This is a genomic window from Paracoccus amoyensis (genome assembly GCF_014490725.1).
In the GTDB taxonomy this organism is placed as follows: Bacteria; Pseudomonadota; Alphaproteobacteria; order Rhodobacterales; family Rhodobacteraceae; genus Paracoccus; species Paracoccus amoyensis.
This window is the reverse complement of the sequence record NZ_JACOQL010000004.1, coordinates 283,041-339,695: the sequence shown is the minus strand read 5'-3', so window position 1 is coordinate 339,695 and position 56,655 is coordinate 283,041. Positions and strand designations below refer to the sequence as shown.

The 56,655-nt window shown below is 60.7% G+C and carries 56 protein-coding genes and 1 pseudogene (2 of these 57 running past the window's edge); 25 read left to right on the top strand and 32 right to left on the bottom strand.

The features are described from left to right. The 11 genes from rarD to H4P12_RS14140 all read right to left on the bottom strand — a co-directional run. Positions 1 to 154: the start of an EamA family transporter RarD gene (gene rarD, locus H4P12_RS14190; protein WP_187794315.1), read on the bottom strand. It extends 779 nt beyond the left edge of the window; only the first 154 of its 933 coding nucleotides appear in the window; the start codon lies at positions 152 to 154; its stop codon lies beyond the left edge, outside the window. 109 nt (positions 155 to 263) lie between these two features. Further along, entirely contained in the window at positions 264 to 596 is a 333-nt protein-coding gene (locus H4P12_RS14185; protein ID WP_187794314.1) for a DUF1491 family protein, read from the bottom strand. Between the two features lie 3 nt (positions 597 to 599). Next, positions 600 to 1,514 carry a GTPase Era gene (gene era, locus H4P12_RS14180; RefSeq protein WP_187794313.1) on the bottom strand — a complete coding sequence of 305 codons (915 nt, stop codon included), beginning with the start codon at positions 1,512 to 1,514 and terminating at the stop codon, positions 600 to 602. Beyond that, positions 1,511 to 2,170 carry a ribonuclease III gene (rnc, locus tag H4P12_RS14175; RefSeq protein ID WP_425498222.1) on the bottom strand — a complete coding sequence of 220 codons (660 nt, stop codon included), beginning with the start codon at positions 2,168 to 2,170 and terminating at the stop codon, positions 1,511 to 1,513. The genes era and rnc overlap by 4 nt, the downstream gene beginning before the upstream one ends. 26 nt (positions 2,171 to 2,196) lie before the next feature. After that, positions 2,197 to 2,988: a signal peptidase I gene (gene lepB, locus H4P12_RS14170; RefSeq protein ID WP_187794545.1), complete on the bottom strand. Its 792-nt coding sequence runs from the start codon at positions 2,986 to 2,988 to the stop codon at positions 2,197 to 2,199. Between the two features lie 72 nt (positions 2,989 to 3,060). After that, complete coding sequence (acpS, locus tag H4P12_RS14165; protein ID WP_187794311.1) at positions 3,061 to 3,480, bottom strand: holo-ACP synthase; 420 nt, start codon at positions 3,478 to 3,480, stop codon at positions 3,061 to 3,063. Then, the gene (locus H4P12_RS14160; RefSeq protein ID WP_187794310.1) at positions 3,477 to 3,947 is read right to left on the bottom strand and encodes a hypothetical protein; all 471 of its coding nucleotides are present in this window, start codon (positions 3,945 to 3,947) and stop codon (positions 3,477 to 3,479) included. Before H4P12_RS14160 ends, acpS begins: the two co-directional genes overlap by 4 nt. Beyond that, positions 3,944 to 4,678 (bottom strand): pyridoxine 5'-phosphate synthase, encoded by a 735-nt coding sequence (locus H4P12_RS14155; RefSeq protein ID WP_187794309.1) that lies wholly within the window; start codon positions 4,676 to 4,678, stop codon positions 3,944 to 3,946. Before H4P12_RS14155 ends, H4P12_RS14160 begins: the two co-directional genes overlap by 4 nt. Before the next feature lie 26 nt (positions 4,679 to 4,704). Continuing rightward, a complete protein-coding gene (locus tag H4P12_RS14150) occupies positions 4,705 to 5,532 on the bottom strand; it encodes a 4-(cytidine 5'-diphospho)-2-C-methyl-D-erythritol kinase (RefSeq protein WP_187794308.1) in 828 nt (275 codons plus the stop codon). Between the two features lie 3 nt (positions 5,533 to 5,535). Further along, positions 5,536 to 7,401, bottom strand: a complete 1,866-nt coding sequence (locus H4P12_RS14145; RefSeq protein ID WP_246449297.1) for a tetratricopeptide repeat protein — start codon at positions 7,399 to 7,401, stop codon at positions 5,536 to 5,538. An 87-nt stretch (positions 7,402 to 7,488) separates the two neighbouring features. Next, positions 7,489 to 9,144, bottom strand: a complete 1,656-nt coding sequence (locus tag H4P12_RS14140) for an electron transfer flavoprotein-ubiquinone oxidoreductase (RefSeq protein WP_187794307.1) — start codon at positions 9,142 to 9,144, stop codon at positions 7,489 to 7,491. 247 nt (positions 9,145 to 9,391) lie between these two features. Between H4P12_RS14140 and greA the strand changes: the two genes are divergently transcribed. Both greA and H4P12_RS14130 read left to right on the top strand, forming a co-directional pair. Continuing rightward, positions 9,392 to 9,862, top strand: a complete 471-nt coding sequence (gene greA / locus H4P12_RS14135) for a transcription elongation factor GreA (protein WP_187794306.1) — start codon at positions 9,392 to 9,394, stop codon at positions 9,860 to 9,862. A gap of 4 nt (positions 9,863 to 9,866) precedes the next feature. After that, entirely contained in the window at positions 9,867 to 10,835 is a 969-nt protein-coding gene (locus tag H4P12_RS14130) for a hypothetical protein (protein ID WP_187794305.1), read from the top strand. A gap of 3 nt (positions 10,836 to 10,838) precedes the next feature. Here the strand turns inward: H4P12_RS14130 and H4P12_RS14125 are convergent, their stop codons facing one another. Together H4P12_RS14125 and H4P12_RS14120 are read right to left on the bottom strand one after the other, a co-directional pair. Continuing rightward, entirely contained in the window at positions 10,839 to 11,825 is a 987-nt protein-coding gene (locus H4P12_RS14125; RefSeq protein ID WP_187794304.1) for a quinone oxidoreductase family protein, read from the bottom strand. Positions 11,826 to 12,038: 213 nt separating this feature from the next. Next, complete coding sequence (locus H4P12_RS14120) at positions 12,039 to 12,431, bottom strand: hypothetical protein (protein ID WP_187794303.1); 393 nt, start codon at positions 12,429 to 12,431, stop codon at positions 12,039 to 12,041. A gap of 136 nt (positions 12,432 to 12,567) precedes the next feature. Here H4P12_RS14120 and H4P12_RS14115 point away from each other — a divergent pair, with 136 nt between their 5' ends. Together H4P12_RS14115 and H4P12_RS14110 are read left to right on the top strand one after the other, a co-directional pair. Further along, on the top strand, positions 12,568 to 13,257 hold the full coding sequence (locus tag H4P12_RS14115) for an AzlC family ABC transporter permease (RefSeq protein WP_187794543.1): 690 nt from the start codon (positions 12,568 to 12,570) through the stop codon (positions 13,255 to 13,257). Continuing rightward, entirely contained in the window at positions 13,254 to 13,586 is a 333-nt protein-coding gene (locus H4P12_RS14110; RefSeq protein WP_187794302.1) for an AzlD domain-containing protein, read from the top strand. The genes H4P12_RS14115 and H4P12_RS14110 overlap by 4 nt, the downstream gene beginning before the upstream one ends. Here the strand turns inward: H4P12_RS14110 and H4P12_RS14105 are convergent. Genes H4P12_RS14105 through H4P12_RS14090 form a run of 4 tightly spaced genes read right to left on the bottom strand, consistent with a single transcriptional unit; the run spans position 13,574 to position 17,142 of the window. After that, positions 13,574 to 14,197: a hypothetical protein gene (locus H4P12_RS14105; RefSeq protein ID WP_187794301.1), complete on the bottom strand. Its 624-nt coding sequence runs from the start codon at positions 14,195 to 14,197 to the stop codon at positions 13,574 to 13,576. The two genes, H4P12_RS14110 and H4P12_RS14105, sit on opposite strands and share 13 nt — an antisense overlap. A 24-nt stretch (positions 14,198 to 14,221) precedes the next feature. Further along, positions 14,222 to 14,374: an aa3-type cytochrome c oxidase subunit IV gene (locus tag H4P12_RS14100; protein WP_187794300.1), complete on the bottom strand. Its 153-nt coding sequence runs from the start codon at positions 14,372 to 14,374 to the stop codon at positions 14,222 to 14,224. A gap of 51 nt (positions 14,375 to 14,425) precedes the next feature. Beyond that, positions 14,426 to 15,448 carry an MBL fold metallo-hydrolase gene (locus H4P12_RS14095; RefSeq protein ID WP_343069835.1) on the bottom strand — a complete coding sequence of 341 codons (1,023 nt, stop codon included), beginning with the start codon at positions 15,446 to 15,448 and terminating at the stop codon, positions 14,426 to 14,428. Continuing rightward, on the bottom strand, positions 15,445 to 17,142 hold the full coding sequence (locus H4P12_RS14090) for an acyl-CoA dehydrogenase (RefSeq protein WP_187794299.1): 1,698 nt from the start codon (positions 17,140 to 17,142) through the stop codon (positions 15,445 to 15,447). Before H4P12_RS14090 ends, H4P12_RS14095 begins: the two co-directional genes overlap by 4 nt. Positions 17,143 to 17,254: 112 nt before the next feature. Between H4P12_RS14090 and H4P12_RS14085 the strand changes: the two genes are divergently transcribed. After that, complete coding sequence (locus H4P12_RS14085; protein WP_187794298.1) at positions 17,255 to 18,205, top strand: L-threonylcarbamoyladenylate synthase; 951 nt, start codon at positions 17,255 to 17,257, stop codon at positions 18,203 to 18,205. 6 nt (positions 18,206 to 18,211) lie between these two features. On the opposite strand, the gene H4P12_RS14080 is transcribed toward H4P12_RS14085, so the two are convergent. Then, the gene (locus H4P12_RS14080) at positions 18,212 to 19,639 is read right to left on the bottom strand and encodes a Glu/Leu/Phe/Val family dehydrogenase (RefSeq protein ID WP_246449296.1); all 1,428 of its coding nucleotides are present in this window, start codon (positions 19,637 to 19,639) and stop codon (positions 18,212 to 18,214) included. A gap of 231 nt (positions 19,640 to 19,870) precedes the next feature. Here H4P12_RS14080 and H4P12_RS14075 point away from each other — a divergent pair, with 231 nt between their 5' ends. The 5 genes from H4P12_RS14075 (at position 19,871) to H4P12_RS14055 (ending at position 22,172) form a co-directional block, all read left to right on the top strand. Continuing rightward, entirely contained in the window at positions 19,871 to 20,524 is a 654-nt protein-coding gene (locus tag H4P12_RS14075; RefSeq protein ID WP_187794297.1) for a TetR/AcrR family transcriptional regulator, read from the top strand. 155 nt (positions 20,525 to 20,679) lie between these two features. Next, positions 20,680 to 21,039, top strand: coding sequence for a hypothetical protein (locus H4P12_RS14070; RefSeq protein ID WP_187794296.1), 360 nt, complete (start codon positions 20,680 to 20,682; stop codon positions 21,037 to 21,039). A 5-nt stretch (positions 21,040 to 21,044) separates the two neighbouring features. Continuing rightward, entirely contained in the window at positions 21,045 to 21,329 is a 285-nt protein-coding gene (locus tag H4P12_RS14065; protein WP_187794295.1) for an I78 family peptidase inhibitor, read from the top strand. Positions 21,330 to 21,420: 91 nt separating this feature from the next. Further along, entirely contained in the window at positions 21,421 to 21,756 is a 336-nt protein-coding gene (locus tag H4P12_RS14060; protein ID WP_187794294.1) for a DUF2794 domain-containing protein, read from the top strand. Between the two features lie 23 nt (positions 21,757 to 21,779). Then, positions 21,780 to 22,172 (top strand): GFA family protein, encoded by a 393-nt coding sequence (locus H4P12_RS14055; RefSeq protein ID WP_187794293.1) that lies wholly within the window; start codon positions 21,780 to 21,782, stop codon positions 22,170 to 22,172. Here the strand turns inward: H4P12_RS14055 and ruvB are convergent. The 4 genes from ruvB to ruvC are packed head-to-tail and all read right to left on the bottom strand — an operon-like array spanning position 22,169 to position 25,259. Then, entirely contained in the window at positions 22,169 to 23,200 is a 1,032-nt protein-coding gene (gene ruvB / locus H4P12_RS14050; protein WP_187794292.1) for a Holliday junction branch migration DNA helicase RuvB, read from the bottom strand. The genes H4P12_RS14055 and ruvB overlap by 4 nt on opposite strands. Next, positions 23,197 to 24,039 (bottom strand): M48 family metalloprotease, encoded by an 843-nt coding sequence (locus H4P12_RS14045; RefSeq protein ID WP_187794291.1) that lies wholly within the window; start codon positions 24,037 to 24,039, stop codon positions 23,197 to 23,199. Before H4P12_RS14045 ends, ruvB begins: the two co-directional genes overlap by 4 nt. Before the next feature lie 18 nt (positions 24,040 to 24,057). Continuing rightward, a complete protein-coding gene (gene ruvA / locus H4P12_RS14040; protein WP_187794290.1) occupies positions 24,058 to 24,747 on the bottom strand; it encodes a Holliday junction branch migration protein RuvA in 690 nt (229 codons plus the stop codon). Then, positions 24,744 to 25,259: a crossover junction endodeoxyribonuclease RuvC gene (gene ruvC, locus H4P12_RS14035; protein ID WP_187794289.1), complete on the bottom strand. Its 516-nt coding sequence runs from the start codon at positions 25,257 to 25,259 to the stop codon at positions 24,744 to 24,746. Before ruvC ends, ruvA begins: the two co-directional genes overlap by 4 nt. Positions 25,260 to 25,413: 154 nt before the next feature. Between ruvC and H4P12_RS14030 the strand changes: the two genes are divergently transcribed. The 6 genes from H4P12_RS14030 to H4P12_RS14005 are packed head-to-tail and all read left to right on the top strand — an operon-like array spanning position 25,414 to position 31,438. Next, complete coding sequence (locus H4P12_RS14030; protein WP_187794288.1) at positions 25,414 to 28,257, top strand: monovalent cation/H+ antiporter subunit A; 2,844 nt, start codon at positions 25,414 to 25,416, stop codon at positions 28,255 to 28,257. Then, the gene (locus tag H4P12_RS14025; protein WP_187794287.1) at positions 28,257 to 28,661 is read left to right on the top strand and encodes a Na+/H+ antiporter subunit C; all 405 of its coding nucleotides are present in this window, start codon (positions 28,257 to 28,259) and stop codon (positions 28,659 to 28,661) included. The genes H4P12_RS14030 and H4P12_RS14025 overlap by 1 nt, the downstream gene beginning before the upstream one ends. Next, positions 28,658 to 30,256, top strand: a complete 1,599-nt coding sequence (locus tag H4P12_RS14020) for a monovalent cation/H+ antiporter subunit D (RefSeq protein WP_187794286.1) — start codon at positions 28,658 to 28,660, stop codon at positions 30,254 to 30,256. Before H4P12_RS14025 ends, H4P12_RS14020 begins: the two co-directional genes overlap by 4 nt. Beyond that, positions 30,253 to 30,744 carry a Na+/H+ antiporter subunit E gene (locus tag H4P12_RS14015; protein ID WP_187794285.1) on the top strand — a complete coding sequence of 164 codons (492 nt, stop codon included), beginning with the start codon at positions 30,253 to 30,255 and terminating at the stop codon, positions 30,742 to 30,744. The genes H4P12_RS14020 and H4P12_RS14015 overlap by 4 nt, the downstream gene beginning before the upstream one ends. After that, complete coding sequence (locus H4P12_RS14010; protein ID WP_187794284.1) at positions 30,741 to 31,010, top strand: K+/H+ antiporter subunit F; 270 nt, start codon at positions 30,741 to 30,743, stop codon at positions 31,008 to 31,010. Before H4P12_RS14015 ends, H4P12_RS14010 begins: the two co-directional genes overlap by 4 nt. An 11-nt stretch (positions 31,011 to 31,021) precedes the next feature. After that, the gene (locus tag H4P12_RS14005) at positions 31,022 to 31,438 is read left to right on the top strand and encodes a Na+/H+ antiporter subunit G (RefSeq protein WP_187794283.1); all 417 of its coding nucleotides are present in this window, start codon (positions 31,022 to 31,024) and stop codon (positions 31,436 to 31,438) included. Between the two features lie 42 nt (positions 31,439 to 31,480). Here the strand turns inward: H4P12_RS14005 and dnaE are convergent, their stop codons facing one another. After that, positions 31,481 to 34,951: a DNA polymerase III subunit alpha gene (gene dnaE, locus H4P12_RS14000; RefSeq protein ID WP_187794282.1), complete on the bottom strand. Its 3,471-nt coding sequence runs from the start codon at positions 34,949 to 34,951 to the stop codon at positions 31,481 to 31,483. Positions 34,952 to 35,045: 94 nt separating this feature from the next. Here dnaE and H4P12_RS13995 point away from each other — a divergent pair, with 94 nt between their 5' ends. The 5 genes from H4P12_RS13995 to H4P12_RS13975 all read left to right on the top strand — a co-directional run bounded on the left by H4P12_RS13995 (position 35,046) and on the right by H4P12_RS13975 (position 40,986). Next, positions 35,046 to 36,596, top strand: a complete 1,551-nt coding sequence (locus H4P12_RS13995; protein WP_223115815.1) for an ABC transporter ATP-binding protein — start codon at positions 35,046 to 35,048, stop codon at positions 36,594 to 36,596. Next, positions 36,593 to 37,669, top strand: coding sequence for an ABC transporter permease (locus H4P12_RS13990; protein ID WP_187794281.1), 1,077 nt, complete (start codon positions 36,593 to 36,595; stop codon positions 37,667 to 37,669). The genes H4P12_RS13995 and H4P12_RS13990 overlap by 4 nt, the downstream gene beginning before the upstream one ends. Continuing rightward, positions 37,666 to 38,553 carry an ABC transporter permease gene (locus tag H4P12_RS13985; protein ID WP_187794280.1) on the top strand — a complete coding sequence of 296 codons (888 nt, stop codon included), beginning with the start codon at positions 37,666 to 37,668 and terminating at the stop codon, positions 38,551 to 38,553. The genes H4P12_RS13990 and H4P12_RS13985 overlap by 4 nt, the downstream gene beginning before the upstream one ends. A 38-nt stretch (positions 38,554 to 38,591) precedes the next feature. Further along, a complete protein-coding gene (locus H4P12_RS13980) occupies positions 38,592 to 39,671 on the top strand; it encodes a BMP family ABC transporter substrate-binding protein (RefSeq protein WP_187794279.1) in 1,080 nt (359 codons plus the stop codon). Positions 39,672 to 39,945: 274 nt separating this feature from the next. Beyond that, complete coding sequence (locus H4P12_RS13975) at positions 39,946 to 40,986, top strand: glycosyltransferase family 4 protein (RefSeq protein WP_187794278.1); 1,041 nt, start codon at positions 39,946 to 39,948, stop codon at positions 40,984 to 40,986. A 22-nt stretch (positions 40,987 to 41,008) separates the two neighbouring features. On the opposite strand, the gene purU is transcribed toward H4P12_RS13975, so the two are convergent. The 4 genes and pseudogenes from purU to H4P12_RS13955 form a co-directional block, all read right to left on the bottom strand. Further along, a complete protein-coding gene (purU, locus tag H4P12_RS13970; RefSeq protein WP_187794277.1) occupies positions 41,009 to 41,893 on the bottom strand; it encodes a formyltetrahydrofolate deformylase in 885 nt (294 codons plus the stop codon). A gap of 130 nt (positions 41,894 to 42,023) precedes the next feature. After that, positions 42,024 to 43,190, bottom strand: a complete 1,167-nt coding sequence (locus tag H4P12_RS13965) for a M20 aminoacylase family protein (RefSeq protein WP_187794276.1) — start codon at positions 43,188 to 43,190, stop codon at positions 42,024 to 42,026. 84 nt (positions 43,191 to 43,274) lie between these two features. Then, positions 43,275 to 44,618, bottom strand: coding sequence for an NAD(P)/FAD-dependent oxidoreductase (locus H4P12_RS13960; protein ID WP_343069834.1), 1,344 nt, complete (start codon positions 44,616 to 44,618; stop codon positions 43,275 to 43,277). After that, positions 44,615 to 46,446, bottom strand: a pseudogene (locus H4P12_RS13955) (ABC transporter ATP-binding protein). Before H4P12_RS13955 ends, H4P12_RS13960 begins: the two are co-directional and overlap by 4 nt. Before the next feature lie 261 nt (positions 46,447 to 46,707). On the opposite strand from H4P12_RS13955, the gene H4P12_RS13950 reads away from it, so the two are divergent. Genes H4P12_RS13950 through H4P12_RS13935 form a run of 4 tightly spaced genes read left to right on the top strand, consistent with a single transcriptional unit; the run spans position 46,708 to position 52,190 of the window. Next, the gene (locus tag H4P12_RS13950) at positions 46,708 to 48,411 is read left to right on the top strand and encodes a peptide ABC transporter substrate-binding protein (RefSeq protein ID WP_187794275.1); all 1,704 of its coding nucleotides are present in this window, start codon (positions 46,708 to 46,710) and stop codon (positions 48,409 to 48,411) included. A gap of 60 nt (positions 48,412 to 48,471) precedes the next feature. Then, entirely contained in the window at positions 48,472 to 50,163 is a 1,692-nt protein-coding gene (locus H4P12_RS13945) for a peptide ABC transporter substrate-binding protein (RefSeq protein WP_187794274.1), read from the top strand. 37 nt (positions 50,164 to 50,200) lie between these two features. Then, positions 50,201 to 51,208, top strand: a complete 1,008-nt coding sequence (locus tag H4P12_RS13940; protein ID WP_187794273.1) for an ABC transporter permease — start codon at positions 50,201 to 50,203, stop codon at positions 51,206 to 51,208. Then, entirely contained in the window at positions 51,201 to 52,190 is a 990-nt protein-coding gene (locus H4P12_RS13935) for an ABC transporter permease (protein WP_187794272.1), read from the top strand. The genes H4P12_RS13940 and H4P12_RS13935 overlap by 8 nt, the downstream gene beginning before the upstream one ends. A 127-nt stretch (positions 52,191 to 52,317) precedes the next feature. Here the strand turns inward: H4P12_RS13935 and H4P12_RS13930 are convergent, their stop codons facing one another. The 5 genes from H4P12_RS13930 to H4P12_RS13910 all read right to left on the bottom strand — a co-directional run. Beyond that, on the bottom strand, positions 52,318 to 54,654 hold the full coding sequence (locus H4P12_RS13930; RefSeq protein ID WP_187794271.1) for an aldehyde dehydrogenase family protein: 2,337 nt from the start codon (positions 54,652 to 54,654) through the stop codon (positions 52,318 to 52,320). 7 nt (positions 54,655 to 54,661) lie between these two features. Then, on the bottom strand, positions 54,662 to 55,603 hold the full coding sequence (deoC, locus tag H4P12_RS13925) for a deoxyribose-phosphate aldolase (protein WP_187794270.1): 942 nt from the start codon (positions 55,601 to 55,603) through the stop codon (positions 54,662 to 54,664). After that, positions 55,600 to 56,235, bottom strand: a complete 636-nt coding sequence (locus tag H4P12_RS13920) for a DUF1523 family protein (protein ID WP_187794269.1) — start codon at positions 56,233 to 56,235, stop codon at positions 55,600 to 55,602. The genes deoC and H4P12_RS13920 overlap by 4 nt, the downstream gene beginning before the upstream one ends. A gap of 12 nt (positions 56,236 to 56,247) precedes the next feature. Beyond that, complete coding sequence (locus tag H4P12_RS13915) at positions 56,248 to 56,529, bottom strand: hypothetical protein (RefSeq protein WP_187794268.1); 282 nt, start codon at positions 56,527 to 56,529, stop codon at positions 56,248 to 56,250. A 97-nt stretch (positions 56,530 to 56,626) separates the two neighbouring features. Beyond that, positions 56,627 to 56,655 carry the end of a putative glycolipid-binding domain-containing protein gene (locus H4P12_RS13910; RefSeq protein WP_187794267.1) on the bottom strand. It continues 526 nt past the right edge of the window, so the window shows 29 of its 555 coding nt (coding positions 527–555); the start codon falls outside the window, past its right edge; its stop codon occupies positions 56,627 to 56,629.

The following is a 56,655-nucleotide window of genomic DNA, read 5'->3' as shown; positions in this document are numbered from 1 at the left end:
GCGACCACAGAATACGATGCGCGATGATTTCCGCCGGCGGCACATGCGACAGCGCCTTCATGTAAAGGGGCAAAAACCCCCATAAAACATAGGCGGAAATCGCGTAGACCAAGCCACGCGGCGAATCGACATTCTGTTCGGGAACCGTGGTCATAACCGATCCTTATGCCTAGTTTCGGGCCGGCACCAGAGGGCGAAATACCACCCGTATGTCACAGGGAGGGTAACAGCAATTGCACAGCCGAACAGTTACGGCCGAACAGTTACAGCCCGTCTTCGCCCAACAGCACCCGCCCCTCGCGGCTTTCCACCTCGACCACCCACAGATCAGGATCAAAGCCGCGCTGCCGCTGGATCGCCTCATCCACCGCACGCTCTTCCGCCTGTAACGTGATGCGCCAGTCGCGGGTGTCGGTGTCAAAGTCCCATTCCCGCGCCCATAGCTGGGCAGAGCCGTTCAACAGGGCGCATTTGACCAGCACCGCGCCCGCCGTGTTATCGCCATGGGCGGTGACATAGGCGGGAATATTGGCAAGGCCCAGACGTTTCAGATAGGCGGAAACCCAGATTTCGGTGGCGAGACGGGGTTCCGGCATGGATCAGTCGCCATCGCGGAAATCAAGGCCGATCTCGCCATAGCGTTCTGCCTCTTCCTGCCAGTTCTCGCGCACTTTGACCTGCAGGAACAGGTGGACGCGGCGGCCCATGAATTCCTCAAGCTCCAGCCGTGCGGCCTGGCTGACGGATTTGATGGTTTCACCGTGTTTGCCCAGCACGATACCCTTGTGGCCGTCGCGGGCCACGTAGATGATCTGATCCACGCGGGCGCTGCCGTCCTTGCGCTCCTCCCAGGCTTCGGTCTCGACCGTCAGCTGATAGGGGATTTCTTCATGCAGCCGTAGGGTCAGCTTTTCGCGGGTGATTTCAGCGGCGATCATGCGCATGGGCAGGTCGGCGATCTGATCTTCGGGGTAAAGCCACGGGCTGACCGGCAGGTTCGCCGCCAGCCATTCGCGCAGATCGGCACAGCCATACCCACGTTCGGCCGAGATCATGAAGGTCTGGGCAAAGGGATAAGCGGCGTTCAACTCTTGCGACAGGGCCAGCAGCACTTCGGCCTTCACCCGATCGATCTTGTTGATGACCAGCGCGACGGGCGTTTTGCTGTCCATTGCTTTCAGGGACTCGATGATGGCCTTGACACCGTCGGTCATGCCGCGATGCGCTTCGACCAGAAACAAGACGATATCGGCATCCGACGCCCCGCCCCATGCGGCGGCCACCATCGAGCGGTCCAGCCTGCGACGCGGGCGAAAGATGCCGGGGGTGTCGACAAAGACGATCTGGGCGTCCCCTTCGATGGCGATGCCGCGGATACGGGCGCGCGTCGTCTGCACCTTATGGGTGACGATACTGACCTTGGCGCCGACCATCTGGTTCAGCAGGGTTGATTTCCCGGCATTCGGTTCGCCAATCAGGGCGACAAAGCCAGCACGGGTTTCGGTGTCGGTCATTGGCCGCCCTCCAGCCGGGACAGCAATTTCTGCGCGGCTTCCTGTTCGATGCTACGTTTGGTGCCCGCGCCTTTGGCGTCGGCCATGCTGCCATCGTCAAGGCGCACGGTAATGTGGAACACGGGCGCATGGTCCGGGCCACTGCGGGCGGTTTGTTCATAGGCAGGCGGCTGCATGCCATGCGCCTGCGCCCATTCCTGCAACGCGGTCTTGGCATCGCGGGGGTCGTCGTCGATGCTGGCAAGGCGGGTTGCCCACAGACGCAGGATCACCTGTTCCGCAGCTGAAAAACCGCCATCCAGATAGATCGCGGCCAGAACCGCCTCCATCGCGTCTGCCAGCAAGGCATCCTTGCGACGTCCGCCGGACATCATCTCGGACCGGCCCAGTTTCAGCACATCGCCCAGACCGATATCGCGGGCAACTGCGGCGCAGGTTTCCCCCCGAACCAAGGTGTTATAGCGGGGGGCAAGCTGGCCTTCCTGCGCGGCCTTGTCGGCTTTGAACAGCGCCTCGGCCATCACAAGGCCAAGCACGCGGTCGCCCAGAAACTCCAACCGCTGATTGTCGGGCCGCGTCGCCGTCGCGATAGAGCCGTGCGTCAACGCACGGATCAGCAGTTCCGGTTGAGCGAATTCATAGCCCAAGCGACCCATGAAGGCCTGTATGTCAGCACCCGGCCTCAATCGACCGCCCTGAAGAAACGGTCGCCACGCCAGGTCCAGAAATACAGAAGCGAACGTCCAGCGGATGAGAACATGATCCGGTCAGCGCGACCGATCAGATATTCTGCGGGGACAAAGCCAAGGCCACCAACTTCCTGCGGGAAGCGGGAGTCTTCGGAATTGTCGCGGTTATCGCCCATGAAGAAATACTGGCCTTCGGGAACGGTAAAGGTTGGGGTGTCATCAGCCACCCATCCATCCACGATGTTCAGAATATCATGGCTGACGCCGTTCGGCAGGGTTTCGGTAAAGCGTTGCTTGTGGCAGGCGCCACCTTCGGCCACAGGGTCATTCACGCAGCGCGGAACCAGCCCCTGCGGACCCTGCACTTCCTTGGTCTCGACAAAATCTTCCTGCTGCGTGACCGGCACTTCCTCGCCATTGATCCACAGACGGCCACCGCGCATCTGGATGGTGTCGCCGGGTAGTCCTATCAGGCGCTTGATGAAGTCAACGCCTTGGGTCGGGTGTCGAAACACGACGACATCGCCGCGCTCAGGCTCGCTGCCCAGAATGCGGCCGCTGATGGGGCACAGCGCGAAGGGGCAGGAATATTGGGAATAGCCATAGGCCATCTTGTTGACGAACAGGAAATCACCGATCAGCAGGGTGTCTTTCATGCTGCCCGAGGGAATCCAGAAAGGTTGGAAAAACAGCGTGCGGAATATCCCCGCAATGACCAGCGCCCAGAAGATCGTCTTGACCGTCTCCCACACACCTTCCTTTTTCTTCGCTGCTTTTTCGGCCATCATGTCGTCCTTTGGCGTTGCGCTGGCCAGTCGGCCGCATCGCGCGTTCATGGTCCCCGCTTGGGGGCAAAGTCAAGGTTTTGCGGGGCTGTTTGCGGTCGGAAGCGCCTCGATCACCACAAAAGCCTGTGCCCAGGGGTGATCGTCGGTCAAGGTGACGTGGACGATGGCGTCATGACCGGGCGGCGTCATCTGTCGCAGCTTTTCCGCAGCCCATCCGGTCAGGTGCATGACGGGCTGTCCGCTGCGCAGATTGCTGACCGCCATGTCACGCCAACTGATCCCCATGGCCAACCCGGTGCCAAGCGCCTTGGAACAGGCTTCCTTCGCAGCCCACCGTTTCGCAAGGGTTCCCGCCTCATCCTTGCGGCGGCGGGCCTTGGCCAGTTCGATATCGGTAAACACACGATTGCGGAAGCGATCCCCAAAACGGTTCAAGGTGCCCTGAATCCGGTCGATATTCGCAAGATCGGTGCCGATGCCAAGGATCATTCGCCGCTGACCTCGGCCATGATTTCGCCCGTCTGCTGATTGATCGTGATGTTTAGTTCGCCATGATCGCCATCGGCCGTATCAGGATTGAACACCTGAATCGGGAACGCAATCTGCAAGCCGGTTTGCGGATTATAGGCCGCCTGCCGCCCGGAAAAATCGACGCTCATGAACCCGCTGGGCCAGCCTTCGCTGTCCGGCGGTCCGCTGAATGACACGGTTTTGCACTGACGTTCGCCCAATTCATTCAGGGGTGGCGAAATGACCATCAGATGCACCGCTGCCGCCGCAGGTTCCAGTGTGTCCAGAATGGCCAGCCGGACGTTGCCATCGGCATAGGTGGCCGTGCTGTCTTCCCATGGCTCGGGCAGGTTGCGGGCCGAGGTCCATTCCCCGCAATCGCCAACCGATTGCGCAAAGGCAGGACCGGTCGTCAACAACAGGATGGGGAGCAGAAGGGTTTTCATGTCCGGGCTTCCTTCATGCAGCGGCGCATTTCGCGGATCGCATCGGCAAGTCCCACAAACATCGCCTCACCCATCAGAAAATGCCCGATGTTCAGTTCGGCGATCTGCGGAATCGCGGCAATCGGGCCGACATTGCTGTAGGTCAGGCCATGACCTGCATGCACCTCTAGCCCAAGCGCGGCGGCAAGTTCGGCCCCACGGATCAGACCGGCCAGTTCCGCGTCACGTTCGGCAATCCGGCCCTCGGTGTCGAAATCGCAATAGGCGCCGGTATGCAGTTCAATCACCGCCGCCCCGATCCGGGCCGAGGCCTCGATCTGCGCCGGTTCATGCCCGATGAACATGGATACCCGGCTGCCAGCTTCGCGCAGCGGCGCAATGAAATCGGCCATATAGGCTTCGTTCCCGGCCACGTCCAAACCGCCCTCTGTGGTGCGTTCCTCTCGCTTTTCCGGCACCACGCAGACCGCATGGGGGCGATGGCGCAGGGCGATGGCCTGCATTTCAGGCGTCGCGGCCATTTCAAGGTTCAGCGGCAGCGACAACTCACGCATCAGCGCGTCGATATCGGCATCGCGAATATGGCGGCGATCTTCGCGGAGATGGGCGGTGATGCCGTCCGCGCCCGCCTGTTCGGCCAAAATGGCGGCGCGCAGCGGGTCGGGCCATGGCGTGCCACGGGCGTTACGAACCGTTGCGATATGGTCGATGTTCACTCCTAAACGCAGCATGGCCCCTCTCGTGTGTTTGACCCAATCTAGCGTTGTGGCAGCGGCTGTGCCAGTTCCGTTGCAACGGCCCACCAGCCATGCTGTTTCAACGATTGCGCAGCCATCTCGGCCTTGGCAGGGCTGTCATAAAGGCCAAAGCAAGTCGCGCCCGATCCGGACATCCGTGAAAATATGGCACCAGAGGCAGCCAGCACCTGCAGCACATCGCTGATCTGCGGGCAAATCTGGCAGGCCGGGGCCTCCAGATCGTTCCGGGTCCGTGTCAGCCAATTCACCAGCCCCGTCAGATCATTGAATTTCGGGATCGGCGGCAGGGGTGGGTTGTCGCGCGTCGCCATCGCCTTGAAAACCTGCGGCGTGGAAACCCCGACACCGGGGTTGACCAGCACCAAGGGAAGTGCAGGCAGCGCGGACAGTGGTGTTATGATTTCCCCCACGCCCTGCATCCGGGCGGGGGCAGACAGCAGACAGACCGGCACATCCGCACCCAGCTTTTCCGGTGCGTCGGGCAGCAGATGGCCCATTCGCGCCAAACCGCGCAATACCGCCGCCGCATCGGCAGAGCCACCACCGATGCCCGATGCGACCGGCAGGTTCTTGGTCAATGAGATCGAGACATCAGCCCCCACCAGCCGGGCTGCACGCAGGCACAGATTGTCGCCATCAGAATCCAGCCCCGCCGCAAACGGCCCATCGATTTGCAACGATAAAGGGCCGGGGCGCAGGCGAAGCTGATCGCCCGCCTTGGCAAAGACGACCAGCGAATCCAGCAGGTGATAGCCGTCGTTGCGGCGTCCCGTGACATGCAGCGCAAGGTTCAGCTTGGCCGGGGCAGGTTCGACCAGATCGGACATGGATCAGTTGGCGTTCGCGGCCTGTGGTTGCTCGATCGGCGCGGATCCCTGCGGCTGATGACCCGAGGCTTTTTCCTCGGCCAGAACCGCGTCCAGGCCACGCTCAAGCTTGGCCCGGATGCGGTCGGGATCGACATCACCTGCATCGGTCGGCTTCAACGAAAGCGCACGCTGCCATTGGATTTCTGCCTCGCGATGACGGCCAACCATCCAGTAGATGTCGCCCAAATGGTCATTGACCAGCGGATCTTGCGACATCGTGCCGATTGCCCGTTCCATCGGTTCCACCGCTTCTTCAAAGCGGCCAAGACGGAAATAGGCCCATGCCAGCGAGTCCTGAATATAGCCGTCATCCGGTGACAGCTCGACCGCTTTCTGGATCATCTCCAACCCGCGATCCAGATTCACATTCCGGTCGATCCAGCTGTAACCCAGATAGTTCAGCAGGCTGGCCTGATCAGGACGCAGTTCGATTGCGGCGAGCAAATCCTGCTCGGCCCGTTCAAACTGACCTGCGCGTTCCAAGGCAATGCCGCGCGCGTAAAGCGGGAACCACTTCGCCTCTTGCGGGGCATCATCCAGCAAAGCCATGGCCTTGTCATAGGCGGGAATGGCCTGTTCGAATTTTTCCGTCTGACGCAGCAAATCGCCCTGTGCGATCCACGCTTGGGGCAGGTCGGGATAGGCAGCCGTCAGGGCCAAGGCGGCCTTTTCAGCCTCATCCCGGCGGTCGGCGCGGGATAGCGCGTCGATGCGACCAAGTTCGGCTACGGGGCGCATCTGCCCCATGCGGCGCAATGCCTCGAATTCCGGTTCGGCCAGGTCAAATTGCTGACGATCCTGCAACAGTTGCGCCATCATCAACCGGGCTTCGGCGGTATCGGGCGACAGCCAGACGGCAAGGCGCGCATAGATCAGCGATAACGGCTCTGGCTCGGGGCTGGTTGCCAGCGCGGTGGACAGTGTCAGAAACACTTGCGAAATGCCATCCGCTGCGGTTTTCACCACATCAAAGCTGACCGGCTCGCCATCGGCGATACGGTTGCGCAACGCCAGAAGCTGCGGCTCGGCCTCAAGCCCCGGAATGTTGTCCAGCATGGCAACCGCCTCATCGCGACGGTCAAGCTGGGTCAGCACCTCGGCCCGTGCGGTAAAGCCCAACACATGCGCCCCGGTTGCCGGATCTGCCAACAGAGTCTCGGCGCCTTCGTAATCGCCGACCATCGCGCGTGCCAACGCAAGGTGATAGTTGACCATCGGTGCAACGCCGGGGGTGCCGCTGGCCAGATCTTCAAATTCCTGCAACGCATCCTGCGCCCGACCCGCCCCCAGCAAGGCCCAGGCACTTAACATACCGTCCAGAAGATCCGCTTCGGGCGCCGCGCCATCGGCTTTGGTATCCAACGAATCCAACAAGCCCTGCCAATTGCCGCTATGGGCAAGCTCGGCCCGTTGGATCAGGCCGGAAAATTCGGTCGGCGCACCTTCGGTCGCGATCTGATCCGACAGCTTTACGGCGCGGTCGATATCGCCTGCCGAAACCAGGGCAACCAGGGCGCTGTCCTGCAGAAAGCGATCTTCCGGATCATGGGCCACGGCCTGCACGAAATACCGCGCGGCAGCGATGAAATTATTTTCCACGGTTGCCATACGCGCGGCCAGATACGGACCAGCCAGACCAAAGGTCAGTGGCGCGGGCGGTGTTTTCGGTTCCTGTTCAGGGGCTTGGGCGGTCGTCGCATCGGGCTGCTGATCGCCTTCCTGCGTCGGTTCGGGACGCGGTGCCGGGCGCTGCTGCGCGGCGGCAGGCAAGGCCAACCCCGCCATAAGCACAGCGATAAGGGCCAGATTCGGGCGAGTATTGGTCAAGGCGTCGATCCCGGAAAATCACAAAAGCGTTCCGCAGACCCTAACCCTGACAGGCGGGGCAAGCAATCGCTGTGCCCCGCGAAAAGATCACATATTCGGGTAATTCGGCCCATCTCCGCCTTGCGGCGTGGTCCAGACGATATTCTGCGAGGGGTCTTTGATATCGCAGGTTTTGCAATGGACGCAGTTCTGGAAGTTGATCTGGAAGCGCGGACCGTTGCTGTCTTCGATCACCTCATAGACGCCGGCCGGGCAGTAGCGTTGCGCGGGTTCGGCATATTGCGGCAGGTTCACGCTGATCGGAATGCTGGGATCTTTCAGCTTCAGATGGCTGGGCTGGCTTTCTTCATGGTTGGTAAAGCTGAAGGCCACGTTGGTCAGTCGGTCGAAGGACAGTTTCCCATCGGGCTTGGGATAGTCGATCGGCTTGAAATCGGCAGCCTTGCCGGTCGCTGCCGCATCGGTCTTGCCGTGCTTCCATGTGCCCAGCGGGTTCCAGCCGGTCAGGTTCGCGACCCACATGTCAAAGCCACCAAGCGCCAGACTTGGCCACAGCCCCAATCTGGACCAGATCGGCTTCACATTGCGGACCTTTTTCAGATCCTTGGCGATATCGCCGCTGCGCACGGCCTTGTCATAATCGGTCAGCCGGTCGCCTTCGCGGCCCGCAGCCAGTGCCGCCGCCGCCGCATCTGCCGCCTCGATCCCCGAAATCATGGCGTTATGGTTGCCCTTGATCCGCGGCACGTTGACCAGACCGGCCGAGCAGCCCAGCAACACACCGCCATCGAAGGAAAGCTCGGGAATGGATTGCCAGCCGCCCTCGGTGATCGCGCGAGCGCCATAGGCGACGCGCTTGCCCCCCGCCAGCAGCTCGGCAACCATCGGGTGATGCTTGAAACGCTGAAATTCCATGTAGGGATAGAGGTAAGGGTTTTGGTAGTTCAGATGGACAACGAAGCCGACCAGCACCTGATTATCCTCGAAGTGATAGATGAAGCTGCCACCACCCGCATTGCTGCCAAGAGGCCAGCCCATCGTGTGCACGACCCGGCCTTTCTTGAATTTGGCGGGATCGACTTCCCAGATTTCCTTCATGCCGATGCCGAATTTCTGCGGCTCGTGTCCGTCCGACAGGTTCAGTTTGGTGATGATTTCCTTGGCCAGCGACCCGCGCACACCCTCGGCGATAAAGACGTATTTGCCGTGCAATTCCATGCCGGGTTCATACATCGGGCCGGGGGTGCCGTCGGCGTTCAGTCCCATTTCGCCGGCAACGACGCCACGCACACGATTGCCGTCCCAGACGATCTGGCTGGCGGCCATGCCGGGGAAAATCTCGACCCCCAGACCTTCGGCCTGTTCGGCCAGCCAGCGGCAGACATTGCCCATGCTGACGATGTAATTGCCGTGATTGTTCATCAGGGGCGGCATCGGCCAGTTCGGCACGCGCATCTGCCCGCCCTCGCCCAGCACATAGAAATTGTCGTCGTCGACTTCGGTGCTGATCGGCGCGCCCTTTTCCTTCCAGTCAGGGATCAGGCGGTTCAGGCCCGAAGGGTCCAGCACCGCGCCCGACAGGATATGCGCCCCGACTTCCGAGCCTTTTTCCAGCACCACCACCGAAATTTCAGGGTCGAGCTGCTTCAGCCGGATCGCTGCCGATAACCCGGCAGGACCAGCCCCCACGATCACGACGTCATATTCCATCGACTCGCGTTCGTTCTGTGGCGCATCCGTCATGGCTCGGCTTCCTCCTGGCTCCTGTGTCGGACCAATCACTAACCTGCCCTGACGCTTGGGGCAATTGTGACGCGGGGGTGCAAATGGCCGAAAATGGCCGTTTCTGAATCCGGCGGGCTTGCAAAGGTCCGGAAATTCGGTTCTCGTTAGTCTGGAAACTGATTTCGCGCCCCTGCCATTCCGAATGGCGGGGGCGTTCACTTAGCATCTGCAAGGCACAGCGAAGACCCATAAGGACAGGGCACCGATGGATAAGATACCGATGACTCGTGGTGGCGCAGACGCGCTGGAACGGGAACTGAACGAACTGAAGTCGAAAGAACGCCCCGCGATCATCCGTCAGATCGCCGAGGCACGCGAACATGGCGACCTGTCCGAGAATGCGGAATATCACGCCGCCCGCGAAAAGCAGGGCTTTATCGAAGGCCGCATCAAGGAATTGGAAGCGATTCTTTCGCGGGCCGAAGTGATCGATCCGTCAAAATTCTCCGGCTCGATCAAGTTCGGTGCCACCGTCGATCTGATCGACGAGGATACCGAGGAAGAACGGACCTACCAGATCGTAGGCGAGCCAGAGGCCGATATCGAACGCGGGCTGCTGAACATCCGTTCACCACTGGCGCGTGCGCTGATCGGCAAGGAGGAAGGCGATAGCGTGGACGTCACCACCCCCGGCGGCATCCGCAGTTACGAGATCCTCCGCGTCCGCTTCAATTAATTCCATGACTTTACTTCAACGCATCACCTCGCTGGCACAGCGCGATTCCCTGTCCATGATCGGGCTTGCGGTAACGGCTGTCTGGCTGCTTCTGCTGTTGCTGTTCTGGTTACTGGCACCAGCAAATGACGACAGCAGGGGCGGTCTTGCGACATTGCTGGGAATTATGGGTGTGGTTCTGCCCGTGGTGCTGATCTGGCTGGCCGTCGGGCTTGCCCGCGCGATTTCAACCCTGCAGGCCGAGGCTGCGGACCTGCGCGCTCGCATGTCACAGATCCGCACCGGCGGTATTGCATCGCCATCGGCCCTTGCCCCGAGCTCTGCCCCGTCCTCTGCCCGGCCACAGCAGCCCGACACCGCGCTTGGGGAATCGGGTGTGCGGATGATCACGCAGACACAACCAGCGCGACCGGCCCAGACCATCCCACGCCCAACTCGTCCGGCCGATGCCCGGCAGCAAGCCCTGAGCTTTGACGCGCCGGAACAGGTCTCTGTCACGCCGCAGACCATGATCCTTGCGCTGAATTTTCCAGATGGCCCGGACGATGTCGATGCGATCACCGCCCTGCGTGCCGCATTGAAAGATCACGGGAATTCCCGCGTGCTGCGTGCCGCACAGGATGTGATCACCCTGCTGGCTGGCCATGATGTCTATATGGACGACCTGCCGACCGAGCCTGTGGATATCGAGGCATGGCGACGCTTTGGCGAAGGCGTTCGCGGCGCATCGGTTGCAGGCGTTGGTGGCATCCATGATGCCACCGCCCTTGAAATGACCGGCGCCTATCTGCGCGGGGATGAGATTTTTCGCGATACAGCGCATCACTTCATGCGCCAGTTCGACGTGACCGCAACCCGGCTGATGGCAGAACTGGATGACGAACAGATTGTGATGCTGGCCGATTCCCGTTCGGCCCGCGCCTTCATGCTTTTGGGGCGCGTCGCCGGGGTCTTTGATCAGACCCCGGACTGAGGGTCAGGGCAACAGCACGACCGATCCGATCGTGCGCCGTCCCTCGACATCCGCATGTGCCTTTTGCACGTCAGCCAGCGGATAGGTGGTGATCCTGGGCGGCTTGACATCGCCCTTGCGAATGGCGCGGAACAGATTATCGGCCCCCGCCTGATATTCGTCCCGGACATTGGTATAATGCGCAATGGACGGCCGGGTCAGGTAAAGCGAGCCTTTCGCGCCAAGCGTGCCAACCCCGACCGGCGGGATCGGGCCAGATGCTTCACCGAAACTGACCATCAGGCCGCGTTGACGCAGGCTGTTCAGCGATTTGTCAAACGTATCAGCCCCGACGGAATCGAAAACCACATCGACGCCGCGTCCCTTGGTCAGGCGTTTGACCTCTGCCTCAAAATCCTGCTCGTTGTAGTTGATGACATAATCGCAGCCATTGGCCCGGGCGATTTCGGCCTTTTCCTCGGATCCGACGGTCGCGAAAACCGTCGCGCCAATGCGATGCATCCAATGGGTCGCGATGGACCCCACGCCGCCGGCCGCCGCGTGAAACAGCACCAGATGACGCTTTCTGATCGGCGCACAGCGATGGATCAGATATTCGGCGGTCAGCCCCTTGAAGATGATTGCCGCCAGTTCGGCATTGCCGATCCCTTCCGGCGCTGCCAGCGCACGGGCGGCAGGCAGGTTTCGCATCGTGGCATAGGCACCGGGCGGGCCGCCGACATAGGCGATGCGCTGACCGACCTCAAAATCCGTGACGCCGCGGCCGATGGCCGTGATCTCTCCGACGCCTTCAACGCCCAGACCGCTGGGCAGCGGCAATGGCGCGCCATAGCCACCGCGACGGTGGTAGATATCAAGAAAGTTCAGCCCGATGGCGGTTTGCCTGATCTGGATCTCACCTTCGCCGGGTGACGGCAGGTCAACCTCTTGAAAGGTCAGGACTTCCGGTGATCCGGTTTGTTCAAGGCGAACGGCCTGTGCTTGCGTCATGATCCCTCCAGTTCGGTCATCAGATATGGTGGGCAGCAAATCGGCTTGCAGGGCACAGCGCAACCCAAATCGGAACCATGCGTCAAACCGCGCGGCGCATCACGACCACCTGCCCCGCCCATGGCCAGCCATAGCGGCCACGCGCGACCTCGGAAAAACCAAGGGCGCGATAAAAGGCGATGGCGGGTGTGTTGCGGGCCAAGACCTCGGCCCTCAATCCGGGGCGGTTGGCCTGTTTCGCGCGGGCCATACCTTCGACCAGAAGTGCGCGCCCGGTGCCGCACGGCGGTTCCGCGTCACGATGCCATCGATCACCAGATCGCCGGTCGGCGGAGCGGCACGATACAGCCAGCGCACCGCCAGCGATTGCGTCAGAAGAAACCCCCCATCAGAATCCCGCAATCCCATGATTCCGGCCAATTCCCCCCGACCGTCAATGGCGGCTACGCCATGCGCGGGACAGACGCTGGGCAGCCGCCGTTGCAGGCGCCGCGGGCCAAAACTGCGCCACCACATGCGCGTGGCGTCGGTCAGGTAAGCTGCGGGAATCGGGCTGGCGATCTGCATGTTTTGTGGCCCGCCAACTTGCTTCTTGTTCTGCGTCATGACAGCAAGGTGCCGCGAACCATCCGAAAGCGAAAGCGCAATGTCTCCGACCCCGGCTCCGCGCCCCGATCATCAGCAACCGGTCGCCGATGACCCGGTGATCACACGCGCCCTGTCACGAACCCCGCGAGAGGCGATGGTTCACGGCATGGTCCAATCGATCCCGTTTTTGATCGTGATCATCCCTTTCGGGCTTCTGTTCGGGGTCGTCGCGATGGAAGCCGGGATGGATATCCTGCAAGTTATGGGCTTTTCGATTCTGGTGCTCGCGGGGGCGTCACAGTTCACCGCCGTGCAACTTATCAGCGAAAACACCCCGGCGATCATTGTCGTCATTTCGGCGCTGGCCGTGAATCTGCGGATGGCGATGTATTCGGCATCGCTGGTGCCCTGGCTGGGCGAGGCCAGCAACAGGCAAAAGGCATGGGTCGCCTATTCCATGATCGACCAGACCTATGTTCTGTCGATCCAGCATTACGAAAAATATCCGCGCCTGACACTGACGCAGCGGCTGGCCTATTTCGCGGGCGCGGCGATCGCCGTTTGCGGGCCGTGGATGATCGCGACATGGCTGGGCGCGACGCTGGGCAATGCGATCCCCGATGATATGGCGCTGGATTTCGCGGTGCCGATCACCTTTATCGCGATGATCGCGCCGATGCTGCGGACGCCCGCGCATCTGGCAGCCTGCTTTGTCGCCATCGTCGCGGCACTTCTGTTCGCGGGCATGCCATCGGGTCTTGGCCTGCTGGTCGCGGCGCCGCTTGGGATGATGGCCGGGGCTTATGTCGAGGTCTGGACCGAAAAGCGGAGGAAACCGGCATGAGCGGCGGTTACAGCGATCTGCAAATCTGGATCGTCATTGTTATTCTGGGAATCGGGACGTTCCTGCTGCGCTGGTCTTTCCTCGGCTCGCTCGGCAATCGCGAGATCCCAGAATGGGCGTTGCGGATGCTGCGCTATACGCCGGTCGCGGTGCTGCCTGCGCTGGTTGCGCCGCTGGTGACATGGCCCGCGGCGACCGGGGGCGAACCCGATCCCGCGCGCCTGTCGGCGGCGGCGGCAACCCTGATTGTCGGCATCCTGACCCGCAATGTGATCGCAGCGATCATCGCGGGGGCAGGAACGCTGGCGCTGATGCTTTACCTTCTGTAACCCGTCATCGTGCCATCCTTCTGGCGCAGCAGGACATCGTGGTTATTGGCCGGATCGCCGTCACGGTGATGCTTGGATTCCACGCCGGGAAGCGTCCGGAACCATTCACGCAGCTTGATCGGCGAAAAGCCGGACGGCGCGCCCTGAAACCCCGGCACACCGCGCAGCACTGCGCTGCTGGCGACCGCGCAAAAGCTTTTGTTCGCCGCCCCGTTCGCTTCGGCCCGACGAATGGCCAGATCGGCAACCTCGCGACTGACATAAACCTTGTCCTCGGCGACCCAATAGGTGCTGCGGGCATGGTAGTCGATATAGAAGTTCTTGTAGTTATCCGTGATCCCATACAGCACATCATGCCGTTCAGGGATATAGGGATGGTTCCAACTGCCCGCCGGATCATAGATCACGCGTTGGCTGCCGTTGATCATCAACGCCGAATGGCCGCCTTCGCCGCGCGGAATACCGATCACCGTGAACAGGGTGATCGACGGAGGCTCGCCCGAGACGAAACGCGCCTTGCGCACCGCTTCATCGCTGGCCCAGATATTGTCAGCACCGCAAGCGGCCAGAAAGGCAGGCGCAGCCGCCGCCAGAAACACGCGTCTTTTCATTGATAATTCGCCTTACGCAGCCGATCAGGCGTTAACCAGCGCCATGAAGATCAGGATGACGATGGACACGATGGAACTCCATGTCACCATCTTGATAAAACCGTCAAAAGTCTTCTTGTGCTCGGTAATGTCCATTTTGCCCGGTTCGTAATCGGTCACTTCGTGATGCGAGGCCATGCTGTTCTCCTGTCCGCCTTTCTCATCCGATAGCGGAAAGCGCGCTTTCTGTCACGCCCCCCACAACACTGCGCCGTCAGTTTCGCCGACCTGTTGTATCAATCCCTTATGACGCAGGTAGTTGATATGGGCGACGGCCTCGACCAGGGCCAGACCCAGTTCACCCTGCCCGATCTGACGCTTGAACAGAATGTCAAAGCACCCAACGGCAGTGCGCGCCCCTTTTGTCAGCGCCTTGTCCAGACGGTCCAGCGCGCTGTAATGGTTTTCGATCAATTGTCGCAGCCGGGTGGGCAGACCGGTGAAGGGCAGCTTGTGACCGGGCAGCACCAGATGCCTGGCCTCGGCCAGATCGGACATTTTCTGACAACTCTCCAGCCATTCAGACACAGGATCGGCGTCTGGTTCGGTCGGATAGACCCCCAGATTGGGCGAGATGGATGGCAAAAGCTGATCGCCGCCTATCACCAGATCATCATCCAGCGACCAGAAGGTTGCGTGGCAGGGCGCATGGCCATGCCCCATGACGACACGCCAGCGCCGCCCCCCGAATGCAAGCTGCTGGCCGTCGCTCAAGCGGGTGAAGCCCGGCGGAAACGGATGAACCACATCGGCAAAGTTGAACGGGCGTTCCTTGGCGCGGGCAGCAAGAATATCGGTGGGCATTCCCGCGCGGCGCCAGAATGTCAGCGCCTGTTCCGACGGTTTTTCCTGCACATCCAGCACCAGCATTCGCGCCATCAACCACGCGGTGCGGCTGATCATGAATTCCGCACCGTCCTGGGCCATCAGCCAGCCGGCCAAGCCGATATGATCGGGGTGATGGTGCGTGCCGATAACACGCCGGACCGGACGCCCAGCCAACGGACGCGCGCGCAACACCTGCCAGATTGCGCGGCCGCGTTTGCTGTCAAAGCCGGTATCGACGATGGTCCAGCCATCACCATCATCCAGCGCATAGACATTCACATGATCCAGCGTCATCGGCAGGGGAAGCCGCATCCACAGTACGCCGGGTGCAATCTCGGTTGCGTCCCCCTCGGCCGGGGGCGTGGGGAAGGGGTTGCCGATCACGCCCGGAAATCACCGGCCAGAACGGCATCGTCGATATCGGTCAGATCGGCCAGCCCCGCCTGCGCCTCGACCAGATCGGAGGCGTATCGGGGCAGCACGCGAGCCATGTAGACACGCGCCAGCGCCAGATGATCTGCCCCCCCCGCCTGCACGGCTTTCAGGTGATATGCCCCGCCCAGCACGCGGGCAAAAGCCGACAGATAAGGAACGGCACCGGCAAAGCGTTCGGACAAGTCACGTTCCAGCATGTCCTGTGTTGCTTCGCGCAGCGTCTCGGCTGCCTGCCAGACTTGATTGGCCAATGCCGGATGGGCGGATTGCGCGGCCTTGGCCGCGTCAAGAATTTCGTCCAGCAGACGCATGGCGGCCTCTCCGCCATCCGACAGCTTGCGCCCCACAAGGTCCATCGCCTGAATGCCGTTGGTGCCTTCATAGATCGGGGTGATGCGGACATCGCGCAGATATTGCGCCGCGCCGGTCTCCTCGACATAGCCCATACCGCCATGGACCTGCACGCCGGTATCGGCCACGCGGCAGCCGACATCTGTGCCATAGGCCTTGGCGATCGGCGTCAGGAAAGCGGCGCGGGCCGCCTGATCGGCGTCGCCGGTCGCGATCTGCATGTCGATGGCGGTGGCACAGGCCAGACAGATGGCGCGGGCGGCAAATACCTCGGCCCGCGCTGTGGCCAGCATCCGGCGCACATCGGGGTGCTGGATGATCGGCCCCATCTGGTTGCGCTCTTGGGCATAGGCCACGGCCTGCTGCAACGCGGCTTCCGCCACGCCAACGCCCTGAACGCCCACCCCCAAACGTGCGACGTTCATCATGGTGAACATCGCGGCCATCCCGCCATGTTCCTTGCCAACCAGCCAGCCGGTCGCGCCTTCATAGGACATCACGCAGGTCGGGCTGCCGTGAATGCCCATCTTTTCCTCAAGGCTGACGACCTTCAGCTTGTTGGCCACACCGGGATTGCCGTTTTCATCCGGGATCAGCTTGGGCACCATGAACAGGCTGATGCCTTTGGTCCCCTTGCCGCCGTCGGGCAGACGCGCAAGCACCAGATGACAGACGTTTTCCGTCACATCGCTGTCGCCCCAGGTGATGAATATTTTCTGTCCGGTCACGGAATAGGTGCCGTCGTCATTGCGGTCGGCCCTGGACGACAGGGCGCCAACATCGCTGCCTGCGCCCGGCTCGGTCAGGTTCATCGTGCCCGACCATTCGCCCGAAATCAGCTTGGGCAGATACAATGCCTTCAACTCATCGCTGGCATGATGTTCCAAGGCCTCGATCTGGCCCTGAGTCAGCAGCGGGTTCAGTTGCAGTGCAAGGCAGGCGCCGGCCATCATTTCCGACACCGACATGTTCAGCGCCTGTGGCAAACCCATTCCGCCATATTCGGGGTTGGCGGGCAGCCCGATCCAGCCACCATCGGCAATTGCGCGAAACCCGTCGGCATAGCCGGGGCTGGACCGCAGCTTGCCATTTTCCAGCGCGGCCGGATGTTCGTCGCCATTCCGGTTCAGGCGGGCCAGCACATTGGTTGCCATTTTGCCTGCTTCGGACAGGATCGCCCCGGCAGTTTCAGGCGTGGCATCGACAAAGCGCTCGCTTGCGGCAAGTTCAGGAAACCCGACGATATTGTTCAAGATGAAACTGATCTGCTCGACTGGTGCTTTATAGGCCATCTGCCTCTCCCCCACGCGCGCCTTGGCATTCGCCCGAGTCGCGATTATCAAACTTCATGTGCAGGCATCTTAGGAACCCTGTCGACAGGCTCAACCGAAACCCGGCGTCATAATGAAAACCGAAAGACTGATAGCGGATGACAGCGGCATCGCGCGGGCCGCGGAACTGCTGGCCGCCGGCGAAACCGTCGCGATCCCGACCGAGACGGTTTATGGCCTGGCCGGTGACGCCCACAGCGGCGATGCAGTGGCCCGCATCTATGACGCCAAGGGAAGACCTTCGTTTAATCCGCTGATCGTGCATCTGCCGGATATGGGCGCGGCGAACCAGATTGCGGTGTTCGGCCCCGAAGCTGCGCTGCTGGCCGATGCTTTCTGGCCGGGCGCGCTGACGCTGGTTCTGCCGCTGCGTCCTGATGCAGGTATCGCGTCGCTGGTGACGGCAGGGCTGGACACGATAGCCTTGCGCGTGCCTGCAGATGACACGGCACAACGGTTGCTGCGGCAATTTGGCGGCCCGGTCGCCGCGCCTTCCGCCAACGCATCCGGGCGGATCAGCCCGACCAGCGCGGATCATGTGCTGGACCCGGATGGCGGGCTGAATGGAAGGATCGCGGCCGTGCTGGACGCAGGCCCCTGCCCGGTCGGCGTCGAATCCACCATCGTCGGTTGGGTGCACGGGCAGGCGACCCTGCTGCGCCCCGGCGGCATCCCGGCCGAGGCGATCAAGGCCGCACTTGGCCATGCACTGGCGGGCTTTGTCGCCGATCAGGATGCACCGAACGCGCCCGGTCAGTTGACCAGCCATTATGCCCCGAATGCCAGCCTGCGCCTGAACGCCACCGACATGCGCGACGGTGAAACCCATATCACCTTTGGCAGACCCGGCCCGTTCAGCCTGTCCCCCAATGGCGACCTGACCGAGGCTGCGGCACATCTGTTCGACCTGCTGCGCCGCGCGGATCGCGAAGGAAAACCAATCGCCGTCGATCCCGTTCCCGATCATGGTCTGGGCACGGCGATCAATGACCGATTGCGCCGCGCCGCCGCCCCCAGATCCTAAACCCGCCTACAGGCCCATTGCACGATAGGATTGCGAGATGCGGTCGATCGACACGATATAGGCCGCCGTGCGCAAATCATCGACGCGATCATTGGTATGCCAGATTTCGGCCATGCTTTGAAACGCGCCGCGCATCGTGTCATCCAGACCCGAGCGGACCAATTCCAATTCGCTGGCCCCCCTGAGATACCTGTCCTTGAAGTTGCTGGACAACGTCCAGCCAAGACCCCGATCTGCCGAAAGCCTTTCCAATTCATTCACCAATGTCAGATGTCGGGCTTCCTGTTCGCGCCGTTCCATCCGGCCAAAGCGCATATGCGTCAGGTTCTTGACCCATTCAAAATAAGAAACGGTCACGCCGCCCGCATTCGCATACATGTCAGGGATAATGACAACGCCACGTTTTTTCAGGATGCTGTCGGCCTCGGCCGTTACCGGACCGTTGGCCGCCTCGACAATCAACCGGGTTTGAATCCTGTCGGCATTTTCGGCGTTGATGACACCTTCGACCGCCGCAGGGATCAAGATGTCGCATTCCAACTCCAACGCACCCAGACTGTGCTGCGTATATTCCGCCCCCGGAAAATCGCGCACGCCGCCTGTTTCAGCGATATGCAGACGCAATTCGTCGATGTTCAGCCCGTTCGGATTCATCACCGCGCCATCGCGTTCCGCAACGGCGATAATGCGGGCATCGTCCTCGGTCGAAAGGAACTTGGCCGCGTGATAGCCCACATTGCCCAGGCCCTGCACAACGATACGCTTACCCGCAACGCCCCCTTCGATCCCGGCGGCTTTCATTGCATCGGGATGGCGGAAGAATTCGTGGATCGCGTATTGAACGCCACGGCCCGTCGCCTCGACCCGGCCCGCGATCCCGCCAAAGGACAAGGGTTTGCCGGTCACGCAGCCACGCGCATTGATGTCATCGGGGTGCAGACGCTTATAGGCGTCGGCCATCCACGCCATTTCCCGTTCGCCCGTGCCCATATCCGGAGCGGGCACGTTTTGACTGGGTGAAATCAGGTTTCGCCGCGACAGTTCATAGGTGAAGCGGCGGGTGATCGCCTCTAGCTCATGTTCCTCCCACGCACGCGGATCGATGCACAAACCGCCTTTCGAGCCACCAAACGGAACCTCGACCAATGAGCATTTATACGTCATCAACGCCGCCAGCGCCTCGACCTCATCCTGGGTCACGTCCAGCGAATAACGGATACCGCCCTTCACTGGCTCCATGTGTTCGGAATGAACCGATCTGTATCCGGTGAAGGTGTGTATCTGCCCCCGCAATCGGACGCCAAAGCGCACGGTATAGGTCGAATTGCAGACGCGGATCTTTTCCTCAAGTCCCGGGGCCAGATCCATAAAGCTTGCGGCATGTGTGAACATACGCTCGACAGAGTCGCGAAACGACGTTAGCTCGACTGACATAAGCCCTTCCTCCACTAAATGAACGATTCTCTCTCCCTGATCTTGCAGGCTAGTCGAAGCTGACGCGCTTCGTCACGAAAGACTTGATTATTTTTTACGCAGCGTTGTGCCGTCCCCTCACCGCGCTGATCGGCGCTGCACCGCCGATAGGAATTCAGGCGGAAACCAAATAGTACGTTCGCGCATTATTTAGGCGATCCGCTTGCACAACTAGCACATTCAGGACGAAGCATGACCAAGAAACAGAAGATTAGCCAAGGCCGGAAATTCAATCAGGTGGTTGAAGGCGCTAAAAGCATTTTTCTTCGCGACGGTTACGCGGGTGCCAGCGTCGACGAAATCGCACAAGCGGCCGCCGTGTCGAAAGCCACGCTTTACAGCTACTTTCCCGACAAGAAACTGATGTTCGATGAAGCCATCGGGTCAGAGTTGCGACGCCAAAGCAAGGCGACGCCAATCAGCGTGCCGCCGGACGCGACGGCGCAAGAGGCCATTCCGGCCATTGCACAACAGATCAGCGGCTGGCTGGTCAATCCCGCGACGGTGCATCTGTATCGTATCCACGTTGCTGAAGCGGGCCGGTTTGCAGATCTGGCTGCGGATTACCGCCGCACGATGCGCAAGTTGCTGGTGGACGAATTGCGGCCTCAGTTGGACCGTTGGGTTAAAGCCGGGCAACTTGACATCGACGATACCACGATCGCCGCTGAACAGCTGGTTCGGCTGGCGGGAACAAGTGTCCTTGAAATTGCGCTGTTCGGCAAAAGGGACGCAATCAGCGAGGTCGATGTGAAACGCAGTGCGGATGCGGCCGCCAAGGTGTTCCTGCGCGCCTACCGCCCTACGGGCAACAGCTCTGATCGTCGTCTGACCGCAGCGGAATAAATTGTCGAACAGGCCGTCTGCCGACTGAAGAATCCAAGCAACAATCATGCAATCGTGTGTATATGCTTGGCTTCTCAGTCAGGCGGAAGCGCCCTATAAGTGGCGGGGAAGCTTGATGACATAACAGGCACGAATGAGGGATGAGACGTAGCACCATGACACAGACCAAGATTATCCTGCCGCTGTTGGCCGCGACCGTGGTGCTGGCAGGCTGTATGCCTGCGCCCGCGCCGGCCACGTATCAACAGCCGGTTCCCGCACCGGCGCCCGTTCAGTCTGTTCCCACCGTTGCCAACGGAATCACCGGCCTGCAAGAACGTGAACCGGACCTATGCGGTGCAAAAACCTATTCCAGCGCGCTGAACCAGCCGGGCAGCGTGATCCCGACATTGGGCGTCACCCAAGAATATCGCGTCGTCGAATATCGCGGGATCGAGCCGCAGGAATATGACCCCAACCGGATCGTTTTCCGTCTGGATGCAGGCGGCAATATTACCAACGTTGATTGCGGTTGATGATGATGCGTATTTTCCCCGCCTTGCTGGCGCTGACCGCTGCGGCCCTTGTCGCAGCCTGCGAACCTGTTCCCGTTGACCCTCTGCCAGAAGCGCCCAGCGATGCGTGCCGCGCATCGGCCTATCAGGGCCTGATCGGGCAACCGCGCGCGGTTCTGGATCAGATGAACTTCCCGATCGGCACCCGTCAGATCGGACCGAACGATGCCGTCACCGCAGATTTCCGGGCTGATCGGTTGAATATCGAGTATGGCGAAAGCGGTCGCATCGAAAAGGTCAGCTGCTACTAAGTCCTGCTTCACGAAAGCCTTCAGAAGGCGGCGTTTACCAACGCCGCCTTTTCGCATTGATTTGCAGGACGGCCGATGTCACCATTCCTTCATGTTGAATGCAGCACCGCCCTTTCAAGCTGACCCAGATCGCGTCGTCTTTGACCGTCGGGAACTTGGCTTGATCCTGTCCGTTTATGGCCGCTTTGTCGCCGCCGGAGAGTGGCGCGACTACGCGATGTCATTTCTGAAAGAGGTCGCCGTTTTCAGCGTGTTCCGCCGCGCGACCGAACATCCACTTTATCGGATCGAAAAGCGTCCTCGCCTGCGCGCCTCCCAGGGGATCTATGCCGTGATCGGGATGGATGGCCGCATTCTGAAACGCGGGCACGATCTGGTGCAGGTCTTGCGTGTTCTGGACAAGAAGCTGATCCGGTCCGTGGAGTAAAACCCGCAATTCAGGGGATAAGGATGGATCGTATCACTGGTGGTTGCCTGTGTGGCAACATCCGTTTCGAAGCAGCGGGGCGCCCCTGTCGCGTTGGCATCTGCCATTGTCTTGACTGTCGCAAGCATCACGGGGCGTTGTTTTATGCCGCGGCGATCTTTCCGCAATCATCCGTGACAATCACTGGCGAAATGCGCGGCTATGGCGGCCGGTATTTCTGCCCAAACTGCGGATCATCCGTCTTGGCCCGATCTGGCGATGAAATCGAAATTCATCTGGGCGCGCTGGATGAGCCTGACCAGTTCACACCGACCTATGAGGTCTGGACCAGCCGTCGCGAAGGCTGGTTGCCCCCATTTCCGGTCAAACATCACTATGACCGCGACCGCGAGTTGGACGACCAGCCCGCAGACTAGCCGTCAAACAGCGTCTGCTGACCCGGTGGGGTCGGCGCAGCCAACCCAAGATGTCGCCACGCCCGTGCGGCAAGCTGACGGCCGCGGGGGGTGCGGGCGATCAACCCCTGTTGCAGCAGATACGGCTCGATCACCTCTTCAATCGCATCGCGGCTTTCCGACAGTGCCGCCGACAGGGTTTCGACCCCGACCGGCCCGCCGGCATAATGTTCCGCCATCAGCATCAGATAACGCCGGTCGGCCCCATCCAATCCCAGATGATCGACGCCCAGCCGGGTCAGCGCGGTGTCGGCAATCTCTCGGGTCAGACGACCGTCGCCTTCGACCAGTGCAAAGTCGATCACGCGGCGCAGCAGACGACCGGCGATTCGGGGCGTTCCGCGGGCGCGACGGGCGATTTCCAGCGTGCCGTCGGGATCGGCATCAATGCCCATCATCCGCGCACCGCGCTGAACGATCAGATCAAGTTCATTGATTTCATAGAATTGCAGCCGCGTCGGAATGCCAAAACGGTCGCGCAAGGGCGTTGTCAGCAGGCCAAGCCGCGTCGTCGCCCCGACCAGCGTAAAGGGCTGCAGTTCGATCCGCACAGTCCGGGCTGCAGGGCCTTCGCCGATAACCAGATCAAGTTCGAAATCCTCCATCGCGGGATAAAGGACTTCTTCGACCGCCGGGTTCATGCGGTGAATTTCGTCGATGAACAGCACGTCCCGCGCTTCCAGATTGGTCAGGATCGCGGCCAGATCCCCCGCCCGCGCCAAGACCGGCCCCGAGGTCATGCGGAAATTCACCCCCAGTTCCCGCGCCATGATCTGTGCCAATGTCGTCTTGCCCAGCCCCGGCGGGCCAAAGAACAGCGTGTGATCCATGGCCTTGCCGCGCATCCGGGCGCTTTCGATGAACACACGCAGGTTCGCCCGTGCTTCGGCCTGACCGACGAAATCGGTCAGCGCCTGCGGGCGCAGGGCGCGATCTTCTGTTTCCTCCTCAAGCCGTTCGGGGCGCAATGTCGGGTCCGGTTGCGTCATCCGCGGGCCATTGCGCGTAACCGGGCGATCCGTTCTTCGGTGGGGGGATGGGTGGTGAACAACCGATCCACCCGCATCGCATGCAGCGGGTTGATGATGAACAGGGCCGCCGAGGCCGGGTTCTTTTCCGCCGGAATGTTCAAGGTTCGTCCCGCCATCTGTGCAATTTTCGCCAGCGCCGAGGCCAGCGCCAATGGCTGCCCGCTGATCCGGGCACCTTCGGCGTCTGCCTCGTATTCGCGGGCGCGCGAAATTGCCATTTGCACCATCGTCGCCGCCAGCGGAGCCAGAATCATTGCCAAAATTGCCCCCAAACCACCGCCACCGCGATTATCATCGCGTCCGCCGGTGAACAGCAGCATGTTGCCCATCATCGCAATCGCCCCGGCCATCGTTGCGGTGACGGTCATGGTCAGCGTGTCGCGGTACTTGATATGCGCCAGTTCATGCGCGATGACGCCCGCGACCTCTTCGGTGCTAAGGCCGTTCAACAGCCCCTGCGTCACCGCGACGGCCGCGTTTTCCGGGTTCCGCCCGGTGGCAAAGGCATTCGGCTGATCGGTTGGCAGCAGGTACAGCTTGGGCATCGGCAGCCCGGCCCGCTGCGCCAGTTCGGAGGTCAGCGCGTAAAGTTCTCTCCCCTGCTGCGGCGTGATCTCGACCGCGCCCTGCTGGCGCAGCACCATCTTGTCGCTGTTCCACCAGGTAAAGACGTTACCAACCCCGGCGATCAGCAGCGCAATCACGGCACCGCCCTGACCGCCCAGCATCCAACCAAGACCCATCACCAGCGCGGTGAGGGCCGCCATCAACAGAAAAACTTTTGTGTTTCCGTGCATGACCCGATCCCTGACTTTCTAACCCTTCGGCGCCAACAGACGCAGCGCCGCGCGGATCAACACAGGCGTGGCGGCCTCGGGTTCCGTCGCCTGCGCTTCTGCCACGGCCGCCGCCGCTTCGGATGAAGCATAGCCCAGATTGGTCAGCGCCGACAGCGCCTCGGCCACCGCGCGGGCATTGCCGTTATCCTGCGCGGCCCTTGGTTTCGTCGTGGCCTTTGTCGGAACGGGGGCATCCATGTCAATGATGACATCATCAGCCTGTCCCCCTGCATCGACGGTCAGATCACCGCCAAGGGCCATGATCGCGGGGGCCTTGTCCTTCAGTTCCAGCACGATCCGCTGAGCCAGTTTTGGCCCGACCCCTTGCGCCTTGCGCACCGCCGACCAATCGCCAAGCGCGATGGCGCGGGATAAGCCGTCCGCGCCCAGCGTGCCCAGCACCGCCAGCGCCACCTTGGCGCCGACGCCCTGCACACTGGTCAAAAGACGGTGCCATTCCTTTTCCAGCATCGTGGGAAAGCCGAACAGCTGCAGCAGGTCTTCGCGTACCAGCAGATCGGTATACAGCGCGACGGCCTGTCCGGCGGGGGGCAGGCTGGCCGCCGTGCGTTCGCTGACATGGACGATATAGCCCACGCCGCGCACGTCGATCATCACCTGATCGCGGCCCCGGTGCAGGATCACCCCTGCAAGCCGCCCGATCATGCGACACCTTTGGGACGGGCTTCGCGCATCGACCGGCCCTGCATGTGATGGGCATGGCAAATCGCGATGGCCAAGGCATCAGCCGCGTCCGGCCCTTCGAATGTCACGCCGGGCAGCTGCACCCTGACCATATGCTGCACCTGTTCCTTTCCCGCGTGGCCCACGCCGACCACGGTCTTCTTGACCGCGTTCGGGGCGTATTCACCGACGGGCAACCCCGCCTCGGCCGGGGCCAGCAAGGCGACGCCACGCGCCTGACCCAGTTTCAGCGTGCCGACCGCGTCCTTGTTGACAAAGGTCTGTTCGACCGCCGCCAGATCGGGACGATAGGTCGCAATCACGGCACAAAGCCCGCGATAAAGCTGCGACAGACGCTGTGCCAGATCGGTTGATGTGCCATCAGCCGTGGTCTGAATCACGCCATTTGCCACATGGCGCAGACGCGGCCCGTCGACTGTGATCACACCCCAACCCGTGTTCCTTAATCCGGGATCAATCCCAAGAACCCTCATGCCTGCCCCTTTTGTCTTTTCACCGGACTAGCACGAAAGGCGAACATCGCCTAGAGGGGACAGAATACCGCACCGCATTTGCTTGACACCCGTGGCGTGAACAGAAACACAAAGAGCAAGCAAAACCAGAATAAGTCCAACGGATCGAGGTCGAATGTCACCAGTCCTGATAGCCATGTTGCCATTCATCGGTGCGCTTCTGCCGGGGCTTTTGATCCGTTCGGGGCGTGATGTCGCGGCGACCGCCTGCGGAACCACGACGTTTCTGGCGCTTCTGGGACTGGTGCTTCACACCCCCGCCATCCTGAATGGAGAGGTGATTACCGCCCATATCGAATGGCTTCCGCTGATTCAGCTGAACGCGAATTTCCGCATCGACGGGCTGTCTCTGCTGTTTGGAATCCTCATTCTGGGAATTGGGCTGCTGATCATTATTTTTGCGCGCTTCTATCTGTCGCGCCAGGATCCGATCGGCAAGTTCTACACCTATCTGATGCTGTTTCAGGGCGCGATGATGGGCATCGTCCTGTCCGACAACATCCTGCTTTTGCTCATTTTCTGGGAATTGACGTCGCTTTCTTCGTTCCTGCTGATCGGCTATTGGCGGCACCTGCCTGCTGGCCGTCAGGGGGCGCGAATGGCCCTGACGGTGACGGGCATGGGTGGCCTTGCGATGATCGCGGGGATGCTGATTCTGGGCAATATCGCGGGCAGCTATGACATCAGTGGCATTCTTCAGGCGAAAGAGGCTATTCAGGCCAGCCCGTATTACCTGCCTGCATTGATCCTGATCCTGATCGGCGCATTCACGAAATCGGCGCAATTTCCATTCCACTTCTGGTTGCCCCACGCGATGGCTGCGCCGACCCCGGTTTCGGCCTATCTGCACAGCGCAACGATGGTGAAAGCAGGCCTGTTCCTGATGGCGCGACTGTGGCCGGTGCTGTCGGGAACGCCCGAATGGTTCTGGATTGTTTCGGTCACGGGTTTGATCACCATGCTGGTCGGCGCATTCATTGCGCTGTTCAAGGACGACCTGAAAGCCGTGCTGGCGTTTTCGACCGTCAGCCATCTGGGCCTGGTCACGATGCTGCTGGGCTTTGGCACCGAAGCCGCGGCGATTGCCGCCATGTTCCACATCATCAACCACGCGACCTTCAAGGCCGCGCTGTTCATGACCGCTGGCATCATCGACCACGAAGCCGGAACACGATCCATCGCGCGTTTGGGCGGGTTACGTAAACTGATGCCCATTACCTTTGCCATTGGCACCATCGCAGCACTGTCGATGGCCGGCATTCCGCCGCTGAACGGCTTCATCTCGAAAGAAATGATGCTGTATGAAACCACCCATGTGGAACATGCCCGGCAAGCCTTCATGGTCATCGCGACCATCGCGGCGCTGTTTTCGGTTGGCTATTCGTTTCGCTTGATCTTTCAGGTCTTTTTCGGCCCGGTGCGCAACGATTACCCGCACAAGCCGCATGATCCGGGCTTTGGCATGTGGTTTGGCCCCGGCCTTCTGGTCGTGCTTGTCATCCTGATCGGCCTGTTCCCGAACACCATGGCAGGCTGGCTGGTTGATGCGTCCGCGACGGCGACCACCGGCGTGGCACAACATGCCCATCTGTCGCTGTGGCACGGCATGAATGCCGCCGTTATCATGTCGATCATCGCCACCATCGGCGGCGCCATGCTGGTTATCCAGCACCGGCCGCTGCTGGCAGCATGGAACGCCGCCCCGCGTCCCGAGGCGAAGTCGATCTTTGACGCCGCCGTGCTTTTCCTTGTTCGCGGCGCCCGTGCGATTACCGACAATCTGAACACCGGCTCCATGCCGCGCGCGTTGGCCGCCTTCACGCTGGCCACGATCTTTTGTGGCGCATTGGCGTGGTTTTCGGGCCATCCCGGTCCGGCAGATCGACCAATGCTGCCAATTTATCCGGTGCCGTTCATCAACTGGCTGCTGATCCTGACCGCAACCGCGTGCATGGTCACGTTCCACAGAATTCGTGTTCTGGCGCTGATCCTGATCAGCATCGTCGGGCTGATGACTTCGGCCTTTTTCGCCTATTTCTCGGCCCCCGATCTTGCGCTGACACAAGCCTCGGTCGAGGTGGTGACGGTTGTCCTGCTGCTTCTGGCACTGAACTTCCTGCCCAAGCGGACAGCGGTTGAAACGCCTGTCGTCCGCCGCAGCTGGGACGCTTTCATCGCCACGTTGGGCGGGGTGGCGTTTGGTGCCTTGACCTATGTGATTCTGCGCGGTGATTTCACTCTGCCCAGCATCTCTGGTTACATGCTTGAAAACAGCTACAAGGGCGGCGGCGGCACTAACGTCGTCAACGTCATTCTGGTAGATTTCCGCGGCTATGATACCTTTGGTGAGATCACCGTGCTGGGCATTGCCGCACTGGCCATCTTTGCCCTGACCCAGACCCTGTTGCAGGGCAATTCATCCAAACGCCTGCGGAACTGGAAACACACGCAATCGCGTGCGGGCGACCGCCACCCGCTGATGCTGGTGATCATCACGCGTGTGCTGCTGCCGATTTCACTGGTCGTCGGGCTGTATATTTTCCTGCGCGGCCACAACCTTCCGGGCGGCGGCTTTGTCGCCGGTCTGGTCGTGTCGATTGCGCTGGTGATGCAATATATGGCCTCGGGCTATGCTTGGGCACAGGAACGCCGCTATATCCCCTATCACGTCCTGATCGGCGCGGGCGTCGTGGCCGCCGGTGTGACCGGGATCGGCGCGTGGTTCGTGGCCAAACCCTTCCTGACCTCGGCCTTTGGTTATGTAAAGCTACCCTTCCTTGAAAAATTCGAGCTGGCAACCGCCATGGGTTTTGATCTTGGCGTGTTTCTGTGTGTGGTCGGCGCGGTGATGCTGATGCTGAACTCGCTGAGCCGCATCGCACGGCACGCAGGCAGCACCGTCAACCGCAAGCCGATGGATATCGACCTGAGTGACGAACAATCGAAAGGAGCGCACTGATGGAGATTCTTGTAGCATCCGCCATCGGTGCCATGATGGCCGCAGCGATCTATCTGATCCTGCGCCTGCGCACCTTTGCGGTGATCCTCGGCATGACCATGATGACCTATGCGATCAACGCCTTTCTGTTCGTCAGCGGTCGTCTTGTCGTGAACCGTCCCCCGATCCTTCAAGGATCTGGCGAGGCCGTCGATGTCACGATGTATACCGATCCGATCCCGCAGGCGCTGGTTCTGACCGCCATCGTCATCGGTTTCGGGATGACCGCTGTCGTGGTGATGATGTCGCTTGGGGCGTTTATCGAAGGGGGCGATGACCACATCAACATGCCACAAGACGACCGAGAGATGCCGCCGCTGAAAACCGTCGAAGACACCAAGAAGATCGAGGAAGAGACTGCATGACCCACTGGCTGATTGCTCCGGTTCTTCTTCCGGCCTTGATGGGTTCGCTGATGGTTCTGTGGATGCGCCACGATCTGCTGTTGCAGCGGGTGTTTGGCATCGTCAGCAGCTTGCTGATCCTTGGCGTCGCGCTGATCCTGCATCACGACGCGATCAGTGGCGACATCTATGTCTATCGCCTTGGCAACTGGTCCGCGCCCTTTGGCATCGTGCTGATGTTGGATCGTCTGGCGGCGCTGATGCTGTTGCTGACCGCCGTGCTGGCGGTCGTGGTTCAGCTTTACGCAATAGGCTCTGGCTGGGATCGCAAGGGTTGGCACTTTCACGCGCTTTGGATGTTCCAGCTGATGGGCTTGAACGGCGCATTTCTGACGGGCGACGCCTTCAACCTGTTCGTGTTCTTCGAAGTGCTGCTGATTGCCAGCTATGGCCTGGTGATCCATGGCGGCGGCCCGATGCGCCTGCGCGCAGGTGTGCAGTATATCAGTTATAACCTTGCCGGGTCGGCACTGTTTCTGGCCGCGCTTGGCACGCTTTACGCATCCACCGGAACGCTGAACATGGCCGACATGGCGGCCCGTGTCGCCATGATGCCGCCCGATGATACCGCTCTGCTGCGCACCGGCGCGGTGCTGCTGCTGCTGGTCTTTGCGGTCAAGGCCGCCATCGTGCCGCTGCATTTCTGGCTGCCCTCGACCTATGCCAACGCGCCCGGCCCTGTGGCCGCGCTGTTCGCGATTATGTCGAAAGTCGGCGTTTATGCCATCGTGCGCTTCTTCACGTTGGTCTTTCCAAACGATTCGGTGGTCGAGACGATTGCCAGCGATCTGATCCTGCCGGCCGCGCTGATCACCCTGACGCTGGGCCAGATTGGCGTTCTGGGCACGCGCAGCGTGACCCGAATGGCCGCCTTCGCGTCCATCGCGTCCATTGGCACGCTGTTGATTCCGTTGGCGCATTTCAACACGGCCGGCCTGACCGCTGGGCTGTACTATATGATCCATTCGACGCTGGCCGGGGCGGCATTGTTCCTTGTGGTGGATATGATCTGCGCCCGGCGTGGCGGCGATCACTGGCTGCGTCTGCGCCCGACGATCCGCAACACCGGGGCGGTTTCAGTCCTGTTCTTTCTGGCGGCCATCGCGACCGCTGGCCTGCCGCCCCTGTCGGGCTTTATCGGCAAGCTGTTGATCCTTGACGCGACCTGGACAGATCCGTGGCGCATTGGCATCTGGACCACAATCCTGGCCACGTCGGTCATCGCGATCATCGGTTTCAGCCGCGCCGGTTCGCTGCTGTTCTGGAAATCGCACGAGCTTGACCCCGATCCCGGCAACGACACGGACGAGGGGCAGCGCCCGAAACCCGGCCCGATCCCGGTGAAGCTGGAAACAGACGAACCCATTCAGGATGTCGACGATTCGGCAGCACCCTGGCTGGCATTTGCATCCACCGGGGCGCTGCTGGCCGGAACTGCGCTGCTGGCCATCTTTGCCGGACCGGTCACCGAGTATCTGCGGGACACGGCAAATCAGCTGACAGACCCGCAGCCCTATATTGAATCGGTCCTGATGCAGCAGGAGGACACGAAATGATCCGTCGCCTGTTTCCGCATCCCTATCTGTCTGCCGCGCTGGTCCTTACCTGGATGTTGCTGGTCAATCGCTTTTCATGGGGATCGCTTGTCTTTGCGATCATCATTGCCATCGCCATTCCGGCCCTGACCGAACCCTACTGGCCCGACCGCGCCCGCCTGCGGAGGCCTGGCAAGATCCCCGCCTATGTGCTGCTGGTGATCAAGGATATCGTGGTCGCCAACGTGCAGGTCGCGAGGATCGTGCTGTTCAAGCCCAACCATCGACTGCAGCCCGCCTGGATCACCGTTCCCCTGGATATCCGCTCGCCCGAGGCGATCACCGTGCTGGCGTCAACCATCACCCTGACGCCCGGCACCGTCACCGCCGATCTGTCGCAGGACGGTCACGCGCTGCTGATCCACTGCCTGCACGCGCCCGAACCCGAAGAGGTGATCATAGATATCAAGACCCGCTATGAAGCCCGCCTGAAGGAGATTTTCGAATGATCCTGTATGCGCTGTATTTCGCCCTCTCGTGCTTTGGTATTGCGCAGCTTTTCTGTGTCTATCGCATCATTGTCGGCCCCGGTGTCGGCGATCGGATTTTGGCGTTGGATACCATGTCGATCAATTTCATCGCGCTGATCGGGCTGTTCGGCGTTACGTTCAATACGTCGATGTATTTCGAGATCATGTTGCTGTTCGCCATGGTCGGTTTCATCTCGACCGTGGCCTATGCCAAATTCCTGCTGCGCGGCGATGTGATCGAATAACGGAGGGGATGATGGAGTTAATCTTAGAAATCGTGATTACCGCGTTCCTGGTCATCGGGGGCCTGTTTGGGCTGATCGGATCGTTCGGGCTGGTCAAATTGCCTGATCAGATGACCCGCCTGCACGCCCCGACCAAGGCGGCGACGCTCGGCGTCGGTGGTGTTTTGCTGGCCTCGGTTCTGTGGTTCGGCTTCTTTGGCGAACATGCAAGCTGGCACGAGTTGCTGATCGTGATTTTCCTGTTCCTGACGGCGCCGATCACCGGCCTGATGATCGCCAAGACGAACATCCACCTGACATGGAGGGCCGAAGACCTGCCCGATCCCGGTCCCGATATGCACTGGGCCACTTATGGCGATTCGGCGGAACAAAGCCTGATGGATATGGACCAGGATTCCGATCGGCCAAAACGCGAAAATCATTTCTGAATGGATGCAGAATGAAAGAGGCCGGATTATCCCCGGCCTTTGTCATTCCTCGACCACGTCCAGAACGCCGGGCACAGCGCGGAGCGCCTGACGGGCGGGTGTGGTCAGGGGGGCGTCATCGGCGACTTCGATCTCGATCACCTCATCGCCTTCGCGGATACGCAACAACACCGGGCCACGGCTGCGGGATGATGCCGTGATGTCGGTCTTGATCCGCGCCAATGTCTCGGCCAGACGCGGAATCGTGTCGGCGCCGTGCATCTCTACTGCCAGACAGCCTGCGCCGGCATCGGCAACCGCGTCTTCCAGCAGCGTCACCGAATTCGCCAGCATCTTCACCTGATCGCCTGACGGTTCGACCTTGACCTGCAAAACGACATTCTGCCCCGGCTCCAGCTTGTCGCGCGCGGCATTCAGCAGGTCCGAAAACACCGTAACCTCATAAAGCCCGGTTGGATCGGACAGGCTGACAAAGGCGTATTGCGTGCCCTTGGCGGATTTGCGTTCCTGCCGCGCGGACACGGTGCCCGCGATGCTGGTGACCAGTGGCCCGCTTTCAGCCTCGGCACTGATTTCCGCCAGCGTCTGCACCTTCTTGCGGCGCAGCGCCGGCAGATAGTCATCGATCGGATGCCCCGACAGGTAAAAGCCGATGGCGCGGTGTTCCTCGCCCAGCTTTTCGGTCGGCAACCAGACAGGCCCGATTGCGGCACGCGGCGGGGGCAGATCCTCTCCGCCGCCAAACAGGCTGGATTGCGACGATGCCGCCTGATCCTGCACCGCCGCCGACCATGCGACAAGCGCGTCCAGCGATTTCAGCACCCGTGATCGATTGTCGTCCAGCACATCGAAGGCCCCTGCCCGCGCCAGCATTTCCAAGGGACGTTTGCCGACGCGTTTCATATCCACGCGGCGGGCGAAATCGTTGATATTCTGGAACGGTTGATCGCCGCGTGCCTCGTGGATCAGGCGCATCGCATCAAGACCAACCCCTTTCAAAGCCCCAAGCGCATAGTGAATGCGCCCGTCCTTCACGGTGAATTTCGGCGCGGAGCGGTTGACGCAGGGGGGCACGATCTCGATCCCCATGCGATCGACCTCGCGCTTGTAGACGGCCAGCTTGTCGGTCAGGTGGATATCGCAATTCATCACTGCGGCCATGAATTCGACCGGCTGGTTCGCCTTCAACCACGCCGTTTGATAGCTGACGACCGCATAGGCTGCCGCGTGGGATTTATTGAAGCCGTAATTGGCAAATTTTTCCAGCAGGTCGAAAACCTCGCCCGCCTTCTTGGCATCGACGCCATTCGCGACCGAGCCATCGACGAATTTCGGCCGCTCTTTGGCCATTTCGGCGGCGATCTTCTTGCCCATGGCGCGTCGCAACAGGTCGGCCCCGCCAAGCGAATAGCCCGCCATCTCTTGCGCGATCTGCATCACCTGTTCCTGATACACGATGATGCCCTGCGTTTCTGCCAGGATATGGTCAATACTGGGATGGAGCGATTCCAGATCGCGGACACCATTCTTGACCTCGCAATAGGTCGGGATGTTCTCCATCGGGCCGGGTCGATAGAGGGCGACCAGCGCCACGATGTCCTCGATGCAGGTCGGTCGCATGCGCCGCAGTGCATCCATCATGCCCGAACTTTCCACCTGGAACACAGCGACCGTGCGGGCAGCCGCGAACAAATCATAGCTGGCCTTGTCGTCCAGCGGGATGGCGTTGATTTCGTTCTCGGCCCCGTCCGGTGGATCGTAAAGCTGGCGCCCATCCGCCGCGACATGCAGGGGGCGCCCGCCGCCATTGATCAGATCGACAGCGTTCTGGATGACGGTCAGGGTCTTCAGGCCCAGAAAGTCGAATTTCACCAGCCCGGCCTGTTCGACCCATTTCATGTTGAACTGCGTGGCCGGCATATCCGATGCCGGATCGCGATACAGCGGCACCAGCCGGTCCAGCGGACGGTCCCCGATCACCACCCCTGCCGCGTGGGTCGAGGCGTTGCGATATAACCCCTCCAACTTCTCGGCGTAATCCAGCAGGCGTGCGACGACCTCTTCCTTGGCAGCCTCGCGCAAGCGCGGTTCATCCGCGCGGGCCTTGGTGATGCTGACGGGCTTCACCCCTTCGACCGGGATCATCTTGGACAGGCGGTCCACCTGACCGAAGGGCAATTGCAGCACCCGGCCCACATCGCGAACAGCCGCCTTGGACAGAAGCGCACCGAACGTGATGATCTGGCCAACCTTGTCGCGGCCATATTTGCCCTGCACATACTGGATCACCTCTTCCCGGCGATCCATGCAGAAGTCGATGTCGAAGTCCGGCATGCTGACCCGTTCCGGGTTCAGGAAGCGTTCGAACAGCAGCGAATAGCGCAGCGGGTCAAGATCGGTGATGGTCAGTGCATAGGCCACCAGCGACCCTGCCCCCGAACCGCGCCCCGGACCCACCGGGATACCCTGATCCTTGGCCCATTTGATGAAATCGGCGACGATCAGGAAATAGCCGGGAAAACCCATCTGCTCGATGATGCCCAGCTCGAATTCCAGCCGCTTCTCGTATTCCTCGACGCTGACGGCGTGGGGAATGACCTTCAGACGGTCGGCCAACCCCTGATTGGCCTGACGCCGCAATTCTTCGACCTCATCATCGGCAAAGCGGGGCAGGATCGGCTTATGCTTGCTGACGGCAAAGGCGCATCGTTTGGCGATCTCGACCGTGTTTTCCAGCGCCTCGGGCAGATCGGCGAACAGCACTGCCATTTCTTCGGGCGATTTGAAATGATGCTGCGGCGTCAGGCGACGACGCGGCTGCTGCTGATCGACATAGGCCTTTTCCGCGATGCAGATAAGCGCATCATGCGCCTCATACATATCGGGCTTGGGGAAATAGACATCATTGGTGGCAACCAACGGCAGTTCCTTGGCATAAGCCAATTCGATCAGACCAGCCTCCGAGGCAGCTTCGGCCTGCATCAGCCTGCCATTTTCGCCCGGATGGCGCTGTAATTCGACATAAAGGCGCGTCGGGAATGCGGCTTTCAGCGTGTCGGCAAGCGCCGCCGCATCGCCCGCGCGGCCTTTGGCAATCATCTGCCCCAACGGGCCAAGGGCACCACCGGTCAGACAGATCAACCCTTCGGCCCGCTCCGTCAGTTCGTCCAGCGTGATATGGGGCAGCGAAGCATCGCTGCGCAGATACAGGCAGGACGACAACGCCATCAGGTTCAGCCAGCCTGCCTGATTTTGCGCCAGCAGCACGACTGGGCCGGTTTCCCCTGCCTCTAGCGTGATCTGACAACCGATGATCGGCTGCACGCCCTTGTCCATTGCCTTTACGCTGAATTCCAGCGCCGCGAACATGGCATTGGTATCCGTCAGGGCGACTGCCGGCATACCGGCATCTGCCGCCAAAGCGGGCAATTTGCCTACAGGAATGGCACCTTCCAGCAAGGAATGCTCGGAATGTGTGCGAAGATGGATGAATCGAGGAGACTTTGCTGACATGATGAAACAGTATCGCACCCTGCCTAAACAGTGCAATTGCCCGAACTGGGCATAGCGCGATATGCAGATATAAAAAGAAAACAGGGAGACAAGTTTGACGCAACCCGAAGTTGTCCGGGCCGAAGCTTTCCGGGCCGAAGTTTTCCGGGCTGACGGGATTGGAAAATCCTATCCCGGCGTGCGCGCCAATGACGATGTCTCATTTGCTGTCCTGCAAGGCGAGATTCACGCCCTTCTGGGGGAAAACGGTGCAGGGAAATCCACACTGGTCAAAATGATCTATGGGCTTGTCCGCCCGGATCAAGGGCAAATGGCCCTGAACGGTCAGCCGCATCACCCAACGGATCCGCGAGAGGCGCGGGCATCGGGTGTTGCGATGGTGTTTCAGCATTTTTCGCTGTTCGACGCATTGACCGTGGCCGAAAATATCGCCCTTGGCATGGAACACCCGCCGCCGCGTCGCGAGTTGGCCGCCCGAATTACAACGGTCAGCCACGAATTCGGACTGCCGCTGAACCCCTCCCGCCGCATCGCAACCCTGTCCGCGGGCGAACGCCAGCGGGTCGAGATCATTCGCTGCCTGTTGCAGAACCCGCGCCTGCTGATCATGGACGAACCAACCAGTGTCCTGACCCCGCAAGAGGCCGAACTGCTGTTCGCCACGCTGCGCAAACTGGCCGATCAGGGAACCGCGATCCTGTATATCAGCCACAAACTTGAGGAAATCCGCGCCCATTGCGACCGCGCCACGATCCTGCGTGGCGGCAAGGTGGTGGACAGTTGCAATCCGCGTGCCCATTCGGCCCGCGAACTGGCCGCGATGATGGTTGGCGGTGAAATGCGACTGATCGACCGGACCGGCCGTCAGGCGGGCGACGTTCTGTTGCAGGTAAACGACCTGTCACTGCCCGTTCCAACGGGTGAAGGGACGGCGCTGAAAAACGTCTCACTCTCTCTGCGGGCGGGTGAAATCCTGGGGATCGGTGGCGTCGCGGGCAACGGGCAAGAAGAATTGCTGGCCGCGCTATCCGGCGAAATGCGCAGTGCCGCTGCTGCCGTGACGCTGGATGGAAAGCCATTGGGCGCGGCAAGCCCCGAACAACGCCGCAAAGCCGGGCTGCTGACCGCGCCAGAGGACCGTCTGGGCCATGCCGCCGTGCCCGATTTCAGCCTGACTGAAAACACTTTGCTGACCGCTGGCACGCGCAAGGAATTGGTCCGCAACGGTCTGATCGACCACAAAGCCGCGAAATCCTATGCCGAACAGGTCATCAAGGATTTCGACGTGCGCACCCCGGGTCCCGGCACGGCCGCCCGCGCATTGTCCGGCGGCAACCTGCAAAAATTCGTCATCGGCCGCGAGGTTCTGCAAACCCCGCGTGTGCTGGTCGTGAACCAGCCGACATGGGGCGTGGATGCGGGGGCCGCCGCCGCCGTGCGTCAAGCCCTGCTGGACCTTGCCCGCGCGGGCGCGGGCGTCATCGTCATCTCTCAGGATCTGGATGAGCTTTTGGAACTATCGGATCGCTTTTGCGCCCTGAACGAAGGGCGCCTGTCCGCGCCCCGCCCAACCGAGGGGCTGACCCTGGACGAGATCGGCCTGATGCTGGGCGGCGCCCACGGGATGGAGGTCGCAAGCATATGATGCGCCTTGTTCCCCGCACCGAAACATCCCTGCCCTGGCAGATCGCGACGCCGATTCTGGCGGTCTTGGCCACCATGATCACAGGCGGCGCCCTGTTCGCGATCATGGGTTATGATCCGGTCGCCGCCATCCGCACGATTTTCTGGGATCCGCTGTTCGGCCCGGCAGCCGGATATTCCCGCCCGCAACTGCTGGTCAAGGCGGCCCCGTTGATTCTGATCGCGTCAGGTCTGGCCATCGGCTTTCGCGCCGGTATCTGGAATATCGGCGCCGAGGGGCAGTATATCATCGGCGGCATCACCGGGGCCGCCGTCGCATTGGCGGTCTACCCGGCCGAGGGCATGTGGATCTTCCCGGCGATGGTCTTTGCGGGTGCGCTTGGCGGCTGGGCATGGGGCATGATCCCCGCCATGCTGCGCAATTGGTTCGGCGCGTCCGAAATCCTTGTCTCGCTGATGCTGGTCTATGTCGCACAGAAGGTTGCGGCATGGATGGCCTTTGGCCCGATGCGTAACCCGGAAGGCTTTGGCATGCCCGGATCGCGCAACCTGACACAATATCCCTCGGCCGCGAATCCCGAACTGATCGACGGAACCGGTGCACATTGGGGTGTGGTTGCGGCGGCAATTGCGGTGCTTGCGACATGGTTCCTGTTCAGCCGCCACATTCGCGGCTTTCATATCCGCACCGCCGGTCTTGCGCCCCGTGCCGCACGTTTTGCGGGGGTAAAACCCGAAGCGCTGGTCGCCTTTTGCCTTGGCCTGTCGGGTGCGCTGGCCGGCATGGCCGGGCTGTTCGAGGTCGCAGGCCCCGCAGGCCAGATCACCGACAGCCTTGGTTCGGGCTATGGCTTTACGGCGATCATCGTGGCCTTTCTGGGGCGTCTGCATCCGCTGGGCATCCTGTTGGCCGGATTGCTGCTGGCCCTGACCTATATCGGCGGTGAATTGGCACAGCTGACCCTGCAACTGCCCGCCGCCACCGTGCAGGTATTTCAAGGGATGTTGCTGTTTTTCCTGCTGGGGTTTGATTTGCTGACACGGTTTCGCGTTGAACGCAGGGTGTTGGCATGATCGATCCGATTTCCGTCTTCTTGCTGCTTCTGGCCGCCGCAACACCGATCCTGTTCGCCGCGCTTGGCGAATTGGTGGTGGAACGCGCAGGCGTGTTGAACCTTGGCGTCGAGGGTATGATGATCACCGGCGCGCTGGCAGGCTTTGCAGCCGCCCACGCCACCGGGAATCCCTTCATCGGATTCGCGGTCGCCGCGTTGGCCGGGGCATCCGTCGCTATGCTGTTCGCCATCCTGACCCAGTTCCTGCTGGCCAATCAGGTCGCTTCCGGCCTTGCCCTGACGCTGTTCGGGCTGGGCCTTGCGGCGCTGTTTGGCAAACCGCTCGAGGGGATCAAGGCGCCACCCATGCCCATCGGTCCGCTGAGAATCAACTGGATCGTCTGGCTGGGCCTGCTGATGGTGCCGCTGATATGGTGGTTTCTGAACCGCAGTCGCGCCGGCCTGATCCTGCGCGGTGTTGGTGAAAACCACGATGCGGCCGATGCGCTTGGCTATAACGTCCGGCGGGTTCGCATCGCCGCGATCGCGTTTGGCGGGGCAATGGCCGGTATCGGCGGGGCCTTCATCTCGATCTCGATCGTGCTGCAATGGACCGAGGGCATGACGGCAGGTGCCGGCTGGATCGCGCTGGCAATTGTGGTCTTTTCCAACTGGACCGCTTTGGGCGTGCTGGCCGGCGCATGGCTGTTTGGCGGGGTCACCGTGCTGCAGTTGCGATTGCAGGCCGCGGGCGTTTCGGTTCCCGTGCAACTGCTGTCGATGGCACCCTATCTTGCGACGATCATCGTCCTTGTCCTGATCTCGGCCCGGCAGAAATTCAGCCATCGCGCAGGCGGGGCTGCACCCGGCTCTTTGGGCCAGAATTTCCACGTGCTGCGATAAAACGCGGCCTTACCAACCCACCCAACAGGAGAGTATCCATGAAACGCAGAACCCTTTTGGCCAGCGCCGCCGCATTATCGGCCATGTCGCTGGCCCTGCCCGCCCTGGCGCAGGAAGAGCCGCTGAAAGTCGGCTTCATCTATGTCGGCCCGGTGGGCGATGGTGGCTGGACCTATCAGCACGACCAAGGCCGTCAGGCGGTCGAGGCAGAGTTCGGCGACCGTGTCGAAACCACCTTCATCGAAAGCGTGCCAGAAGGTGCCGATGCCGAACGCGCGATTACCCAACTGGCGCTGGCGGGCAACAAGCTGATCTTCACCACCAGCTTTGGCTTCATGGACGCGACCATCAACGTCGCGCAGAAATTCCCCGACGTGAAGTTCGAACACGCAACCGGCTATAAGCGTGCTGACAACGTTGCGACCTATGACGCCCGCTTCTACGAAGGCCGCGCCGTGATGGGCACCATTGCAGGCCGGATGACGGAATCGAACAAGATCGGCTATATCGGCAGCTTCCCGATCCCCGAGGTTATTCAGGGCATCAACAGCAGCTACATTCACGCCAAGAAGGTTAACCCGGATGTCGAAATGAAGGTCGTCTGGGCCTACAGCTGGTTCGATCCGGCGAAAGAGGCGGACGCCGCATCGGCCCTGATCGCCGAAGGCGTGGACGTGATCTTGCAGCACACCGATTCCACCGCGCCACTTGCCAAGGCGCAAGAGGCGGGCGCCATCGGCTTTGGTCAGGCCAGCGACATGGCCGCCTTCAAGCCCAGCCCGCGCGTGTCCGCAATCATCGACAACTGGGCCCCCTATTACATCGAGCGCGTCGGTGCGGTTCTGGACGGGACCTGGGAAAGCAAGGCCACATGGGCCGGCATTGGCGACGGTGAGGTTGAGATCGGCGAGATCACCGAAGCCGTTCCGGCCGAGGTGAAAGCCGAAGCCGAGGCCCTGAAAGAAAAGATCGCCTCCGGCGAATACCACCCCTTCACCGGCCCGTTGAACAAGGCAGACGGCAGCGCATGGCTGGCCGAGGGTCAAACAGCGACGGATGAAGAACTGGCAGGGATGAACTTCTTCGTCGAAGGCATCACAGCGACAATTCCGCAGTAACCCGGCCCCCTTCGATCATCTTGAAGCCCCGCATCGCGGGGCTTTTTGATGGACCAGTTTAGTGGTCAGAACCGCGGCATCATATCCGCCTTTATTGATGCAGGCTGAGCAGTCAGGGCTATCGACGTGACCTCCTGCGCGGCTGCAGGGGGTGTTTGTCAGCTGCAGGACAGCCTGTCTTTTTCGACAGTTTTACCAAATAGCGCCTTTGTCAGCATTTCCAAAATAGTGATAGAGTGCAGATCTGTTGATTTTTTGTAGCCAGGACCTGTTCATGGCCGATCGTTCGTCAAGCAAATGGCTGATTGTAGCCCCCTTCTTCAAGAATCGACAAGATCGTTGGCTGGATGATTTCATCATTGATCCATCCCTCGCTTTCAAGAAAATTGCCCCGCCCAGAAAGCCCCAAAGCTGGCATCAACGTAGAAGTAAACTGACATCTGTTTCAGAATGGTGGACGCATCTTCTGCACAGTCGTCAGGCGATCAAAAAACGCCCGGCCGGGATTGTCACTTGCTTCCCGCAGTTGGCGATGTGTGCTGCATTGTGGAAGAAAATCAGCCGGCACAAAACGATCCTGATCGCATATAATTACAACCTGGGCGAGTTACGCCCGGGTGCGCGTCAAAGATTGGCGCGTCTGACCGCGAAGGAAATCGATTGCTATATCGTTCATTCCCCGCAAGAGGTTAAAAGTTACGCCGAATACCTCTCTGTTCCGGAAAGTCGTGTGCACTTTATTCCGTTGCAGCGCGGGGCGCTTGAAATTCAGCGCAAGGAAGATACCAAAGACCCATATATGATCGCCATGGGGTCAGCGAAACGCGATTATGCGCTGCTGATCAAGGCAGCCGACCGGCTGAATATTCCAACCATAATTGTCACCCGGGAAGATGACGTCAGGCGTTTGCCCAAAAGCACCTATGTAAGGTTCATGTCCAACTTATCCGAGACACAATGCCATCAGCTTCTTGCTCGTGCACGTATTTCGGTCACGCCAATCGAAAATGATCAAACTGCATCCGGGCAGATCACCTTTCTGAACGCCATGCAGCTTGGGGTTCCGGTCATTGCAACCAACTGTCCGGGCACGGACGGGTATATCGAGCATCAGAAGAACGGCATTCTGGTGGAGCCTGGCGATGTGCATGACATGTCATCTGCCATCGGCAATCTGTGGCGTGACGAAACAGCCCGTGAGAAGCTGGCCGCGAACGCTCAGCGTATCTACAGGGACCGGTTTTCTGACAGTGCCGCCGCCCGAAGCCTGCACGCTATTATCCGGCGACTCTCGGCTGGACGGGCGGCATCGTAGGCACGGGCAGTGTCTCGGTCTGTTATCCCATGCGTTCCGACACATAGCTGCCCGGTGATGCCGGAAAGACGATCGTCTTGGCACCGTTCTGAAAAACCCGGCCGTGGATATGGGCGTGCACGGCGCGCGACAGAACCTGACTTTCAACGTCCCGGCCCAACGAGACATAATCGCCCGGACTTTGGGCATGGGTGACACGCACCGTATCCTGTTCGATGATCGGGCCTTCGTCCAGATCGCTGGTGACATAATGCGACGTTGCGCCGATCAGTTTCACCCCCCGCTCATAGGCTTGCTTATAGGGGTTGGCCCCTTTGAAGCTGGGCAGGAATGAGTGGTGGATGTTGATGATCCGCCCCGACATTTCGCGGCACATCTGATCCGACAGCACCTGCATATAGCGCGCCAGCACGATCAGTTGGGCGCCAGTGTCGCGGATGATCTCCATCTGGCGAGCTTCGGCCTCGGCCTTGTTCTCGGCGGTGACGCGAATCATGTGGAACGGGATGTCGTGGTTCACCACCACCTTCTGATAGTCGTAATGGTTTGAGATCACGCCGACGATATCAATCGGCAGCGCCCCGATCTGCCAGCGATACAGCAGATCGTTCAGGCAATGCCCAAAGCGCGACACCATGATCAGCACTTTCTTCTTTTCGGAATCGTCGGTGATTTCGACATCCATATCAAAGGGCTTGGCGACTGCGACGACATCGCGGCGCAGCTGCGCCAGCGTCGCATCCCCTTCAGAACGAAAGCTGACACGCATGAAAAAACGACCCGTCGCCGCATCGTCAAATTGCGCGCTGTCGGTGATGTTGCAGTCGTGTTGCGCCAGAAACCCTGAAATTGCCGCGACAATCCCACGGGTCGAGGCGCAGGTAACGCGCAAGGTGTAGCTGTTCATGGTGCCGTTCGTCCCCTTGATATCAGAACGGGACGGAATACTCCGCCCCGTTTACGCATTTCATCCGGTTGCCGGGTCTTGAATATTCCGTTTCCGACACCGCCGGGTGCCGGTGCGACCTTCTGCCCCGTCAGGCCGCAGGCAGGCGCGCCTCGACCATGCCGGCATACCAGCTTGAACCAGCCGGAATTGCGTCATCGTTGAAATTATAGGCCGGGTGGTGGACCATCGCCGTGTCGCCATTCCCGACCCAGATATAGGCACCGGGACGTTCGTTCAGCATATAGCTGAAATCTTCGCCGCCCATCATCGGCTGCATGTCCATGTCGATATCGCCCGCAATACTGCGCGCCACATCGGCAGCCCATTCGGTGGCCGCGTCGTTATTCATGGTCACGGGATAACCGCGATCATATTGCACATCCGCCCTGGCGCCCATTGCCGTCGCCATGTTGGTTGCGACGCGCTTGATGCCTTCTTCCAGTTGCGCCCGAACGGCGGGGTCAAGACTGCGCGCCGTGCCCTTCAGCTTGACCACCTGCGGGATCACGTTATGCGCGGTTGAATCCGTCGCGACCGTGCAGACGGACACCACCGCGTTCTTCAACGGGTCGATATTGCGCGACACGATGGATTGCAGCGCGACGATGATCTGAGCGGCGGTCAGGGTCGTGTCGATACATTCATGCGGCTTGGCCGCATGGCCGCCCTTGCCGGTCACGGTGATGTCGAACTGATCGGCTGCCGCCATCATCGGTCCCGGTTTGATCGCAAAACTTCCTACCGGAATACCCGGCATATTGTGCATGCCATAGAATTCATCGATGCCCCAACGATCAACGATGCCATCCTTGATCATCGCTTCCCCGCCAGCTCCGCCCTCTTCGGCGGGCTGGAAAATCACGACGGCGGTGCCATCGAAATTGCGCGTCTCGGCCAGATATTTGGCCGCGCCCAGCAGCATTGCCGTATGGCCATCATGGCCGCAGGCGTGCATCTTTCCCGGCGTTTTCGATGCGTAATCCAGACCGGTCTGTTCGATGATCGGCAGCGCATCCATATCGGCGCGCAGGCCAATCGTGCGGTCACGGGTATTGGTCTTGCCCTTGATCACGCCGATCACGCCAGTTTGCCCGATTCCTTCGACAACCTCATCACAGCCGAATTCGCGCAGCAGATCGGCGACACGACCGGCGGTGCGATGGACGTCATACAGCAGCTCGGGATGTTCATGGAAATCGCGGCGCCACGCGGTGATTTCTGGCAGCAGCTCGGCAAAACGGTTCTTGACTGGCATGAGAGGTCTCCTTCTTGGGTAAGGTTAAGACCTACCCGGCGGTCAGGTAAAGGGGGATCGCACCCCAAGAGAGCCAGCAGACTTTCACAACGCAGGGCCCAGCCGGATGGGCGTTCCGTCCTGAAAACGCAGAAAGCGGAAACGGGTCAGATCATGGCCGGTATCCTTGGCCTGCAGCATCCGGGACATGACATGTCCCACACCCGGACCGATGCCAAAGCCATGCCCGGACAGGCCCGTGGCAATGAAAAATCCCGGCAGCGTGGTCTCATCCAAAACCGGAACCTGATCGGGCATGGTGTCGATCATCCCGGCCCAAGCGGCGCGGATTTTCGGACGGCCAATCTGCGGAAAGGCCGCAGCAAAGTCATCTTGCAGCTTTTTCAGGCGTGCGGGATTCGGGTCGGGGCTTAGCATGCGCATCGCCTCGAACGGGGTTGCTTGATCGGGCGACCAGCCGCGCGGCGTGCCCCATGCATCCGGATAGCCACGCGGGGCCAGCCATTGCAGGCGCGTCTGTGACAAATCGCGGCGCAGCTGCGGCATATAGTAACGAATGTTGCGAAAAGCGGCAGGACCGATCCAGAAATCATGCTCGGTTCCGGGGGCCAGGGTATAGCCGCCATCCGCACGACGCCGAAATGCGAACCTGGCATCGGCAGCAGCCCCGAACCAGAAATCCGGCAACGGCTCGGTTGCGGCGACGGTTGCGCGGACAGAAAGCTGCGGCAGCGGCAAACCTGCATTCCCGGCAAACAGGCCCGACCATGCGCCGCCAGCCAACAACACACGGTCGGCGCGGATTGGGCCGTGCTCGGTGACGACTCCGACCAGCCTGCCGCCCTGCACATCCAGCGATCGCACGGCACAATTTTCGCGGATGGCCACCCCTTCGGCCATCGCAAGCCTTGCGATTGCGGGCACGGCGGTGGCAGGTTCGGCCCGCATATCGGACGGCGTGACCAACGCGCCTGCCCAGCCCGCGCTGTTCGGCAAGGCGGTGGCCAGTTCATCCCGACCCATCACCTTGCTGTCCAAGCCATATTTGCGAGCGACCGGAAGCCATTTTTCGTAGCGGGCCAGCTCGCCATCATCCGCCGCCAGATAGCTGACACCGCAGGTGGTCAGGCCCAGAACCTCGCCCAATTCCTGTGCCAGCGATTTCCAAAGCTGGCGGGCGGTCAGCATGACGGGAAGCTCGGCTTCGTCCCTGCCCTGGGCGCGCACCCATCCCCAGTTGCGGGATGATTGTTCCCCGGCGATCACGCCTTTTTCGCACAAAACAACGTCCAGCCCGTCTCGCGCCAGATACAGCGCCGTCGTAACGCCCGCGATGCCGCCACCGATGACGACCACATCGGCAGCATCTGGCAAAGGCGCATGGAAGTGCGATGCCGTGCCCGGCGGTATCGGCGGGTTCGGCGTCACGAATGGGTCACGGGGTCGATCAGCACCTTATGGCCCGGCGCGACCTCGCGGTAAATCGAGGGTGGCGCCACATAGTCGATGGGATGGATCGGCGACGGGATCGGGCGGAACCTGAGGTCTTCGCTGATCTTCCTGTTGCGCGGATCGGCCACCGGGACGGCGGACATCAACTGCTTTGTATAGCTGTGCTGCGGGTTTTCAAACACCTGCTGCCGGGTGCCCAGTTCCACGATCCGGCCCAGATACTCACCCCGACATAATGGCTGACACGTTCAACCACCGCCATATCGTGGCTGATGAACAGCATCGATATGCCCATATCCTGCTGCAATTCCATCAACAGGTTCAACACCTGCGCCTGAACCGAGACATCCAGCGCCGACACTGCCTCATCCGCGACAATCAGCTTCGGATTCAGCGCCAGCGCACGGGCAATGGCAATCCGCTGCCGCTGACCGCCCGACATTTCGTGGGGATAGCGGCGCATGAAACTGCGCGGCAATTCGACCCGATCAAACAGCTGGGCGATTCGATCCTGACGTTCCTTGCGGGTGCCGATGCCGTAATTTTCCAGCGGCTCGGCCACCTGGTCATACAGCTTCATATGCGGATCAAGGCTGGCAAAGGGATCTTGAAAAATCATCTGCATGTCGCGCCGGGCCTTGCGCAGATCCGACTGCGACAGGGCCAAAATATCCGTGCCGCCCAGATCGACCTGGCCCGATTCCGGCTCGACCAGCCGCAGGATCGACCGCGCGACGGTGGATTTCCCCGAACCGGATTCACCCACCAGCGACATGGTTTCGCCGCCATTGATGGTGAAGGAGACATCTTCAACCGCATGCACGCGAGCAACGGTCCGCCGCAGGATGCCGCCCTTGACCGCAAAGCGGGTGGTCAGGTTTTCAACCTTCAGCAATGGCGTCGGATTTTCGACAATGATCGGCTCGGCCGTGGCCGGTGATCCATCGCGCATCAGCCGCATCCGTTCCGGCGCAGGCTTGCCCGTCATTTCCCCCAAGCGCGGCACAGCAGCCAACAGCATCTTGGTGTAATCTTCCTTGGGGTTTTCAAAGATTTCCTCGACCGTGCCTTCTTCCACCTTGTCGCCGCGATACATGACAACCACGCGATCGGCCATTTGCGCGACCACCGCCATGTCATGCGTAATGAACAGAACCGCGATCTGTTTTTCCCGCTTCAGGCGGTCGATCAGCGCCAGAATTTCGGCCTGAATGGTCACGTCCAGCGCGGTCGTCGGCTCATCACAGATCAGCAGGCGCGGCTCGCAGGCCATGGCGATGGCGATGACGACGCGTTGGCGCATGCCGCCCGACAGCTCGTGCGGATATTGCTCCATCCGCCGTTCGGGTTCGGGGATGCGCACCTGCTGCAGGATTTCCAGCGCGCGGGCACGGGCCTGCTGTTTGTTCATCCCGCGATGGACCATCAGCCCTTCGCTAAGCTGATCGCCAACGGTGAAAACCGGGTTCAGCGCGGTCATCGGTTCCTGAAAGATCATGCCGATCTGGTTGCCGCGAATGTCGCGCATCGCGGGCGTCGATTGCTTGGCCAGATCAATGACTTTGCCGTCGCCCTTGTCGAACAGCAACTGGCCGTTGGTGATCTCTCCTCCGCCAAACTCGACCAGACGCATCAGCGCCAGCGAACTGACCGACTTGCCCGAACCGGATTCGCCGACCACGCAGACACATTCGCCCGGGTTTATGGCAAAGCTGATGTCCTTGACGCCAACGACAACACCATCATTCGTTTCAAACTCGACACGAAGTTTATCAATAGAAACAAGCGGCTGTTGGTCCAGCATCTGTCATCCCCCGGCATTGCTTAGAAATCAAGCTATCTGCACCACCGGGAAAGTCAAAGATGAAAGATGCGGCGCACCGTTCAGCGATAAGACTTGCTTTTCTTTTAGGCTTTGTTTGAAACTGATCGTATTCCGCGGGGGCAAAGCGTCAAAATCAATCCCGTGACAACAGGGGCAACAATGAAAAGAACGCGGCCTACAACGGCTGATAAGGGTTTCAGACGCACCCTGCCCCACGGCTTTTCCCAACAGGAGAGTGTAATGAAACTGAAAACAATCATGATGGGTGCGGTGGCCAGCTTTGCCTTGGCGCCTGCGGCCATGGCCGAACGCGGCGCTGATGGGGCGTTGAACCTGATTCTGTGGCAGGCGCCATCGACAATGAACCCCTATCTGTCGGGCGGCACCAAGGAACTGGTCGCCTCCAGCATGACGCTTGAGCCGCTGGCAGGCATGACCCCGCAGGGAGAGTTGTATGCCCGTCTGGCGGCAGAGGTGCCGACGCTGGAAAATGGCGGCATCGCGGAAGACCTGAAATCCGTCACCTGGAAGCTTCAGGAAGGGCTGAAATGGTCTGACGGCACCCCCGTGACATCGGCTGATGTCGTCTTTTCGGGTGAATATTGCATGGACCCCGAAGGCGGCTGTTCGCAGCTTGCGAAATTCGAGGGTGTGCAAAGCATCGAGGCGGTCGACGATCTGACCGTCAAGATCACCTTTACCGAACCCATGCCCGATCCCTATTCGGCTTTTGTCGGCTCGAACTCTCCGATCATCCAGAAGGCGCAGTTTGAGAATTGCAAAGGTGCGAATGCGCCGACCTGCACCGATCAGAACTTCGGCCCGATCGGCACCGGCCCCTATCGGGTGACGAAATTCCTGACCAATGACGTCATTACCTTTGACGCCAACCCCGAATATCGCGACGCAGCCAAACCCGCATTTGCGACGGCCACCATCAAGGGCGGCGGCGATGCGGCGGCGGCGGCGCGTTCGGTTCTGGAAACGGGCGAATATGACTACGCATGGAACACGCAACTTGCCCCCGACGTCATCGCCGGGATGGAGGCGAATGGCCGTGGCAAGGTCACGGCCGCATTCGGTAGCCTTGTCGAACGTATCCATGTGAACCTGACCGACCCGTCATCGTCACTGCCCGCGGACGAACGCTCGACACGCGCACATCCACACCCGTTCCTGTCTGATCCGGCGGTGCGTCAGGCCCTGTCCATGGCGATTGACCGGCAGCTTCTGACGGAAATCGGGTATGGGGCGTCGGGTCAGCCGACGTGCAACTATGTTCCGGCACCCGAGGCGTGGGCCTCGCCCAATACCGACTGTCTGACGCAAGACATCGAAGGCGCCAACAAGCTGCTGGAGGATGCAGGCTGGGTCAAAGGTGGCGATGGCATTCGCGCCAAGGATGGCGTGCGGCTGTCGATGCTCTATCAGACCAGCGTCAACGCGGTGCGTCAGGATTTTCAGGCGCTGATCAAACAGTGGTGGTCGGAAATCGGGATCGAGACCGAGTTGAAGACCGTCGATGCCTCGGTCTTCTTCGGCTCTGACCCCGGCTCACCGGACACGCTGCAGAAATTCTATGCTGATGTCGAAATGTATGCCGACAACTTCGAAGGCGGCAACCCGGCCCCGTATCTGGCAAAATGGACCTGTGCCAAGGCCCCCGGCCCGGACAATCAATGGCAAGGCGAAAACATCAGCCGCTATTGCGACGAAGGCTATGACAAGATGCTGGTCGAGTTGAACAAGACCGTTGATCCGGACGAACGTGGCCGGATCGGTCAGAAGCTGAACGAAATGCTGACCAAGGAAAGCAACGCCATCATTCCGCTGATCTATCGCGGCACCGCGTCTGCCCATGCCAACTCGCTGGGCGGCGTCGAACTGAACGCATGGGATACGGAAATCTGGAACGTTGCCGACTGGCATCGCGTCCAGCAATAATCAATCCTGTCCGGCCCATCGTAAGGTGGGCCGGATCATTGTCGCCAGAAAGGCCCAAATTTGAAGCGCTCTGTGATTTCCGTCCTTGCCCTGTTTGCCGCCAGCCCTGCGATTGCCGGGCGCGGCACGGACGGAGAATTGCGGATATTGTATTGGCAGGCCGCCACGGTGCTGAATCCCTATCTGTCAACCGGCGCGAAAGACACCGATCCGGCGTCAATGGTGATCGAGCCGCTGGCGGTCGTGGCCCCCGATGGCAGCTTCCAACCGCGTCTGGCAGCGGAAATTCCGACGCTGGAAAATGGTGGCATCGCCGCCGATTACAGCTCGGTCACGTGGCGGCTGAAACCCGATCTGAAATGGTCCGATGGGACCCCTTTCACCGCCGAAGACGTGGCATTCACAGCCCAATACTGCATGGACCCTGAATTTGGCTGCGCCGTGTTGCAAGAGTTTGAGGGGATCGCATCGGTGGACGTGCTGGACCCCACCACCGTCCGTCTGAATTTCTCGGAACCGAAATACCCTCCCTTGCAAGCCTTTATCGGTGGGCGCACCCCGGTGTTGCAAAAGGCGCAATTTGCATCCTGCCTTGGGGCTGCTGGTGCCAGCTGCACCGAACAGAACTTCGGCCCCATCGGCACGGGTCCATTTGTCGTCACCGCATTCCAACCGGGCGATGTTGTCCAGTTCACGGCCAACCCCCATTATCGCGACCCCAACAAGCCCGCATTCGCCACGGCGACCGTCAAGGGGGGCGGCGACGCAATGGCCGCCGCGCGCACCGTGCTGGAAACGGGAGAGTTCGATTTCGCATGGAACATGCAGCTTGCCCCTGAAATCGTCGCCCCGATGGAAGCGCAGGGCAAGGGGGTGCTGGTCGCCTCTTTCGGGCCGATGGTCGAACGGATCGAACTGAACCAGACCGACCCAAGCCCCACCCTGCCCGAAGGCCAGCGGTCAACCATGGCGCGTCCGCACCCATTTCTGGCTGATCCGGCCGTGCGCAAGGCGCTATCCATGGCGATTGACCGGCAGTTGATCGCGGAACTGGCCTATGGCCCATCCGGCATGGCGACCTGCACCATCGTTCCGATGCCCACCGCCTACGATCCCGGCAATAACGATTGCCTGCAGCAGGATATTGCGGGCGCCAACGCGCTTCTGGACGACGCGGGATGGACGAAGGGAGCGGACGGAATTCGCACGAAAGACGGTGTCGAATTGCGCCTGCTGTTTCAGACCACGGTGAATGCGGTCCGTCAGGACGAACAGTCGCTGGTCAAACAATGGTGGTCCGAAATCGGCGTCGCCACTGATCTGAAAACCATCGACAATGCGGCTTTTTTCGGCGGCGATGCCGGCAGCCCGGACACGCGGCAGAAATTCTATGCCGATGCGCAGATGTTCACCGATGCCTTTTATATTCCCGACCCGGCATCGTTTCTGAACAAATTCGTCTGCGATCGCATTCCGACCGCCGAAAACCAGTGGCAGGGCCAGAACTCGATCCGCTTCTGCGATCCGGCCTATGACGAAAATATGGCCCTGCTGCATCAGACGGCAGAAGCATCCAAGCGGCAGGAGATCGCCAAGGAAATGACCGCCACGCTGACCGCCGACGGCAATTTCGTCCTGCCCTTGATCCATCGCGGCATGGTCTCGGCCCATGCCAATTCCCTTACCGGCATTCTTGCAAATGGCTGGGAAGGCCAGTTGTGGAACGTCGCCGATTGGAGCCGTGCCGAATGAGGCTATTCCCGCCCCGCAACCCGTATCGGAGTGCCCAATGCTGACATTCACGATCAGACGCCTTCTGCTGGCGATCCCGACGCTGTTGTTCATCTCGCTGGTGATCTTTCTGCTTCTGGAATTGTCCCCCGGCGACCCCCTGGGCGATGTGCCCCTGACCGTCCCACCGGAGGTCAAGGAGCGTATGCGAGAGGCGCTTGGCCTTGGGCAGGCATGGTATATTCGTTATGTGCTGTGGCTGAAACAGTTCTTCTGGGTCGAGCCGCTGCACTGGTTCGACCAGGTCTTCGGCACCAGCTTCAGTGCGGGCATGCAGCGCGTCATCAGCTTTCAGTCGCGCAGCCCGGTTTTCGACGTCATCGCACAGCGTGTTCCGCAGACGCTGACGGTTGTGGGGTTGTCCTATCTGATCGGCGTGCTGATCGCGATCCCGATCGGGATCATCTCGGCCTACAAGCAATACAGCTGGTTCGATCAGCTTGGCACTTTCGTGTCGATGATCGGGTTTTCGATGCCCACTTTTTTCACCGGCGTCGTGCTGATCATCATTTTCGGGGTGAAGCTGCAATGGTTCCCCTCGGTCTATGACACCACGCTGGTGGTCAGGGATTGGGACAGCTTTCTGGCGCAGGTCCGGCAAATGGTCATGCCGGTGACGGTGCTGGCGCTGTATAACGCGGCGCAGATCAGCCGGTTCATGCGCGCGTCGATGCTGAACAATCTGGGACAGGATTACGTCCGCACGGCACGCGCCAAGGGCTTGTCAGAAAAAACCGTGGTGCTGAAGCATGTGCTGCGCAATTCGCTGATCCCGGTTGTGACGGTGATCGCCCTTGGCTTGCCTGCCGTCTTTGGCGGCGCGATCATCACCGAGCAGGTGTTCAAGGTGAATGGCCTTGGCCAGCTGCTGATCACGGCCATTCATGCCAATGACATCCCGATGGTGCTGACGCTGACCTTCATCTTCGCCATCCTGATCGTCCTGTTCACCCTGATCGCCGATATCGTCTACGGCCTGCTTGACCCGAGGATCCGCTATGACTGAGCGCCAGGAACAGCTGAACACGCAGGAACTGATCGACGAAACCGCCGCCCCCGCAGCGGTCATCAGCGACCTGCCGCCCGACAACCCGCAGGTCGCTGGCGGCGAAACCCGCAGCCAATGGCGCGATGTCTGGCGCCAGTTTCGCAGTCACCGAGGCGCGATGGTGGCACTGGTCCTGTTCATCGGGGTTATCCTGTTTGTTGCGATTGGCCCCTATCTTTGGACCATTGATCCAACCTATGTGGATATCCGCGCCCGCAATTCCGGCTTTACTGCCGCGCATCCATTGGGCACCGACCAGCTTGGTCGCGATATGCTTGCGCGGTTGATGGCGGGGGGGCGCGTTTCGATTGCCGTCGGCCTGACGGCGATGATCATCGCAATTTTCATCGGCAGCCTGATCGGGGTGACCTCGGGCTATTTCCGCCGACTTGATGCACCATTGATGCGCCTGACCGAACTGTTTCTGGCCCTGCCACTGCTGCCATTGCTGCTGCTGATGGTGACGCTGTTTCGCGAACCGCTGTCGCAGAACCTTGGTCCGGCCATGGGGGTCTTTGTGCTGATCGTGTCGGCCATCGGCGCGACAAGCTGGATGCAGGCAGCCCGCATCGTCCGCGGCGATGTTCTGGGCCTGAAAGAGCGAGAGTTCATCCTTGCCGCCAAATCCATCGGCACCCCATCCCGTCGCATGATCTTGCGCCATATCCTGCCAAACGTGTTGTCGCCCATCATGGTCGCGGCAACGCTGGGCATCGCCACCGCGATCATCACGGAATCCGCCCTCAGCTTCCTGGGGCTTGGCTTCCCTCCGGATTTTCCGACCTGGGGACGGTTGCTTTATGACGCGGTGGATCAAATGGCGCTTTATCCCAGCCGGGTGATCCTGCCAGGCCTGTTGATCTCGATGACAGTGCTTTGCGTCAACTATATTGGCGACGGCCTACGGGATGCGATGGACCCGCGTATTCGCGGCAGATAAGGGGGCGCTGCCCCCGCCGCCTTTCAGGCGGCTCCCCCGGGGTATTTCAGGCAAAGAAGAACGCGGATTCTTCTGTGTTCAAATATCCTCGGGGGGTTTGGGGGGCAGACAGCCCCCCCCTTTCTTCTTAATAGGCTGCGCCGCCTGAACCGGCAGGCAAGGCGCCATAGGGCAGCCAGATCGTCTTGGCCTGCATTGCATGGCGCAGGAAGATTTCACCCTGGGCATCAGATTTGGTCCAGTCCCGGTTCGTCGGCGACCACACCGGTTTCAGATTGCCGCCAGCGGCTTGTTCAACCCTGGTAAGGTCAGCCTGATCGCCCACATACCACATCGCTGCGACCTCATCATGCGCGGCGAGGGTCTGGGCCAGTTCGTCCTTCACCCCGGTGATGATATTGACGACCCCGCCGGGCAGATCGGATGTATCAAAGACCTGATACAGATCAGTGACGGGCAACGGGTCATCCTGCGCGGCGATGGCAACAACGCTGTTGCCCATCGCGATGGCAGGCATGACCAGCGACATGAACGAGGCCAGCGGCTGCGTATTCGGGCAGGCTATGCCCATGACACCGTAGGGTTCAGGGATCACATTGACCAATGTCCCCGTCTTGGCCTGCACATTGGCACCGTCGAATTTGTCTGCCCATGCGGCATAGTGGAAGGCGCGGGCGATGGCGGCCTCGACCTCTGCCTTGCTGGTGCGGGTGGCAAATTCGGTGGCGCGGGCGGACAGGTTCTCGGCGATGAAATACAGAACCTGCGCGCGGGCGTGCCCGCCCATCGCGGCCCATTTCGTAGCTTTTGCAGCAGCTTCGACCGCGTTACGAATATCCTTGCGATTGCCAAGCGGGGCCAGCCCCCCCGGCACCTTGTAGGACGCGCCGCCATCCGGGCGTTTTTGCGCACCACCGATATACAGCTTGGCCGTGCGGTCGATCACGCCGGTTGTCGCAGCTTCGCCATCAGGCGCGGCGGCAGGTTTGGTAACGGCGGGTTCCTTGACGGCTTTCACCGTTGGTTCGGCCAGATATTCCAGCATACCAACCCGCCCGCCTTCGCGACCAAAGCCGCTTTCGCGATAGCCGCCAAAGGGGGCGGCGGCGTCGAACATATTGGCGCTGTTGATCCAGATCACGCCCGCCTTGATCCGCGCGGCCAGATCGGTTGCGACCGTGGCGCTTTCGGACCAGACAGAGCCCGCCAGACCGTAGCGGGTATTATTTGCCAGCTCGATCGCCTCATCCGCGGTGCGAAACGTCGACAGCGTCGCGATTGGGCCAAAGATTTCCTGCTGCATCCCCGGATTGGCGGGTTGGATGTTGCGCAGATAACCGGGCGCGATGAAGCAACCACTGGCCGGGTGACCGCCGATCAATTCCGCCCCGTCATCCGTCGCGGCGCGGCAGATCGACATGATGCGGTCTTTCTGCACCGGATCGACGATGGCGCCGATATCGGTGGATTTATCCAGCGGTGGGCCAACACGCAGGCGGTTCATGCGGGTTTGCAGCAACCTCTCGAACCGATCCGCCACGGATTCGGCAACCAGAATTCGCGAACCTGCGCAGCAGACTTGCCCCTGATTGAACCAGATCGAATCCGCCACACCATCGACGGCAGCATCCAGATCAGCGTCATCCATGACGATGAAGGGCGACTTGCCGCCCAACTCAAGCGTCAGCTTACGACCAGTCCCAGCCAGCGTTTCGGCAATCTTGCGGCCAACCTCGGTCGAGCCGGTGAAGGCAATCTTGTCCACATCCGCCGAGACCAGCGCCGCGCCGGTATCGCCATCGCCCGTGACGATATTCACCACGCCCGCAGGCAGGCCGACCTCTTGGCAGATTTCAGCAAAAGCCAATGCGGTCAGTGAGGTATATTCGGCGGGTTTCAGGACCACCGTATTCCCGGCAGCCAGCCCAGGCGCGATTTTCCACGCCAGCATCAGCAGCGGGAAGTTCCACGGGATAATCTGCCCACAGACGCCCAGCGGCGTATAGCCCGGCAATTTGGTTTCCAGAAGTTCGGCCCAGCCCGCGTGATGATAGAAATGGCGGGCGACAAGCGGGATGTCCGCATCGCGGGATTCGCGGATCGGTTTACCGTTGTCCAGCGTTTCCAGCACTGACAGAAAACGTTCGCGTTTCTGTACATGCCGCGCGATGGCATACAGATAGCGGGCCCGTTCGCTGCCCGACAGCTTCGCCCAGCCGCGCTGCGCCTTGCGCGCGGCCTTGACCGCATCCGCAACGTCATCCGCGCTGCCCTGCGACAGCTGCGCCAGATCCTCGCCGGTCGAAGGGTCGCGGGTGGCGAATGTCGCGCCCGGTTCGGTGAATTTGCCACCGATGAAGTGGCCAAATGGACCGTTCTTTGCCAGCCATTCGCGCACGGCGCTGCTGTCTTCGACCGAAGGGCCGTATTCCATGGTTTCCATGATTTCGCTCACGCGGCTCATACGTTCCTCAGGCAATGGCTAGGCGATGGGCGCTGGCATAGCGGCCCGTCACGTGGTGGCTGATCTGACGTTCCAGATCGCCTAACAAAGAACTGGCCCCGATACGGAACAGATCGGGATCCAGCCATTCGCGGCCCAGTTCCTCTTTCATCAGGACTTGCCAGTTCAGCGCATCCTTGGCAGTCCGCAAACCGCCAGCGGGCTTGAACGCAACCTTGTGGCCGGTCTGCGTTTGATAGTCGCGGATCGCTCGGCACATGACCAACGACACGGGCAGGGTTGCATTCACCCCCTCTTTCCCGGTCGAGGTTTTGATCCAATCCGATCCAGCCTGCATGGCAATATGACTGGCCTTGGAAACATTTTCCAAAGACTTCAATTCACCGGTGGCAAGAATGGCTTTCATCCGCGCCGAACCACAGGCCTCTTTCATCTGGCGGATTTCATCATACAGCGCCGACCATTCGCCACGCAACGCAAGCCCGCGGCTGATGACGATGTCGATTTCATCGGCACCCTGATCGACGGCATAGCGAATCTCGGCCAGCCGCAGATCCAGCGGCATCAGGCCTGCCGGAAAACCCGTCGCGACGCTGGCAACCGGAACGCCCGAATTTCCCAAGGCGCGTTTGGCGGCGGCCACCATCGTCGGATAGACGCAAACCGCGCCCGTGGTCAGGCCACTGACGCCGACCGCTTCCAACAGCTCCGGCGCGATCGGCTGACGCGCCTTGGCGCACAACCGGGCCACGCGGTCTTCGGTATCATCGCCCGCCAGCGTCGTCAGGTCGATGCAGCGCACCGCGTTCAGCAGCCATGCCGCCTGATGGTCTTTCTTCAGGCTGCGGCGGGTGGGCAGGTTCGCTGCCCGACGCTCGACCGCTGGCGTATTGATCCGGATATCGGCAAAGCCGTCCGTATTCAGGTCAGTCCCGGGGTTTCGTCTCATTTCCCCTTGCCTTTCAGCCGGTCAAAGAACGAGCGGCTACGGCCTGCGGCCTCATCCCATTGGGTGTCGGCGGATTTGATGGCCGGGTCGATGGTGCGTTCACGAAACTGGTTCCACATCCGCCAGATCAGCAGCAAAAAGACGAACAGCACCGTCAGAATGATCATCGCAGGCCAATTTCGCGGACGCTCATCCGGGCCCGCCAGCGTATCGACGGAAATGGCGTTCGGGTAGCTGGACAACCAGGCCAAGCGCCAGCCATAGGCGGTCACGCTGACCCATTGAGGGTCTTGCTTGCTGGATTGCAGGTTGGAGGCTTCGGCCTGCAGATTCGAGCTGTCGTATTTGAAATAGGGCGGCCAAATCCAGCCGGTATCTTCGTTACGATAAACAAAGACTTTTCCGTTGGGTCGCACGGTGTCGATAAAACGGACATCGCGTTGCCCCTGTGCATTCTCGACCGTCCCGGCGTCGTCGGTCGCGTAAAAAATCGCATTGGCCGATGTGATCGGCGTCAAGCGGTTCGACGTGTTGGTAATCCGCACGGTATTCTTGGACGGCAGGGCGTAATCCAGAAACAGGAACACGACGACGCCCAGCAGCACGCCAAAAAAGACTTTCACGTAATGCATTCTCAATAGCTCCTATTGCCAGTTCACCCAGTAGACGATCCCCATAATCGCAAGCGTCGGGATGATGAAGACCAGCCATAGCAGCCGGGATTTCAGTGTTTTGTCGAATCCGACCATCGACCTGCGGATAAACTCATCTCGGGTCCTGTTATGTCCCGCCATGTCGGGATGGCGAACGTCCCAAATCTCCTCCAGCCGTTCGCGTCTTAGCGATCTGATATAGATGCGCAGCAGAAGATAGAACATCACCTCGATCAAGAAGACCAAAACGATCAGACGAGCTAATGCGGCCAAGTCACCCTACCTTCCTTGTCGCGGATCGCGACATCCTTGAAAGCCTAGCACGACCTTTTGCGGCTGCACCAGAAATCACGCGCGTCACCCGGCGGGCTTAATGAACCTCGGCCACCCACAGATCCG

Coding starts and splice junctions, on each gene's coding strand:
- H4P12_RS14185 (WP_187794314.1), bottom strand. CDS start 596: ATGCCGGAACCCCGTCTCGCCACCGAAATCTGGGTTTCCGCCTATCTG.
- era (WP_187794313.1), bottom strand. CDS start 1,514: ATGACCGACACCGAAACCCGTGCTGGCTTTGTCGCCCTGATTGGCGAA.
- rnc (WP_425498222.1), bottom strand. CDS start 2,170: ATGGGTCGCTTGGGCTATGAATTCGCTCAACCGGAACTGCTGATCCGT.
- lepB (WP_187794545.1), bottom strand. CDS start 2,988: ATGGCCGAAAAAGCAGCGAAGAAAAAGGAAGGTGTGTGGGAGACGGTC.
- acpS (WP_187794311.1), bottom strand. CDS start 3,480: ATGATCCTTGGCATCGGCACCGATCTTGCGAATATCGACCGGATTCAG.
- H4P12_RS14160 (WP_187794310.1), bottom strand. CDS start 3,947: ATGAAAACCCTTCTGCTCCCCATCCTGTTGTTGACGACCGGTCCTGCC.
- H4P12_RS14155 (WP_187794309.1), bottom strand. CDS start 4,678: ATGCTGCGTTTAGGAGTGAACATCGACCATATCGCAACGGTTCGTAAC.
- H4P12_RS14150 (WP_187794308.1), bottom strand. CDS start 5,532: ATGTCCGATCTGGTCGAACCTGCCCCGGCCAAGCTGAACCTTGCGCTG.
- H4P12_RS14140 (WP_187794307.1), bottom strand. CDS start 9,144: ATGACGGATGCGCCACAGAACGAACGCGAGTCGATGGAATATGACGTC.
- greA (WP_187794306.1), top strand. CDS start 9,392: ATGGATAAGATACCGATGACTCGTGGTGGCGCAGACGCGCTGGAACGG.
- H4P12_RS14130 (WP_187794305.1), top strand. CDS start 9,867: ATGACTTTACTTCAACGCATCACCTCGCTGGCACAGCGCGATTCCCTG.
- H4P12_RS14125 (WP_187794304.1), bottom strand. CDS start 11,825: ATGACGCAAGCACAGGCCGTTCGCCTTGAACAAACCGGATCACCGGAA.
- H4P12_RS14120 (WP_187794303.1), bottom strand. CDS start 12,431: ATGACGCAGAACAAGAAGCAAGTTGGCGGGCCACAAAACATGCAGATC.
- H4P12_RS14115 (WP_187794543.1), top strand. CDS start 12,568: ATGGTTCACGGCATGGTCCAATCGATCCCGTTTTTGATCGTGATCATC.
- H4P12_RS14110 (WP_187794302.1), top strand. CDS start 13,254: ATGAGCGGCGGTTACAGCGATCTGCAAATCTGGATCGTCATTGTTATT.
- H4P12_RS14105 (WP_187794301.1), bottom strand. CDS start 14,197: ATGAAAAGACGCGTGTTTCTGGCGGCGGCTGCGCCTGCCTTTCTGGCC.
- H4P12_RS14100 (WP_187794300.1), bottom strand. CDS start 14,374: ATGGCCTCGCATCACGAAGTGACCGATTACGAACCGGGCAAAATGGAC.
- H4P12_RS14090 (WP_187794299.1), bottom strand. CDS start 17,142: ATGGCCTATAAAGCACCAGTCGAGCAGATCAGTTTCATCTTGAACAAT.
- H4P12_RS14085 (WP_187794298.1), top strand. CDS start 17,255: ATGAAAACCGAAAGACTGATAGCGGATGACAGCGGCATCGCGCGGGCC.
- H4P12_RS14080 (WP_246449296.1), bottom strand. CDS start 19,639: ATGTCAGTCGAGCTAACGTCGTTTCGCGACTCTGTCGAGCGTATGTTC.
- H4P12_RS14075 (WP_187794297.1), top strand. CDS start 19,871: ATGACCAAGAAACAGAAGATTAGCCAAGGCCGGAAATTCAATCAGGTG.
- H4P12_RS14070 (WP_187794296.1), top strand. CDS start 20,680: ATGACACAGACCAAGATTATCCTGCCGCTGTTGGCCGCGACCGTGGTG.
- H4P12_RS14065 (WP_187794295.1), top strand. CDS start 21,045: ATGCGTATTTTCCCCGCCTTGCTGGCGCTGACCGCTGCGGCCCTTGTC.
- H4P12_RS14060 (WP_187794294.1), top strand. CDS start 21,421: ATGTTGAATGCAGCACCGCCCTTTCAAGCTGACCCAGATCGCGTCGTC.
- H4P12_RS14055 (WP_187794293.1), top strand. CDS start 21,780: ATGGATCGTATCACTGGTGGTTGCCTGTGTGGCAACATCCGTTTCGAA.
- ruvB (WP_187794292.1), bottom strand. CDS start 23,200: ATGACGCAACCGGACCCGACATTGCGCCCCGAACGGCTTGAGGAGGAA.
- H4P12_RS14045 (WP_187794291.1), bottom strand. CDS start 24,039: ATGCACGGAAACACAAAAGTTTTTCTGTTGATGGCGGCCCTCACCGCG.
- ruvA (WP_187794290.1), bottom strand. CDS start 24,747: ATGATCGGGCGGCTTGCAGGGGTGATCCTGCACCGGGGCCGCGATCAG.
- ruvC (WP_187794289.1), bottom strand. CDS start 25,259: ATGAGGGTTCTTGGGATTGATCCCGGATTAAGGAACACGGGTTGGGGT.
- H4P12_RS14030 (WP_187794288.1), top strand. CDS start 25,414: ATGTCACCAGTCCTGATAGCCATGTTGCCATTCATCGGTGCGCTTCTG.
- H4P12_RS14025 (WP_187794287.1), top strand. CDS start 28,257: ATGGAGATTCTTGTAGCATCCGCCATCGGTGCCATGATGGCCGCAGCG.
- H4P12_RS14020 (WP_187794286.1), top strand. CDS start 28,658: ATGACCCACTGGCTGATTGCTCCGGTTCTTCTTCCGGCCTTGATGGGT.
- H4P12_RS14015 (WP_187794285.1), top strand. CDS start 30,253: ATGATCCGTCGCCTGTTTCCGCATCCCTATCTGTCTGCCGCGCTGGTC.
- H4P12_RS14010 (WP_187794284.1), top strand. CDS start 30,741: ATGATCCTGTATGCGCTGTATTTCGCCCTCTCGTGCTTTGGTATTGCG.
- H4P12_RS14005 (WP_187794283.1), top strand. CDS start 31,022: ATGGAGTTAATCTTAGAAATCGTGATTACCGCGTTCCTGGTCATCGGG.
- dnaE (WP_187794282.1), bottom strand. CDS start 34,951: ATGTCAGCAAAGTCTCCTCGATTCATCCATCTTCGCACACATTCCGAG.
- H4P12_RS13990 (WP_187794281.1), top strand. CDS start 36,593: ATGATGCGCCTTGTTCCCCGCACCGAAACATCCCTGCCCTGGCAGATC.
- H4P12_RS13985 (WP_187794280.1), top strand. CDS start 37,666: ATGATCGATCCGATTTCCGTCTTCTTGCTGCTTCTGGCCGCCGCAACA.
- H4P12_RS13980 (WP_187794279.1), top strand. CDS start 38,592: ATGAAACGCAGAACCCTTTTGGCCAGCGCCGCCGCATTATCGGCCATG.
- H4P12_RS13975 (WP_187794278.1), top strand. CDS start 39,946: ATGGCCGATCGTTCGTCAAGCAAATGGCTGATTGTAGCCCCCTTCTTC.
- purU (WP_187794277.1), bottom strand. CDS start 41,893: ATGAACAGCTACACCTTGCGCGTTACCTGCGCCTCGACCCGTGGGATT.
- H4P12_RS13965 (WP_187794276.1), bottom strand. CDS start 43,190: ATGCCAGTCAAGAACCGTTTTGCCGAGCTGCTGCCAGAAATCACCGCG.
- H4P12_RS13950 (WP_187794275.1), top strand. CDS start 46,708: ATGAAACTGAAAACAATCATGATGGGTGCGGTGGCCAGCTTTGCCTTG.
- H4P12_RS13940 (WP_187794273.1), top strand. CDS start 50,201: ATGCTGACATTCACGATCAGACGCCTTCTGCTGGCGATCCCGACGCTG.
- H4P12_RS13935 (WP_187794272.1), top strand. CDS start 51,201: ATGACTGAGCGCCAGGAACAGCTGAACACGCAGGAACTGATCGACGAA.
- H4P12_RS13930 (WP_187794271.1), bottom strand. CDS start 54,654: ATGAGCCGCGTGAGCGAAATCATGGAAACCATGGAATACGGCCCTTCG.
- deoC (WP_187794270.1), bottom strand. CDS start 55,603: ATGAGACGAAACCCCGGGACTGACCTGAATACGGACGGCTTTGCCGAT.
- H4P12_RS13920 (WP_187794269.1), bottom strand. CDS start 56,235: ATGCATTACGTGAAAGTCTTTTTTGGCGTGCTGCTGGGCGTCGTCGTG.